Origin of the sequence: Natrinema sp. CGMCC1.2065, assembly GCF_051225675.1 — an archaeon.
GTDB classification, from domain to species: Archaea; Halobacteriota; Halobacteria; order Halobacteriales; family Natrialbaceae; genus Natrinema; species Natrinema thermotolerans.
Genome location: NZ_JBPJSJ010000014.1, coordinates 1 through 53,498, shown reverse-complemented (window position 1 = coordinate 53,498; position 53,498 = coordinate 1). Strand labels below are relative to the sequence as shown.

Annotated in this window: 57 protein-coding genes (1 of these 57 running past the window's edge); 30 read left to right on the top strand and 27 right to left on the bottom strand. The window is 66.6% G+C overall.

Annotation, left to right across the window (positions count from 1 at the left end; all coding sequences use genetic code 11):
* Nucleotides 1-861 carry the 3' portion of a TIGR00341 family protein gene (locus tag ACSBP4_RS14400; protein WP_435552596.1) on the top strand. 432 nt of this gene lie to the left of the window's left edge, so 861 of the gene's 1,293 nt are visible here — the last part of the coding sequence; the start codon falls outside the window, past its left edge; it ends in the stop codon at nucleotides 859-861.
* 5 nt (nucleotides 862-866) lie between these two features.
* On the opposite strand, the gene ACSBP4_RS14395 is transcribed toward ACSBP4_RS14400, so the two are convergent.
* Nucleotides 867-1,562: a ThuA domain-containing protein gene (locus ACSBP4_RS14395; protein ID WP_435552629.1), complete on the bottom strand. Its 696-nt coding sequence runs from the start codon at nucleotides 1,560-1,562 to the stop codon at nucleotides 867-869.
* 277 nt (nucleotides 1,563-1,839) lie between these two features.
* Between ACSBP4_RS14395 and ACSBP4_RS14390 the strand changes: the two genes are divergently transcribed.
* Nucleotides 1,840-2,964 (top strand): Gfo/Idh/MocA family protein, encoded by a 1,125-nt coding sequence (locus ACSBP4_RS14390; RefSeq protein ID WP_049964441.1) that lies wholly within the window; start codon nucleotides 1,840-1,842, stop codon nucleotides 2,962-2,964.
* A gap of 187 nt (nucleotides 2,965-3,151) precedes the next feature.
* On the opposite strand, the gene psmB is transcribed toward ACSBP4_RS14390, so the two are convergent.
* From psmB to ACSBP4_RS14375, 3 genes are all read right to left on the bottom strand, one after another.
* Entirely contained in the window at nucleotides 3,152-3,883 is a 732-nt protein-coding gene (psmB, locus tag ACSBP4_RS14385; protein ID WP_006648939.1) for an archaeal proteasome endopeptidase complex subunit beta, read from the bottom strand.
* 177 nt (nucleotides 3,884-4,060) lie between these two features.
* Complete coding sequence (locus ACSBP4_RS14380) at nucleotides 4,061-4,453, bottom strand: helix-turn-helix domain-containing protein (RefSeq protein WP_006648937.1); 393 nt, start codon at nucleotides 4,451-4,453, stop codon at nucleotides 4,061-4,063.
* Nucleotides 4,454-4,473: 20 nt separating this feature from the next.
* Nucleotides 4,474-4,770, bottom strand: a complete 297-nt coding sequence (locus ACSBP4_RS14375) for a toxin-antitoxin system TumE family protein (RefSeq protein ID WP_435552595.1) — start codon at nucleotides 4,768-4,770, stop codon at nucleotides 4,474-4,476.
* A gap of 417 nt (nucleotides 4,771-5,187) precedes the next feature.
* Here ACSBP4_RS14375 and ACSBP4_RS14370 point away from each other — a divergent pair, with 417 nt between their 5' ends.
* Nucleotides 5,188-5,493: a hypothetical protein gene (locus tag ACSBP4_RS14370; protein ID WP_172704531.1), complete on the top strand. Its 306-nt coding sequence runs from the start codon at nucleotides 5,188-5,190 to the stop codon at nucleotides 5,491-5,493.
* Nucleotides 5,494-5,617: 124 nt separating this feature from the next.
* Here the strand turns inward: ACSBP4_RS14370 and ACSBP4_RS14365 are convergent, their stop codons facing one another.
* Nucleotides 5,618-5,788, bottom strand: a complete 171-nt coding sequence (locus ACSBP4_RS14365; RefSeq protein ID WP_006181765.1) for a hypothetical protein — start codon at nucleotides 5,786-5,788, stop codon at nucleotides 5,618-5,620.
* Nucleotides 5,789-6,150: 362 nt separating this feature from the next.
* Here ACSBP4_RS14365 and ACSBP4_RS14360 point away from each other — a divergent pair, with 362 nt between their 5' ends.
* From ACSBP4_RS14360 to ACSBP4_RS14340, 5 genes are all read left to right on the top strand, one after another.
* Entirely contained in the window at nucleotides 6,151-6,507 is a 357-nt protein-coding gene (locus ACSBP4_RS14360) for a DUF555 domain-containing protein (protein WP_006181764.1), read from the top strand.
* 63 nt (nucleotides 6,508-6,570) lie between these two features.
* On the top strand, nucleotides 6,571-7,110 hold the full coding sequence (locus ACSBP4_RS14355) for a CBS domain-containing protein (RefSeq protein ID WP_006648935.1): 540 nt from the start codon (nucleotides 6,571-6,573) through the stop codon (nucleotides 7,108-7,110).
* Nucleotides 7,111-7,264: 154 nt separating this feature from the next.
* Nucleotides 7,265-7,507 carry a hypothetical protein gene (locus ACSBP4_RS14350; RefSeq protein WP_006181762.1) on the top strand — a complete coding sequence of 81 codons (243 nt, stop codon included), beginning with the start codon at nucleotides 7,265-7,267 and terminating at the stop codon, nucleotides 7,505-7,507.
* A 58-nt stretch (nucleotides 7,508-7,565) separates the two neighbouring features.
* Nucleotides 7,566-8,462, top strand: a complete 897-nt coding sequence (locus ACSBP4_RS14345; RefSeq protein ID WP_435552594.1) for a universal stress protein — start codon at nucleotides 7,566-7,568, stop codon at nucleotides 8,460-8,462.
* A gap of 224 nt (nucleotides 8,463-8,686) precedes the next feature.
* On the top strand, nucleotides 8,687-9,253 hold the full coding sequence (locus tag ACSBP4_RS14340; protein ID WP_049964435.1) for a twin-arginine translocation signal domain-containing protein: 567 nt from the start codon (nucleotides 8,687-8,689) through the stop codon (nucleotides 9,251-9,253).
* A 123-nt stretch (nucleotides 9,254-9,376) separates the two neighbouring features.
* Here the strand turns inward: ACSBP4_RS14340 and ACSBP4_RS14335 are convergent, their stop codons facing one another.
* Nucleotides 9,377-10,039, bottom strand: a complete 663-nt coding sequence (locus ACSBP4_RS14335) for a helix-turn-helix domain-containing protein (protein ID WP_049964434.1) — start codon at nucleotides 10,037-10,039, stop codon at nucleotides 9,377-9,379.
* A gap of 137 nt (nucleotides 10,040-10,176) precedes the next feature.
* On the opposite strand from ACSBP4_RS14335, the gene ACSBP4_RS14330 reads away from it, so the two are divergent.
* Nucleotides 10,177-10,401, top strand: a complete 225-nt coding sequence (locus ACSBP4_RS14330) for a YgaP family membrane protein (RefSeq protein ID WP_006181759.1) — start codon at nucleotides 10,177-10,179, stop codon at nucleotides 10,399-10,401.
* A 48-nt stretch (nucleotides 10,402-10,449) separates the two neighbouring features.
* Here ACSBP4_RS14330 and ACSBP4_RS14325 read toward each other — a convergent pair whose 3' ends face one another.
* The 6 genes from ACSBP4_RS14325 to ACSBP4_RS14300 all read right to left on the bottom strand — a co-directional run bounded on the left by ACSBP4_RS14325 (nucleotide 10,450) and on the right by ACSBP4_RS14300 (nucleotide 17,937).
* A complete protein-coding gene (locus tag ACSBP4_RS14325; protein ID WP_435552593.1) occupies nucleotides 10,450-11,424 on the bottom strand; it encodes an aldo/keto reductase in 975 nt (324 codons plus the stop codon).
* Nucleotides 11,425-11,564: 140 nt separating this feature from the next.
* On the bottom strand, nucleotides 11,565-13,436 hold the full coding sequence (locus ACSBP4_RS14320) for a formate/nitrite transporter family protein (RefSeq protein WP_049964433.1): 1,872 nt from the start codon (nucleotides 13,434-13,436) through the stop codon (nucleotides 11,565-11,567).
* 81 nt (nucleotides 13,437-13,517) lie between these two features.
* Nucleotides 13,518-14,672, bottom strand: coding sequence for an ABC transporter permease (locus tag ACSBP4_RS14315; RefSeq protein WP_435552592.1), 1,155 nt, complete (start codon nucleotides 14,670-14,672; stop codon nucleotides 13,518-13,520).
* A complete protein-coding gene (locus tag ACSBP4_RS14310) occupies nucleotides 14,662-16,551 on the bottom strand; it encodes a PrsW family intramembrane metalloprotease (protein WP_435552591.1) in 1,890 nt (629 codons plus the stop codon). The genes ACSBP4_RS14315 and ACSBP4_RS14310 overlap by 11 nt, the downstream gene beginning before the upstream one ends.
* Entirely contained in the window at nucleotides 16,548-17,465 is a 918-nt protein-coding gene (locus ACSBP4_RS14305; protein WP_435552590.1) for an ABC transporter ATP-binding protein, read from the bottom strand. Before ACSBP4_RS14305 ends, ACSBP4_RS14310 begins: the two co-directional genes overlap by 4 nt.
* A gap of 79 nt (nucleotides 17,466-17,544) precedes the next feature.
* Nucleotides 17,545-17,937: a winged helix-turn-helix domain-containing protein gene (locus ACSBP4_RS14300; RefSeq protein ID WP_049964426.1), complete on the bottom strand. Its 393-nt coding sequence runs from the start codon at nucleotides 17,935-17,937 to the stop codon at nucleotides 17,545-17,547.
* Nucleotides 17,938-18,043: 106 nt separating this feature from the next.
* On the opposite strand from ACSBP4_RS14300, the gene ACSBP4_RS14295 reads away from it, so the two are divergent.
* A complete protein-coding gene (locus ACSBP4_RS14295; RefSeq protein WP_049964425.1) occupies nucleotides 18,044-18,712 on the top strand; it encodes a DUF7509 family protein in 669 nt (222 codons plus the stop codon).
* A 55-nt stretch (nucleotides 18,713-18,767) separates the two neighbouring features.
* On the top strand, nucleotides 18,768-19,187 hold the full coding sequence (locus ACSBP4_RS14290) for an SRPBCC family protein (protein WP_049964424.1): 420 nt from the start codon (nucleotides 18,768-18,770) through the stop codon (nucleotides 19,185-19,187).
* Between the two features lie 41 nt (nucleotides 19,188-19,228).
* Here ACSBP4_RS14290 and ACSBP4_RS14285 read toward each other — a convergent pair whose 3' ends face one another.
* Nucleotides 19,229-19,858, bottom strand: a complete 630-nt coding sequence (locus ACSBP4_RS14285; RefSeq protein WP_435552628.1) for a flavin reductase family protein — start codon at nucleotides 19,856-19,858, stop codon at nucleotides 19,229-19,231.
* A gap of 123 nt (nucleotides 19,859-19,981) precedes the next feature.
* On the opposite strand from ACSBP4_RS14285, the gene ACSBP4_RS14280 reads away from it, so the two are divergent.
* Nucleotides 19,982-20,332, top strand: a complete 351-nt coding sequence (locus ACSBP4_RS14280) for a winged helix-turn-helix transcriptional regulator (RefSeq protein WP_006648922.1) — start codon at nucleotides 19,982-19,984, stop codon at nucleotides 20,330-20,332.
* 39 nt (nucleotides 20,333-20,371) lie between these two features.
* Here the strand turns inward: ACSBP4_RS14280 and ACSBP4_RS14275 are convergent, their stop codons facing one another.
* Nucleotides 20,372-20,818, bottom strand: coding sequence for a UPF0179 family protein (locus ACSBP4_RS14275; RefSeq protein WP_006181749.1), 447 nt, complete (start codon nucleotides 20,816-20,818; stop codon nucleotides 20,372-20,374).
* A 79-nt stretch (nucleotides 20,819-20,897) separates the two neighbouring features.
* Nucleotides 20,898-21,329 (bottom strand): DUF5820 family protein, encoded by a 432-nt coding sequence (locus tag ACSBP4_RS14270; protein ID WP_435552589.1) that lies wholly within the window; start codon nucleotides 21,327-21,329, stop codon nucleotides 20,898-20,900.
* A 585-nt stretch (nucleotides 21,330-21,914) separates the two neighbouring features.
* Between ACSBP4_RS14270 and ACSBP4_RS14265 the strand changes: the two genes are divergently transcribed.
* The 6 genes from ACSBP4_RS14265 to ACSBP4_RS14240 all read left to right on the top strand — a co-directional run bounded on the left by ACSBP4_RS14265 (nucleotide 21,915) and on the right by ACSBP4_RS14240 (nucleotide 31,228).
* Nucleotides 21,915-23,987, top strand: coding sequence for a PrkA family serine protein kinase (locus ACSBP4_RS14265; protein WP_435552588.1), 2,073 nt, complete (start codon nucleotides 21,915-21,917; stop codon nucleotides 23,985-23,987).
* A gap of 1 nt (nucleotide 23,988) precedes the next feature.
* On the top strand, nucleotides 23,989-26,280 hold the full coding sequence (locus ACSBP4_RS14260; protein ID WP_435552587.1) for a PrkA family serine protein kinase: 2,292 nt from the start codon (nucleotides 23,989-23,991) through the stop codon (nucleotides 26,278-26,280).
* A complete protein-coding gene (locus ACSBP4_RS14255; protein WP_435552586.1) occupies nucleotides 26,271-27,599 on the top strand; it encodes a YeaH/YhbH family protein in 1,329 nt (442 codons plus the stop codon). The genes ACSBP4_RS14260 and ACSBP4_RS14255 overlap by 10 nt, the downstream gene beginning before the upstream one ends.
* A complete protein-coding gene (locus tag ACSBP4_RS14250; RefSeq protein WP_049964414.1) occupies nucleotides 27,592-29,619 on the top strand; it encodes a SpoVR family protein in 2,028 nt (675 codons plus the stop codon). Before ACSBP4_RS14255 ends, ACSBP4_RS14250 begins: the two co-directional genes overlap by 8 nt.
* 146 nt (nucleotides 29,620-29,765) lie before the next feature.
* Entirely contained in the window at nucleotides 29,766-30,788 is a 1,023-nt protein-coding gene (locus ACSBP4_RS14245) for a HEAT repeat domain-containing protein (RefSeq protein ID WP_049964413.1), read from the top strand.
* A gap of 50 nt (nucleotides 30,789-30,838) precedes the next feature.
* Entirely contained in the window at nucleotides 30,839-31,228 is a 390-nt protein-coding gene (locus ACSBP4_RS14240) for a secondary thiamine-phosphate synthase enzyme YjbQ (RefSeq protein ID WP_049964412.1), read from the top strand.
* Between the two features lie 50 nt (nucleotides 31,229-31,278).
* Here the strand turns inward: ACSBP4_RS14240 and ACSBP4_RS14235 are convergent, their stop codons facing one another.
* A complete protein-coding gene (locus ACSBP4_RS14235) occupies nucleotides 31,279-31,944 on the bottom strand; it encodes a glycerophosphodiester phosphodiesterase (RefSeq protein ID WP_049964411.1) in 666 nt (221 codons plus the stop codon).
* Between the two features lie 182 nt (nucleotides 31,945-32,126).
* Between ACSBP4_RS14235 and ACSBP4_RS14230 the strand changes: the two genes are divergently transcribed.
* Both ACSBP4_RS14230 and ACSBP4_RS14225 read left to right on the top strand, forming a co-directional pair.
* A complete protein-coding gene (locus tag ACSBP4_RS14230; RefSeq protein WP_006648912.1) occupies nucleotides 32,127-32,573 on the top strand; it encodes a response regulator in 447 nt (148 codons plus the stop codon).
* Between the two features lie 255 nt (nucleotides 32,574-32,828).
* Nucleotides 32,829-33,563, top strand: a complete 735-nt coding sequence (locus ACSBP4_RS14225) for an SDR family oxidoreductase (protein ID WP_435552585.1) — start codon at nucleotides 32,829-32,831, stop codon at nucleotides 33,561-33,563.
* 20 nt (nucleotides 33,564-33,583) lie between these two features.
* Here ACSBP4_RS14225 and ACSBP4_RS14220 read toward each other — a convergent pair whose 3' ends face one another.
* Nucleotides 33,584-34,933: a sodium-dependent transporter gene (locus tag ACSBP4_RS14220; protein ID WP_084158221.1), complete on the bottom strand. Its 1,350-nt coding sequence runs from the start codon at nucleotides 34,931-34,933 to the stop codon at nucleotides 33,584-33,586.
* 353 nt (nucleotides 34,934-35,286) lie between these two features.
* Between ACSBP4_RS14220 and ACSBP4_RS14215 the strand changes: the two genes are divergently transcribed.
* From ACSBP4_RS14215 to ACSBP4_RS14205, 3 genes are all read left to right on the top strand, one after another.
* On the top strand, nucleotides 35,287-36,831 hold the full coding sequence (locus ACSBP4_RS14215; protein ID WP_006181734.1) for an acyl-CoA carboxylase subunit beta: 1,545 nt from the start codon (nucleotides 35,287-35,289) through the stop codon (nucleotides 36,829-36,831).
* 1 nt (nucleotide 36,832) lies between these two features.
* On the top strand, nucleotides 36,833-37,186 hold the full coding sequence (locus ACSBP4_RS14210) for a hypothetical protein (RefSeq protein ID WP_006648908.1): 354 nt from the start codon (nucleotides 36,833-36,835) through the stop codon (nucleotides 37,184-37,186).
* Between the two features lie 136 nt (nucleotides 37,187-37,322).
* Entirely contained in the window at nucleotides 37,323-38,246 is a 924-nt protein-coding gene (locus tag ACSBP4_RS14205; RefSeq protein WP_435552584.1) for a DUF3267 domain-containing protein, read from the top strand.
* An 86-nt stretch (nucleotides 38,247-38,332) separates the two neighbouring features.
* Here ACSBP4_RS14205 and ACSBP4_RS14200 read toward each other — a convergent pair whose 3' ends face one another.
* Nucleotides 38,333-39,478 (bottom strand): SPFH domain-containing protein, encoded by a 1,146-nt coding sequence (locus ACSBP4_RS14200; RefSeq protein WP_049964405.1) that lies wholly within the window; start codon nucleotides 39,476-39,478, stop codon nucleotides 38,333-38,335.
* A gap of 189 nt (nucleotides 39,479-39,667) precedes the next feature.
* Between ACSBP4_RS14200 and ACSBP4_RS14195 the strand changes: the two genes are divergently transcribed.
* On the top strand, nucleotides 39,668-41,509 hold the full coding sequence (locus tag ACSBP4_RS14195; protein ID WP_049964404.1) for an acetyl-CoA carboxylase biotin carboxylase subunit: 1,842 nt from the start codon (nucleotides 39,668-39,670) through the stop codon (nucleotides 41,507-41,509).
* A gap of 416 nt (nucleotides 41,510-41,925) precedes the next feature.
* Here the strand turns inward: ACSBP4_RS14195 and ACSBP4_RS14190 are convergent, their stop codons facing one another.
* Nucleotides 41,926-43,065 (bottom strand): TIGR04053 family radical SAM/SPASM domain-containing protein, encoded by a 1,140-nt coding sequence (locus ACSBP4_RS14190; RefSeq protein WP_006648906.1) that lies wholly within the window; start codon nucleotides 43,063-43,065, stop codon nucleotides 41,926-41,928.
* Between the two features lie 147 nt (nucleotides 43,066-43,212).
* Here ACSBP4_RS14190 and ACSBP4_RS14185 point away from each other — a divergent pair, with 147 nt between their 5' ends.
* Together ACSBP4_RS14185 and ACSBP4_RS14180 are read left to right on the top strand one after the other, a co-directional pair.
* Entirely contained in the window at nucleotides 43,213-43,563 is a 351-nt protein-coding gene (locus tag ACSBP4_RS14185) for an Htur_1727 family rSAM-partnered candidate RiPP (protein WP_435552583.1), read from the top strand.
* Nucleotides 43,560-44,780, top strand: a complete 1,221-nt coding sequence (locus ACSBP4_RS14180) for a TIGR04347 family pseudo-SAM/SPASM protein (protein ID WP_435552582.1) — start codon at nucleotides 43,560-43,562, stop codon at nucleotides 44,778-44,780. The genes ACSBP4_RS14185 and ACSBP4_RS14180 overlap by 4 nt, the downstream gene beginning before the upstream one ends.
* 29 nt (nucleotides 44,781-44,809) lie before the next feature.
* Here ACSBP4_RS14180 and ACSBP4_RS14175 read toward each other — a convergent pair whose 3' ends face one another.
* The 3 genes from ACSBP4_RS14175 to ACSBP4_RS14165 all read right to left on the bottom strand — a co-directional run bounded on the left by ACSBP4_RS14175 (nucleotide 44,810) and on the right by ACSBP4_RS14165 (nucleotide 45,850).
* Nucleotides 44,810-44,959: a DUF7577 domain-containing protein gene (locus ACSBP4_RS14175; RefSeq protein WP_435552581.1), complete on the bottom strand. Its 150-nt coding sequence runs from the start codon at nucleotides 44,957-44,959 to the stop codon at nucleotides 44,810-44,812.
* A gap of 72 nt (nucleotides 44,960-45,031) precedes the next feature.
* Nucleotides 45,032-45,337 (bottom strand): CGCGG family putative rSAM-modified RiPP protein, encoded by a 306-nt coding sequence (locus ACSBP4_RS14170; RefSeq protein WP_435552580.1) that lies wholly within the window; start codon nucleotides 45,335-45,337, stop codon nucleotides 45,032-45,034.
* Nucleotides 45,338-45,424: 87 nt separating this feature from the next.
* On the bottom strand, nucleotides 45,425-45,850 hold the full coding sequence (locus ACSBP4_RS14165; RefSeq protein WP_435552579.1) for a pterin cluster protein: 426 nt from the start codon (nucleotides 45,848-45,850) through the stop codon (nucleotides 45,425-45,427).
* An 88-nt stretch (nucleotides 45,851-45,938) separates the two neighbouring features.
* Between ACSBP4_RS14165 and ACSBP4_RS14160 the strand changes: the two genes are divergently transcribed.
* The gene (locus ACSBP4_RS14160) at nucleotides 45,939-47,318 is read left to right on the top strand and encodes a hypothetical protein (protein ID WP_435552627.1); all 1,380 of its coding nucleotides are present in this window, start codon (nucleotides 45,939-45,941) and stop codon (nucleotides 47,316-47,318) included.
* A gap of 8 nt (nucleotides 47,319-47,326) precedes the next feature.
* Here ACSBP4_RS14160 and ACSBP4_RS14155 read toward each other — a convergent pair whose 3' ends face one another.
* Nucleotides 47,327-47,929: a hypothetical protein gene (locus ACSBP4_RS14155; RefSeq protein WP_435552578.1), complete on the bottom strand. Its 603-nt coding sequence runs from the start codon at nucleotides 47,927-47,929 to the stop codon at nucleotides 47,327-47,329.
* Between the two features lie 94 nt (nucleotides 47,930-48,023).
* On the opposite strand from ACSBP4_RS14155, the gene ACSBP4_RS14150 reads away from it, so the two are divergent.
* Nucleotides 48,024-49,304, top strand: a complete 1,281-nt coding sequence (locus ACSBP4_RS14150; protein ID WP_435552577.1) for a cation:proton antiporter — start codon at nucleotides 48,024-48,026, stop codon at nucleotides 49,302-49,304.
* 74 nt (nucleotides 49,305-49,378) lie between these two features.
* Here the strand turns inward: ACSBP4_RS14150 and ACSBP4_RS14145 are convergent, their stop codons facing one another.
* Both ACSBP4_RS14145 and ACSBP4_RS14140 read right to left on the bottom strand, forming a co-directional pair.
* Complete coding sequence (locus ACSBP4_RS14145) at nucleotides 49,379-50,605, bottom strand: hypothetical protein (RefSeq protein WP_435552576.1); 1,227 nt, start codon at nucleotides 50,603-50,605, stop codon at nucleotides 49,379-49,381.
* A gap of 6 nt (nucleotides 50,606-50,611) precedes the next feature.
* Entirely contained in the window at nucleotides 50,612-51,238 is a 627-nt protein-coding gene (locus ACSBP4_RS14140; protein ID WP_435552575.1) for a hypothetical protein, read from the bottom strand.
* A 249-nt stretch (nucleotides 51,239-51,487) separates the two neighbouring features.
* Between ACSBP4_RS14140 and ACSBP4_RS14135 the strand changes: the two genes are divergently transcribed.
* Nucleotides 51,488-51,781: a HalOD1 output domain-containing protein gene (locus ACSBP4_RS14135; RefSeq protein ID WP_006181718.1), complete on the top strand. Its 294-nt coding sequence runs from the start codon at nucleotides 51,488-51,490 to the stop codon at nucleotides 51,779-51,781.
* A 4-nt stretch (nucleotides 51,782-51,785) separates the two neighbouring features.
* Here the strand turns inward: ACSBP4_RS14135 and ACSBP4_RS14130 are convergent, their stop codons facing one another.
* Nucleotides 51,786-52,184 carry an acyl-CoA thioesterase gene (locus ACSBP4_RS14130; protein ID WP_006648894.1) on the bottom strand — a complete coding sequence of 133 codons (399 nt, stop codon included), beginning with the start codon at nucleotides 52,182-52,184 and terminating at the stop codon, nucleotides 51,786-51,788.
* A gap of 81 nt (nucleotides 52,185-52,265) precedes the next feature.
* A complete protein-coding gene (locus ACSBP4_RS14125; protein WP_049964389.1) occupies nucleotides 52,266-53,018 on the bottom strand; it encodes a ribonuclease H-like domain-containing protein in 753 nt (250 codons plus the stop codon).
* Between the two features lie 289 nt (nucleotides 53,019-53,307).
* Here ACSBP4_RS14125 and ACSBP4_RS14120 point away from each other — a divergent pair.
* Nucleotides 53,308-53,498, top strand: a 191-nt coding sequence (locus ACSBP4_RS14120; RefSeq protein WP_435552574.1) for a DUF7547 family protein, incomplete at its 3' end; no start/stop codon positions are given.

The window sequence follows — 53,498 nt, the reverse complement described above, 5'->3', positions numbered from 1 at the left end:
CTGATGGGGCCCGCACTCGCGGCGAGCGTCGGCGTGATCGTCGACGACGAGTCGCTCGCGACGCGCGGCGTCGTCCTGCAGGGGGCCGGGCTGGTCGTCGCGATCGCGACGGCGGCGCTGATCGGGTGGGCACTCAGGGGGACGGTGTTGCTTCCGCCGGGACTCGACATTACGACGGTGCCCCAGATCCACGAGCGGATCACGCCGGATGTCCTCGCGTTGTTTCTCGCGCTGGGCTCGGGCGTGGCCGCCGTCGTCAGCCTCACTCGGAACGTCGGCTCGGTCCTCGTCGGCGTTGCGATCGCCGTCGCGCTCGTTCCCCCCGCCGCCACCGCGGGGCTCGGAATCGCCTGGGGGAACCCGGAAGTCGTCGTCACCGCCGGAACGCTCGTTCTCGTGAACATGCTCTCGATCAACCTCACGGCGCTGTTGCTGCTGTGGGCGTCCGGCTACCGACCGCACCGGGCCGCGGACATCGAGCGCGTCTACGGTCGCCTTCGCTCCCGAATCGTCGTCCTCCTCGTGGCGATCGTCGTTCTCTCCGTCGTCCTCGGCGGCGTCACGTACGGGACGTACCGCACTGCCGCCGTCGAACACGATGCGAAGACCGAACTCGAGGCGATGAGCGACGAGGGGCAGACGGACGGGACTGGCCTGTTCTTCCGTGAGAGCGACGTCGACTACGAACTCATCGACGTCTACACCGGCGATCGGCCCGTCATCACCGTTCTCGTCGAACGACCACCGGGTGAGCGGCTCCCGGGCGATTTCGCCGACGACGTCCGCGACCGGCTGGAGGCGGCGGTCGGCGTCGATCTCGAGGTCGTCGTTGAACTGGTCGATACGCAGCGAAGCGGCTGAGGGTCCTACTCGCGCTCCCCGAACGTCCGCGGCGAGCCTTCGGTCGGGGCCGCCCATGCGACGGCGTTGCGTAGGACGCGCTGAACCGTCTCGTTCTCGTAGATCGGATACGTCTCGTGGCCCGGCCGGAAGTAGAAGATCCGGCCGTTTCCTCGTCGGTAACAGCAGCCGCTGCGAAACACCTCCCCGCCTGCGAACCAGCTGACGAACACCAGCCGCTCGGGTTCGGGGACGTCGAACGGCTCGCCGTACATCTCCGTCTCGGGGAGGGCGATCGATTCCGCGAGGCCGTCGGCGATCGGGTGGCCGGGATCGACGACCCAGAGCCGCTCCGTTTCGCCGTCCTCGCGATACTGTAAGTGACAGGACGTTCCCATGAGCCGTGTGAACGGCTTCGAGTAGTGAGCCGAGTGCAACGGAACGAACCCCATCCCCTCGAGGACCTGGTCCCGAACCCGCTCGGCGACGCCGTCCGCGACCTCGTCGTGGGCCTCGTGGCCCCACCACAGGAGGACGTCCGTCGTCTCGAGGACGTCCGCGGTGAGCCCGTGGTCGGGTTCGTCGAGCGTCGCGGTCCGGACATCGTGGTCGGCGGCGAGGGCCTCGGCGATCGTCTCGTGGATGCCATCGGGGTAGACCGCCGCGGCGTCGCTGTCCTCCCGTTCGTGGCGGTACTCGTTCCAGACGGTGACTGCGACCATGACCGGGCGGTCGGGGCTCGAGTCCTTAGCACGCTCGGTCAGTGCGCTGACTGGCCATCCGAAAGATGCCATTTATTCACCGAATGGAGAAATTCACGCAAAAATAATATAGCAAAACCCGAAGTGCAAAACGCTCACACGCATTAATCGGTCATAACCCTTATTTTGGTCGCCGACCGCTTCTGCCTATGGAACGGGATCGAACACAAGCGACATCGAAACGGCACCTTTCTCACTGCGAGCCGTTCGCCGATGCGACGGGATCGGGGGTTGGACGATGATCGGCGGCGGAATCGGGGTTGGCGTCGTCGGTCTCGGCGGGATGGGGACCCTCCACGCGCGCAGCGTCCGCGACCTCGGTGCTGAGGTCGTCGCCGGCGCGGACCTCGTCCCCGAGCAGCGCGACCGCTTCGCCGAGGAGTTCGGCGCACGGACCTACGAGACCCACGACGACCTCCTCGAGGACGAAGCGGTCGACGCCGTCATCGTGACGACGCCCAACCGGTTCCACGAACCCATCGCCGTCGCGGCCCTCGAGGCCGACTGCGACGTCCTCGTCGAGAAACCGCTCGCACACACCCTCGAGAGCGCGGAACGGATCGCCGAAGCGGCCGCCCGCGCGGACGGGATCTGCATGGTCGGCTTTCACAACCGCCACGCCGCATCGATGGCCATGTTCGACGAACAACACGCCCGCGGTCGGTTCGGCGATCTTACCCACGTCGAGGCCGACTACGTCCGCCGGCGCGGCGTCCCCGGTCCCGGCTCGTGGTTTACCGATTCCGAACTCGCCGGCGGCGGTGCCCTTCTCGACATCGGCGTTCACGCGCTCGATCTCGCGCTCTACGCGCTCGATTTCCCCGACATCGCCGAGGTCAGCGGCGTCACCCGGACCACGTTCGGGACCAGCGAGGAGTACGCCGACCCCGAGGGCTTCGGCGACAACTGGGACGCCGAGGCCGAGACCTACGAGGTCGACGACTCCGTCAGCGCCTTCATCCGGACCGACGACGGGCGAACCATCTCGCTCGAGGCCGCGTGGGCGACCAACCGCGAGGAGAGCATGGACTTCAAAGTCCGCGGCACGGCGGCGGGCGCCCAGTTCGACATCGGCGACACGAACCTGCGGATCCTCGAGTCCGGTACCGCCGGTGCCGACCACTACACCGACGTGGACATGACCGGCGATTCGGCGATGACCGGCTACGCCGAACAGGACGCACAGTTCCTCGATGCCGTCTCGTCGGGGACGACGCCGGAGTCGAACACCGTCGAGGAGGCCCTGACCGTCCAGCGGGTCATCGACGCCATCTATCGCTCGAGCGAGTCCGGACGGTCGGTGACGCTTGCGGAGTCGACGCTGACGGACGCCGAGATCGAGCGGGCAACGCGGCTGGAGTGATCGGTTCGATCGTTCTGCGGTCCGATTTCGGCGGGTAGAATCGTCCGTCAGTCGGACGCTTGTTTCGAGAGGCGACGACAGCCGCGTCGCGAAACGACACCGGTCTTCGAACGGCCCCCGAGACGAGTCGCTCGAGAGCCGACGCTCCGCGCCGGTAAAAACAGGAAAACCGCCCGTTTCGCCCGGATTAGAGGACGTCGTCGAAGTCGTGGTGGCCGTGGATGTCGACGCCCTCGTCGGTGATCTCACAGAGGAAGACGCCGTTGCCGGAGCCGGTGTCGCGCTCGACGGCGGACTTGATGCCGCGTGCGGCGACGGTCTTGGCTTCCTCGGTGGACATGTCCGGTTCGTAGGCCTGCTCTAAGTGCCCGTAGGCGAGTTGCATCCCGCTCCCAGTGACGGTGTAGTCGTCTTCCATGACGCCGCCGGCGGGGTCGATGCTGTAGACGTGGCTGCCCTCGTCGTCGACGCCGCCCAGAATCGGGTGGATGGCGAAGAACGGGCCGCCGCGGGCGAAGTTGCCCGCAAGCGTCGCCAGCGCCTCGATGCTCATGTTCTCGCCGCGGCGGGCCTCGTAGAGGTTGACCTCGGCCCGAAGCGTCGAGATAAAGGACTGGGCACCGCCGACGGAGCCGACGAGCGTTAACGCGGCGGTCGGGTGGATCTGTTCGACCTTCTGGACGTTCTTGTTCGAGACGAACCGCCCGCCGAGGCTGGCGCGCATGTCCGTCGCGATGACGACGCCGTCGGCGGTCGAGATACCGATCGTCGTCGTTCCCGTCTTGTTGACGTTCTCGAGGTCGGCCTGCGTGAGATCGTTCTCGGGGAGGGAGCCGACCTCGGGCTCGTAGGGGTTCGGATCGTCGGCCAACTGCTCGACCGTCCGGGAGAAATCGGAGTCGTTCGTGGGCGTATGCATTGACCGACATCTACGGCCGGGACGATATAAAACACCGGCGGTCACAACCGTCGTTTCCGCTTCCGACGACGGGTCGAGCCGACGCGTGTCGGACACCGGCGACGGGCCCCGCTCGAAGACGGACGCCATGATCGTCGCGGTCGTCCACGACAGCTGGAACTGTCAGATCGACGTGCGTCACGCCGGCGCGGTGTCGGGCGAGTGCTGGCCGATCGGGATGTCGACATCGATCTCGTCGTACCAGACGACCGGCCGCTTTGCGCGCCCGTTCTCCTCGAGGTCGACGAGGCCGTAGTCGGCGAGTTCGGTGACGTTGTCGGTCACCTCCGGCGGGTGACGGTCGACGATCCGGGCGAGTTCACGGATGCTCTCGGGTTCGTGATCAGCGATCGCCTCGAGCAGTTCGAGGTTCGTTGGTCGGAAGATCCGGCCGAACGTCTCGAGATCCTCGACAGAGAGCGTCGACGGCTTCGGGTCGACACTCTCGCCGGCATCGAGTGCTGCAAGCGTGTCCTCGAGGTCGCTGCGATCGGACGACGAGTTGATTCGGACGTGGAGTGTTCGGGTCATGGGTTTAGGGGGTAGGTCAGTCACCAGTCGGTTCGCTTGTCGAACGGAAGTGCTGCACGCCAGGCGCGATACAGCGTCTGTAGTCCCGGGTAGTCGGTCTCGAATACCCGTGATCCGAGATGCAGTTCGTGGACGCCGTGGTGGTTGTCGAACCGGATGATCGGGTCGTCAGCGCCGGCGTCACCGTAGTGGAAGGCATATTTGATGCCGTCCGGGAACTTCTCCGACTCAGGGACCGCGAGTATGCGGACGCGGGCGACAGTACCGTCCGCGTAGGCTTCGACCTCGTCGCGAACGACAGTAACGTCCTCGCTCATCCCTGTATGTTAGTATGGATCCTTACATAATAAGTGTTAGGTTGGAAACTAACATAGCCTCGGCCCTCCGAGCCGACGACGTTCACCGCCCCGTGAACTTCGGAATTGTAAGTTAGTTCAAAAGGGTAGCGCCCGTCACCTCCAGTTGCCATGTCAACGACAACTGATCGCGACCGGCGAGAGATTGAGAGCGACCTCGGGCAGGAAGTCCCGCCCGAAGAGCCAACGCGGGCCACGTTAGAGATCGGTTACGGTCCCGATGGCGGCCGGACGATCTCGATCAACTCGGCCAGAAAGAGTGGACGCTCGAGTTCAACGACGAGGGAGAGTGCGTCGATTGCGACCCGCCGGCGCGGCTGCTGCCCAGTTGGCTGAACGACACGATGGAACTGGTCCGCGGAGAACTCTGAGAGAACGATGTCACTCGTCGACCATCGGAGCGTCGATCGGTTCGAACTCGGAGGCGTCGAGATCGTCTTCCAGATAGACCCCACCTTTGTCAGTAAGGCGGTAGAGGGCGCAATCGAGCCGTTCAGGAAGTCTGTACTCGACGAGTTTGCGACAGCGATCGCCGGCGTCGCCACAACTGATGTCGATCCGGGGATGTCCCCGTCACGGGAAGTGCGCGAGGCGTCACGTTCCCCTCGTCAGTCACCAGTTCCACGATCCGATCGTCGGCAGGCGACCACAGCCACTTCGCCGGCTGACGCAGATCTCGCGTAATCGGGTACGAATCTCGACACCTGGTCGAGGCTGCTCTCCTCGACACGCGAGCGGCCAGTCAGGGGCCGATACCGACTGCTCTTCGTCGGAGTGTTCGCGAAAACGAGCGACTCGAGTCGGGTCCTTAGCGTTGCGTCGATTCGTACGCCCCCTCGACGGTCTCGATGAGGCGGTGGATCGGGAGGGTGAGGCCGGCCTGTCGGGCGGCGATCGCGAGCGGCATCGCGACGATGCCGATCACGATACAGAGCTGGTACAGTGCGAACAGCGTCGCGTGGTACGCGCGGGATATCATCAGCGTTCGTCAGTCCCCAGACGGAGTCCCTATATAAGCCTTTGTGAAAATAGAGAATCCTAATGATAGTAAATGGGCTATCGGGTCGACGCCTGCTTGCGATTCAACTACAGTTTCTGCAGGCCCAACTCGAGGCGTACTCGGATCGATCTACGGGTATGTCGGGGGGAATCGATCGGGGGATTTCCCGTAACTTATGCGAATAATGCGATTCACGTGCGCACGGTCGGCCGAAGCCGAGCGGCAGCCGTCGACGCTCGACCTCGCCCCGAGCGAGTCGCCCGCCGACCCCCTCCGAACGGCCGCGGATAGCGACGCCGACGAACCGCAAGACAGGAAACCCCCCGGAACGACCACCACGTATGGGCAATTATCTCGTCGCGATGGAAGCGGCATGGCTCGTTCGTGACGTCGAGCAGATCGACGACGCGATCGGCGTCGCCGTCAGCGAAGCCGGGAAGCGACTCAACAGCGAAGACATGGACTACGTCGAGGTCGAGGTCGGCGCGACGGGCTGTCCCGCCTGTGGCGAACCCTTCGACTCGGCCTTTATCGCGGCCGACACCGCCTTGGTCGGACTCGCACTCGAGATGGAAGTGTTCAACGCCGACGGCGAGGAACACGCCTCCCGAATCGCGAAAAGCGAGGTCGGCGGCGCGTTGCGGGACGTGCCGCTGTCGGTCGTCGACATCGCCGAAGTCCCCGACGACGACGAGTAGCGACTCGCGACGCGGTGCCGAGGGACCCAAAGCTCTTTCTATAACCCGCAGTTATTGTTCCGTATGGAGCTTCCGACGCCCGCCGACCTGCGCCAACGTCGTACCGACCTCGGACTCACCCAGAGCGAACTCGCCGAGACGGCCGACGTCTCCCAGCCGCTGATCGCCCGCATCGAGGGCGGCGACGTCGACCCGCGGCTGTCGACGCTCCGACGGATCGTCAACGCGCTGGAGACGGCCGAGCACGACGTCATCCGCGCCGCGGACCTGATGAACGAGGCAGTCGTCAGCGTCTCGCCCGACGACCCGGTCAGCGAGGCCGCCCAGCGAATGGAGAAGGAGGCCTACTCCCAGCTGGCGGTCATTCAGGACGGGATTCCGGTCGGTTCGATCAGTCAGAGCGACCTCGTCCACCTCGACTCCGAGGACCGCGACGAACCGATCGAGGAACACATGAGCGAGAGCTTCCCGACCGTCTCGAAAGACGCCACGTTGGACGAGATCAGTAACCTGCTCGAGCATTACAAGGCCGTGATGATCACCGAGGCCGGCGAGACCGTCGGGATCATCACCGAGGCCGACGTCGCCGCTCGCCTCTCCTGACGGCCTCCTCGAGTCCGCTATCGTTCGATCTCCGGCCGCCGTCCGGCTGCAACGAACACCGACCTCCGGGAGCTTCAGTCCCCGTCACGGCTCCGGACGGCTCGGAATCGGCGTGTGATATTTCCAGTCGGATCCGCTACATTCAAGCGGGAAGATGGATCACTACGACCGGCTGCTCGTGGGCATGTTCGCGTCCCTGCTCCTCGGGGCCGTCCTCGGGCTGTATCTGGCCATCGACGTTCGGTACGGCCTCCTCGCGGGCGCGCTGCTATCGACCGGATTCCTCTGGGATGCGATCGTTCGTCGCCCGCCGGTGCCGACGGCAGAGCCCCGATACACGGCGGCGATCGTCCTCTGGCACGGCGCCGTACTCGCCGCGCTCGTCGCCGGCGTGTAGTCCCGGCCCGCAGGATCGACGGGACCGATTTAAGCGACGCGGCCGCGTTTGCTGATTCATGTACGATTCCATTCTCGTTCCGACCGACGGCAGCGATCACGCGGCTCGAGTCGCCGGTCACGCGCTGGGGCTCGCGCGGTGGTTCGACGCGACGGTCCACGTCGTCAGCGTCGTCGACGTGAGCGCTGCGGGCGGCGTCTTCGACGCCGGCGGCGTCAGCCCGGCGTTCGTCGAGCGCCTCGAGGACGAAGCGGCGGCCGCGGTCGAACGAATCGAGACGATGACCGACACCGATCGGGTTCGGTCGGCGGTCCTGAATGGCAGCCCGGCAGCGACGATCCTCGAGTACGTCGGGGAACACGACATCGATCTCATCGCGATGGGGACTCACGGCCGAACGGGCGTGAACCGCTATCTCACCGGCAGCGTCACCGAACGCGTCGTCCGTCAGTCGGACGTGCCGGTGATGACCGCCCGCGTGACCGAGCGAAGCGAGTGGGCCGGTGGCTACGACGAGATACTGTTGCCGACCGACGGCAGCGAGCCGGCCGCCGCCGCGGTCGACCACGCGCTCGCGATCGCGACGCGGGCGGACGCGACGGTCCACGTCGTCAGCGTCGTCGACGTCAGCACCGTCGCGGGCAGGCCGAGCATCATGGCCCCCAACGATATCCTCGCCCAGTTCGAGTCCGACGCGGAAACCGCGGTCGAAACGGTCGCCACGGCGGTGCGGGATGCGGGACTCGACGTCGAGACGCACGTCCAAAAGGACATCCCGTCGCAGGGTCTCCTCGAGTACGTCGATGACCACGACATCGACCTCGTCGCGATGGGGACCCACGGTCGGACCGGCTTCGATCGAGTCCTCCTGGGGAGTACGACGGAACGGTTCGTCAGACGCGCGCCCGTCCCGGTTCTCGCGGTCCGGCCCGCCGCCGGTTCGGAACCGAACTGATCGCCCTTCTGACACCCAGGTCAAACGGCCGACGTTCGGTCGCGGCGTACTCGCGATCGGATATACGTGACGCTCCTAAGAGCGGATTACCGGACTCAGTACGATACTTCGAACTCTCAATACGAGGCTGCACGAGCCGAAAGGGTGTCGTCGTCCTGGTGGTCGCCGAAACGATCCCCGCCCTTATTCCACGACCGAGGCGTTGATCGGAAACGGAGGTTACGATGGATCGAGAGTCACTTTCACTGACGGACGACGAGGAGTCGACGCGACGAAAGTTCATGAAACAGAGCGCTGCAGCGACGGCCGGGATGGCGCTCGTCGGCGCGGGGTCGGGCACGGCGACCGCACAGGACGACGGTATCCTCGACAGCCCCGACGAATCGTGGGGCGGGCTCATCTTCGCCAACAACTTCCACCCCGAGGCACGGTTCGCCATCGTCTCCGGCGTCGTCGAGTGGGCCCCTAACTACGGAGACGTACAGGACAGCTGGTTCACGGATTACAACACCTACCAGATCCGGTGGCTCAACACCGGCGAAGTCGTGTCGCTGTTCGTTTCAGAGGACACCAACCTCGGCCAGTACAACGAGGAGCTCGGGTACATCCCGGAACCGGAGGAAGGACAGAACTGGCCGCAGGTGTTCGAGATGAACCAGGAGTGGACGCCGTTCAGCGACAACCAGCAGCTCATCACGGTCAACGCGAACCCCATCAGCGACGAGGTCGCGGAGTCGATCCTCGCGAGCGACGACTGGTGGCGATCCGACGCCACGAACGGCGGCAATTAACGGATCGCGATCGGTGGTCGCTCGGCGCGTCGATCAACCGTCCCCGGCGATCGGCCGCTCTTTTTCGTCCGCACGCCACGACGATAGGGACCCTGACTCGAACCCAATCGCCGACGGGAGGATTCAGCCTCGCGGCTCGAGCAGGGACGCCATCACCGTCGACTCGGCCTTCTGGAGGTGTTCAGCCGCCGTCGCGGTCGCGCAGTCGAGTTCGTCGGCGACGGCTTCGGTCGTCACATCCCGCGGAACGTCGTAATAGCCCAGTTCGAGGGCCGTTTCGACCGCTTCACGCTGCCGGGGTGGTAGTCGGCCGACGACGCTGTCGGCGGCGACTCGCTTTCCACCGACCTGCACGAGGGTCACGCCGACGCCCTCGGGGACGCCGTCGACCGCGGTCTGGATGTCGGTCTCCGTCCCGACGATGGAGAACGTGTTCGTCCCGTCGTCGTTGCACTCGATCGGCGGTACCGTCATGAGGCTCCCGCGAGTGAAGTTCTCGAACAGCGCCCGCGCGGCGACCGAGACCTCTCCCTCGAGAAAGCAGTAACACGCCCGGTCCGTGATCGGGAGTACCTCGTAGTCCGAGACCATCGGGCTGTCGGCGAGTTCGCCTTCGAAACGCCGGTACTCGCCCTCGAGCCGGAACAGGAACCCCGTCGGCGGGGACGAGACGTTCCAGTTGACGATCAGGGCCCGCTCGAGGTAGCTCGCGCCGCCCGCGAGGCGTTCGTATATCGGCGGCGCGTACGCCCCTCGCGGACTGAGCGTGATGCGAACGCGTTTCATGAGTCAGCCTTCGAATAAGACGCTGAAAACGATTGCCCCCGGCGGGCCGCGAGCGAACGCAGCGCCGGCCCGCAGGGATAAACGAGGCCGATATTTTCGGCCGAACGGATACGTCCTCGCAGCCCCTCCGCTCGCGTATGCAGCGAAACGTCGGCGGACTGGATCGAATCGTCAGGGCCGTCCTGGGCAGTTGGGTGCTTGCGGTTGCCGTCGCCGCGCTGGTCGCCGGCCGCCGCGCGACCGCGGCAGTGCTGGCCGTCGGGGCGGCGGGCCTGCTGTTCAACGCGACGGCCCGCTTCTGTGGCGGCAACTACCTGTTAGGTATCGATACGACCGACGACGGCTCCTGTTCGCGGGAGTGACGGGGCACCCGAACCCGTAATCGGCGCGCCGTGTCGCTCGGCACTCGCTTACTGGTGGCCGGACACCGGCACCGGCTCGTAGGGCTCCTCGAGGTAGGCCATGTCGGAGTCCGAGAGGTCGATCTCGAGGGCTTCGACCGCCTGCTCTAGGTGTTCGACACTGGTGGTCCCGACGATCGGCGCGTCGACCCAGTCCTTGTGGAGCAGCCACGCGAGGGCGATTTGGGCCATCGTTGCACCCTTATCGGCAGCGACCTCGGCGACCCGCTCGTTGATCTCGCGGCCGCCGCCCTCGCGGTAGGGGTGTTCGTACAGGTACTCCTCGGTCTCGCCGCGGGCCGTCGCGTCGATCTCCTCGTGGGGCCGGGTGAGATAGCCCCGAGCCATCGGCGACCACGGGATGACGCCGACATCTTCCTTGTCACACAGCGGTAGCATCTCCCGCTCTTCCTCGCGGTAGACGAGGTTGTAGTGGTTCTGCATCGTTTGAAATCGCTCGAGGCCGAGCCGGTCGCTCGTCCCCAGGGACTCGGCGAACTGGTGGGCCCACATCGAGGAGGCACCGATGTAGCGCACGTGGCCCCGGCGGACGGCATCGTCGAGCGCCCGCAGGGTCGTCTCGACCGGCGTGTCGTAATCCCAGCGGTGGGGCTGATAGAGGTCGATCGTCTCCATCCCGAGCCGCTCGCGGCTGGCCGCCAGTTCCTGTTCGATCGCCTTCCGCGAGAGCCCGCCCGAGTTCGGGTCGTCCTCGCGCATCCGGAAGAACCCCTTCGTGGCGACGACCGCCTCGTCGCGACGGCCCTCGAGGGCCTCGCCGAGGATCCGTTCGGACTCGCCCCGAGAGTACATGTTTGCGGTATCGAAGAAGTTGATCCCCAGATCGATCGCCCGGTCGATGATCTCTTTGCTCGCTTCGTTCTCCAAGACCCACTCGCGCCAGTCGCTCGAGCCGAAGCTCATACAGCCCAGACAGATGCGGCTGACCTGCATGCCGGTCGACCCGAGGGTGGTGTATTCCATACCGGCGCTACGAGAACCGGCCGGAAAACGGTACGTGGTGCGGCAAACGATACCACATCGCTCGATTCCGGCATCGTCTCCTGAACCGGACGTGTGTTCGGCGCCGACGGTCCAGCGAGGGGTTCGTGATCCGTCGCCGGCTACCAGTGCCCGAACAGCCGCTGGATGACGGTGCGGTCGCTGGGTCGTTCGGCCAACAGGACCGAACTGTCGACCTCGTTGACGACGTCCATGTGCAGCGAGTCGCTCATCAGCCGCGAGATCACGCCCTCTTCGGTTGCGCCGATGAGGACGAGCGTGTTGTCCCGGGACCGGCGACAGATCTCTCGCTCGACGTCACCGGAGTCGTCGACGACGAGTTCGGCGTCCTCGAGGTCGCGTTCGGCGGCCCACTCGGCGAGGAACTCCTCGCCGCGTTCCCGGTCGTCGGGGCTGGCGACGACGTGTTGCAGCGTGATCTCGGCACCAGAATGGTCCCGGAGCGTACGCGCGACTTCGGCACTCAGATCCGAGTCCGGGCCGCCGGCGGTCGGGAGCAGAATCCGGGAGGTATCCAGCTCCCGGTCCTTGAGGATGAGGAAGTCACAGGGGAGGTTGCTGGTCAGTTCGTTCATCCGGCCCTCGGCACGGCCCTGGCCCCAGGGACGGTCATCGCCCCAGCCGAGAACCACGAGGTCGGCCCGTTCCCGTTCCGCGGTGTCGAAGACGTCCTCGAACGAGCGATGCGAGACGACCGTCGATGTCTCGAAGTCGACGTCGTAGGAGGCCGCGCGCTGGCGGACGGTCTCCATGCGGTCCTCGGACTCGGAGACGATCCGTTCGGTCTGTCCCGCGCCGTACCGCATCGACGACCGGCCGGGCATCTGGACGATGTGGACGGCGTGGACCGTCGCGTTCTCGTGCCCGCTGGCGAGCCGGCAGGCCAGATCGACGATCGTCGACTCCGTGCGGGGGTTGGCGATCGGGACGAGGACCCGGTAATCGCCGTTCTCGCTCGCGTGGGCCTCCGCGGTGTCGATCAGCGGCACGTACGAGCGGCCGGCATAGCTGCCGAACAGCCACTCCCGAATCGAGAGTTGGCGGTCGGCCCCCTCGAACCGGGCCGACTCGAGGCGGTGTTCGCTGGTCTGGAAGTAGTTGACGACGGTGACGAGGACGATCCCGCCGATGGTGTTGCCGAGCAGGACCGGCAGGACGAACCCGTAGAGTCCGGTCAGGACGGCGAGTTCGCCGGCCAGGACCAGATAGACCATCTCGGTAAAGGAGACGACGACGTGGAACAGATCGCCCAGCGGGATCGCGAGGAAGGCCATGTAGACGACGACCAGCCGCGAGATGGTATCTCGGGAGGCGTAGACGATCCAGACGACGCCGGCGACGATCAGGCCCGCGAAGGCCGCCTTGGAAAACAGCGTCCACCACGACGTCTCGACGCCGTGTCGGGCGAGATCCATCGCCGCGGCCGCCGAGTCGTCGTCAAAGACGCCGCCGTAGGAGAGCGCGAGCGCGCCGAGCGCGCCGCCGGCGAAGTTGCCCACGAGGACGATCGACCAGTGACGAAGCAGTGCGGGAATACTGGCCAACCGCTCCAAGGTGAGCGCGACCGGCGGCAGCGTGTTCTCGGTGTAGAGCTGGTAGCCGCCGATGATGATGTAGATAAAGCCCAGCGGATACAACAGCTTGCTCAGTATGGGATGACCGTCGGTCGAGGCGGTCAACGTCGCGTACAGCAGAAACGTGATCGTGATGGCGAAACCGGCCGCGAGGCCGCTGAAGAACAGTTCGCGACCCCCCGAGGTGACCTCCTCGTCGGCGGCCGCGACGATCCGCTGGAAGATCTCGTCGGAGGAAAACCGGTCGCGCACGACCGCGCCGACCGCCGGGGCCCCGCTTCTGGATCGTTCGACCGCTTCGCGGACCTGTTCTTGCTCCGTCGAGTCGTCGGTCCTGTAGCCCCCGCCGGGCGGCTCTCGGTTCGTCCGTTGCCGGTCGGGAGGATCCGAATCGCTCATTACCGCATACGCATTCGGGAAGCGACTAATCGTTTCGGATCTCCCCCGGTTCCGCCGGACGGCGCCGGCGCCCGATCCCCGTCAGAGCGACTCCGGCTCGAGGCGGTCGACGCCGCGTTGCAGCGCGAGGAACGCGGCGATCGCGAGCAGGCAGTAGCCGGCGAGCAGTCCCCATGTGGTCGTCGTCGGATTGCCGATCGCGAACTTCGCGACGGTGTTTGCAGGGTGTTCCGGCAGGACCGTCGCGACGACCAGCGCGCCGACGGTGGCCATGGAGTAGAGCAACTGTGCCTGTCGCCTGTCGGGGGCCCACAGCGCGACCGCGACGCCGCCGGTCACCACGAGCAAGGACAGCGCGGCGACCAGCGCGACGAGCGCGACCGGGCCGGCGATCGCCGTCCCGTTGACGGCGAGCAACGCCAGCCAGGCGATCGCCTGGACCGGTGCCAGCGCCGCGATCGCCAGCAGCTTCGCGTCGACCACCTCGGCGAGCGACAGCGGCGCGACCCGGAGCAACTCGAGGGTGCCCCGCTGGCGCTCCTCGATCAGCGAGTCGACGGCGATCGAGCCGCTGATGAACACCGGCAGGAAGCAAAGCAGCGGCACCAGGATCGTGTAGGTGAAGCCGACGTACGGGCTGGCCTCGATCTCGCTCGGCACGGGGACCGGCGAGCGCTCGAGCCGCCCGGCATCGGCGTTTCGCTGGCGCTCGACGCGTTCGACCTGCTGGAGGGTGTCCCGCAGCTGGACCACGAGCAGGGTCGTCCGGATCCCCTCCTCCGGAGCCGTCACCCTGACGCTGAGCCGCCCGTCGTCGTTCCGGTTGGCGTCGAGGACGGCCGAAACGGACCCGGAATCGAACGCCTCGTAGGCCGCCCCACGGTCGTCGAATTGCCGGGCAGTGACGCCGTCGCGTTCGTTCGCGACCGACAGCAGGGTCTCGGTGTCGTCGCCAGTGACCGCGACATCTAGCTCGTAGCTGTCGACGGCCCCAGGATCGTACAACGAGACGAGCCCGACGACCAGAAACGAGGAAAAGGCCGCGATGAACAGCTGGATCGCCAGCGCCAGGATGATCGTCTTCTCGGAGCGCAGCGATCCCAGTTCGCGACGGGCGACCGCCCACCTAGCTCGCCGGCTCGAGCCGGACTCTCCCCCGCCGTCGGCCCGCGTCGGCGGGTTCGGACCGCTCGGTTCCGCGTCCCGGTCCCGGCCGGGATCGCCGTCACGCGACAAAGGTCAACACCCCCAGGTTGTACGCGACGTGAACGATCGTCGCCGCGAGGAAGCCGACGGCGTAGCCGGTCCGCCCGCGGCTGGCACCGACGGCCGAGCAGATTGCGGTCACGACGTGCAGGGCAAGCGGTGCGAGGAACACGACCGCGAGTAGTAGCGGATCGCTCGAGACGGCCGGGCCGAACGCGGCGGTTCCGACCGGCAGGTCCGGGAGGCCGACGAACTGGACGACGTGGGTGACCTTCTCGCCGAGGAAGAAGCCGGCCCCCGAGAACGCGCCGAGGACGACGGCGGTCTTCGCGGTGGCGTCGAACCGCGAGCGGGCGAACCCGGCGTAGACGCCGACGCTTTTGGCTAGTTCCTCGATCGCGGCGGCGGCGACGACCATGGCCGGTACCGCGACGACCTCCGGGACGGCGAACAACAGCGCGACCGAGAGCAGTTGGCCGGCGAAGACGAACGGGATAAAGAGGATCGATAGCAGGGCGATGCTCCGCCGGCCCCGGAGCCGGTTCGCGACCGCGTCGAGGACCTTCGCCGGGATCGGCTTCTGGGCGAACATGTCCTCCTCGCGGTAGACGCCGACCCCGAGCAGGAACAGTACCGCCGCGCTCAGGTAAAACGGCCCCGTCGAGAACAGGTACTCGCCGAGCCGAACCGACTCGTCCTGTAAGTCCATCACGATCAGCGTCAGCGGCGAGATCAGCGCGATCGGGTTCACGTCGGTGAAGATCGCCGGAATGAACGTGTACGTCGTCAGAAAGACGCTGATCGTGACCGTCACGAACGTGAGTTCTTTGAACGAGCGGGCAAACATCGCGCCGGTAAACGACGCTGCCAGGAAGAGCAGGGCGATCGGCAGCGCCGCGGCGACTGCGAGCGGGCTCCCGCCGATACCGACCGCAATCGCGACGACGATCCCGACGAGTCCGAGCAGATACGGCAGCGTCTTCCCCGCGACGATCTCGCGGCTCGAGGCCGGCGACACCAGGAGGAGTTCGCCGCGGCGGTTGAGCCGTTCGTCCATGATCGTACTCCCGTAGGCCTGAATCACGAAGTTCATCGGCACGACGAACAGGAAGGCCAACACGAGCGAGTCGAAGGGGAACGGCGGCGCGATCGAGCCGGGCGTCCCCGGCGCGCTCGAGGCCCCCGAGTCACCGCCGACGTTGGGGACCTGGAGGCGGTCGTCGCCGCCGTCGTCCCCGCCCCCGCCGCCACCGGTCGCGGGTTCGTCACCGTCGCTGTCGGTCCCGCCGTCGGTGGTTCCGTCCCCGCCATCGCTCGATTCGTCCGCGGTTCCGCCCCCGTCGTCGCTCGTCCCGTCGGCGGTCGTCCCCCCGAGGTCGCGGTCCTGATACTCGAGGGAGACGAGGACAGGGTAGGCCGCTGCCTGGTCCGACTCCCGATCCATCAGGTTCGCGTTGTACGTCTCCACTGCGCTCCGGAACTCGTCGTAGGCCGCCGCGCCGTTCGGGCCGTCGTGGGCGATCCGCCCGTCGCGGGTCACCACCACGTCGACGTTTGCGTCCTCCCGAAGCGCGATGGTGTCGGCGTTCCCGCCACCGGATTCGGCCACTACGTCTTCCAGTGGTACCGGGCGAAACTGCTCTGCTTCGACCGCGACGTCGTGGTACTGACTCTCCTCGGCGACGCCGACGACGTATATCTCGCGCTCGAGGCCGAGCCCCTCGTCAGAGACGGAGACGCCGGCGGTTCCGGCCGCGAGGACCAACACAACGAGCGCGACCGCCGTCTTCCGGTCGACGGTGCCCGCGCTGGAGGTGACTTCCCAGCGGGCGATCCGGCCCGTGCGCGCGATGGAGTTGGAGAGCCGTCGGAGGCGGTCGGCGAACGCACTGCGGCGGCCGTCACTCACGCCTCCGTCTCCTCCGGTTCGCTGGCGACCTCGAGGAAGATCTCCTCGAGGCTCGGCGTCTTCGTCTGGATGTCGGTCACGCGGCCGCCGGCGGCCTCGACGGCCTCTCGAACGGCCTCGACGGTGGCCATATCGGCGACGACGTGGCGGATCTGGCCGTTCTCCTCGGTGACCTCGAGCGGCGAGTCGGCGTCGGCCGGCCCGTCGCTACCGTCGGCCGTCGCGTAGACGTGGTACTCGGTGCCGCCGTGGGCCTCGCGGATCGCCTCGAGCGTGCCGCGGGCGACGATCCGACCGTCGTTCATGATGATGAGTCGGTCGCAGATGCTCTCGACGTGAAAGAGGTTGTGCGCGCTGAAGACGATCGTCTTCCCCTCGTCGCTCAGCTCGCGGGTGAACTCGATGATGTAGTTGGTCGTCAGTGGGTCCAGTCCCGAGGCGGGCTCGTCGAAGATCAACACGTCGGGATCGTTGACCAGCGCCCGCGCGATCGCGACCTTCCGTTGCATCCCCTTGGACATGTTCCCGATCCGGCGCTCCCGGTGTTCGAGATCGAGGCGGTCCAGCGAGTCGTGGATCCGCTCGGTGGCCACGTCCGCGGGCACGTCGTAGAGATCCGCGAAGAACTCGAGGTAGCCGACCGCGGTCATCTCCTCGTAGAGTGGGGACTCCTCGGGGAGGAAGCCGAGTCGGCGCTGCATCTCGCGCTCACCCGGGGTGTGGCCGGCTACGACGGCGGTGCCGTCGGTGGGCTCGATCAGCCCGGCCAGCATCTTCAGCGTCGTCGTCTTGCCCGCACCGTTGGGGCCGACGACGCCGAAGACCTCGCCGCGTTCGATCTCGAAGGAGCTGCCCTCGACGGCGGTGAAGCCGCCGTATTCCTTCCGGAGGTCGTCCACTTCGAGTATCGCCATTCGATAGTCCGACGGAGGGAGCCACCCCAGTAAAGTCTAGTGGTGACGACAGTCAGGTCCGGGAACCGATCGGCCGCGGTCAGGCGTAGGCGTCGTTGAACTCGCGTTCCCGGCGCATCAGTTCGTGGACGCCGTGTTCGAGGATGCCCCGTCCCATCGCCGTCGGCCGATAGTAGGTGTAGAAGCCGCTGCTATCTGGCGTCCGCCGCTGTCGTTTATCGACCAGTCCGACGTCGACCAGTTCGTCCAGGTGATAGTGGAAGTTGTGCGACGCCACGTCGACGGCGTCGTTGAACGCCGACGCACTCAGTTCGTCGTTCGCGACCAGCGTTCGCAGCAACCGGTACCGGACCGGATGGCCGATCGCCCGCTGCATGTCGAGGTACTCCTCGAGCGTCAACCCGCTGTTCTCCGGGAGCGGCGGCTCCGGCCGCCGGACGTCCCCTGCGTCTCGGTTAGTTGCATCTGCCATACCGTCTCGTGTGAATCGCTTGTCGCCCGATCGACTTAGGCGTTGTCTACTAGAGAACTCTCTATAGCGGCCGGTTTTATATGTGATCCCTCGGTAGCCGACGCCAATGCGACAGCGTATCATCGAGAATCTCCCGCGGGACTGCGGCGATTCCGACGCGCTCTCGCCCGTCGAACGGGAGCGGTTTCTGGTGTACGTGATGGGTCCGTACCGAACGTTCGACGTCGAGGCCCTGCTCCCGGACGACGCCGATTCGACCGACGACGCTCTCCCGTCGTTCGCGACGTGGAACGAGCGCTCCGGGTCGTACGCGGAGGACGACGTTCTCCGGCTGCTACAGGAGACCCGAGACTGTCTGCGCGAGCGCGGCTTCAACGCCTTTCTGGCGATCGACGTCGGGATCGATCTCGAGGAGATGGACGCGGCGACCCAGAGCATCGAGTTCGCCAGGGCCAGCAACGCGACGGTGTTCGTCGCACCTGCCGTCGGTGACAACCTCGGTGTCGGGATCGAGATCGGGAGCGTCCTCGAGGACATGCTCGGATCGGACGCCGACGGGGATCCGGCCGACGCGAACCCGCCGCGGCGCGCCGAGCGGTTCATGGTGGCGACGGAACCGGACGTCCGAAGCGCGATGCTCGGTGCCGTGCATACGCGCTGGGACGGGAGTGTCAGGACCTTCGACGACGCAACCGCGCTCTGTCGGCTGTGCGCCCAGTTCTGTACGCACGTCCAGAACGAAGAGCTGTACGGCGACCTCCGACGGCTAGACTGAGCCGCCCCGCCCGTCGGCGTGAAACCCTCATATCCGAGGAGCGGCTAGGGAACCCATGACTCGAGTTCGGACCGCGACGACCCCGGACGGCCGCCGCCTCGAGGTGTCGCACGTCCTCTCGGTTCCCGCGGCCGAGGCCTGGGACCTCCTGGTCGACACGACCCGCTGGCCGGAGTGGTCGCCGCTGGTCAACGGCGTCGAGGCGACCGACCGGCGGCTTCGTCCCGACACGCGGGGACGGATCCGTGTGCCGGGTGCGTGGGTCCCGTTCCGGATCACGTCGTGTACGGAACGGCGCTGGACCTGGCGCGTGACTGGGATCCCCGCAGCCGGCCACCGCATCGACGACCTCGGCGAACGGCGGTGTCGGATCGCGTTCGAACTCCCCGTCCACGCTGCGGGTTCGGTCCCCGTCTATCTGCGGGCGCTGGAGAACCTCGAGACGTTGCTCGAGAGCGACCCGCCGGCGGAGTAGCGCCGGCCGTGACCCGCGTTCGCGACGGAGACGGTCGGGAGCTACGGCGGTCGCTCGAGCGAGAACCGATCCCCGGTTCGGGCGTACCGGCTCCCCGCGAGTCGACCGAGAGCGTCGATCTCGTCGACGTCGATCTTCCCGTCGGTCGTCACCGATTCCTTGATGTGGACGTGTTCGACTTCACCCAGCACGAGCGTCGAGCCGCCGACGTCGACGAGGTCGTGGAGGGAACACTCGAAGGTCACCGCGGCGTCGGCGACCCGCGGTACGTCGACCGCGCTCGAGGCGGCGCGCTCGAGGCCGGCGTGGTCGAACTCGCTTTCCGCGGCCGGCAGCGTGGCGCTGGTCTCGTTCATCGCTTCGGCGAGGTCCGCAGTGACGAGGTTGACGACGAACTCGCCGGTGTCGCGGGCGTTTCGCGGCGTGTCCTTGAGCCCGTCGGCTCCATCGACCGGCGCGAACAGCAGGACCGGTGGGTCGACCGACGCCACGGTGAAGAAGCTGTACGGCGCGAGGTTGTCGACGCCGTCCTCGCTCGTGGTACTCACCCACGCGATCGGCCGGGGGACGACCGCGCTCGAGAGGATCCGATAGAGCGAGCCGTCGTGGTCGGCGGCATCGATTTCGAGGGCGTCGGACCCGTCCGTTCCGGCCGTTCCGCCGTCGGTCATCGCCGTCTCACCCGTCGGGCCGGCGTCGGCGCTGCCGGTCGCCGCGCACAATCTACTAACACGATGATACCCGGTTCGTATGCGAACTACTAAAACGGTTCGCGACGTAGGCGGCGGTACTCAATGGCATCCCAACGGCCCGAACCCCGCGAACAGGACGACGGCGCCTGTCCCGTGATCGCCTCCCTCGAGCAGATCGGCTCCAAGTGGCGACTGGCGGTCCTCCACGAGCTACTGGACGGCGAACAGCGCTTCAACGAACTCAAGCGCTCGACGGGCGCGAACGCCCGCACCCTCTCGCGGGTCCTCGACGACTTAGGCGAGATGGGCTTCGTCGAACGACGCATCGAGGAGGACGCCCCCGTCGCCACCTTCTACAGCCTCACCGACAAGGGCGAGTCTCTCGAGCCGGTTTTCGGCGAGATCGAGTGCTGGGCGGGAAGCTGGCTCGAGGAGAGCGCGCTCGAGGCGTAGCTCCGGACGGCGAGAACAGTGCCGGGGTTCTCGATGTGATTACTCGTCGGTCTCGAGTTCGACCAGTTCGAGCGACCGATCGAGGTGACAGACCTCGTGTGGCGGCTCGCCGACGATCTCGGCGATGCGGTACTCCTCGTCGAAGGCGACGCCGTCGGGCTCGCAGTACTCGTGACTCGGACACTCGACGTAGGGGCAGGGGCCGGGGAGGCTGGTCTTGCTGCCGGCGAAGGCACCCTTCGACGTGATGTTCGCGCGCACGGAGACCGGCTCGACCTCGACGGCCCGGACCCCGCCGTCGTGCATGGCACACTCGAGGGTCTGGGCGTTCTCGCGGATCGACGTGACCTGATACTTCGTGCCCGGCGAGAGATTGAGACACTGGCTCCGGTACGGACAGCCGGCACAGGCATCGGCTTCGCCCTCGTAGATGAACTCGGTCCCCGGTTCGGCCAGCCGGGACCCGACGAGCGTAACGGTCGACATGGGAACGGATACTCGCCACTGGCGGTTAAGGGTCACGTCACGGCGGCCGCGACGGTCCAGTCGATCACCGCTTCGGGAGTCAGTCCTCGCAGCCGTCGCCGGTGAGGTCGTCGAGTCGCTCGAAGTACTCCTCGCGGGGAACCTGATACAGGTCGCGGTAGTCGATCTCGCCGTCGTCGAACCGCCGGGCGAGTGCGACCGTTTCCTCGAGGGCCGCGTCGCGCGTCGGGTACCGCAGCGTCTCGTCCAGCGAGACGTCGGGCTCGAGATAGAGCGTGACGAACCAGTCCGCGGTGTCGGCGGTGTCGCCGGGGTGAACGCCGGGACGTCGGGTTCGCTTGCCGTGGGTGAGATACAGCGTCGGCAGACAGGGAGCGGGGAAGTCCGCGGCGTCGAAGACATCCGGTCGGTACGCGAGGACGAGCCGGCCGTCCTCGCCCCGACTCCAGACCTGCCAGGCCTCGGGGAGCCGCGGGTCGATACCCCCGTCGTCAGCGGTCGAGTCCGACATAGCCTCCGATAGACGCCCCGCGCCTAAATCCCCCTCGTCACGGTGGCCAGAGGGACGAGGGTGGTCCAGTGACTCGCCGCGACCCCGAACTGGCGCGCGCGAGCCCACGCTGCCTATGCAGGCTGGCAACTTATACCATAGTCGCCCGAATGTGGGGTGTGATACCTAGGCCCAACATATGTTTCTAGCAGAATTCGTGTGGAATGAGGTTCTGACAAATACCTTTTGGGGCTAAGGTTAAGTACCTGGATTACTCACTCATTAAATACTATCGGTATCCGATCGCCGGACCGATCCACTCCGCGCCCGTCCCCGGCGCACCGTTGCTCGACCCCCTACACGGTGTTGGGCAACGGAGAGTGGTGAAAGGTGACAGATGACACGCTACTACGCCGCCCACGAACGGGTCACGCTCCCCGAGAGTCCCCTCGAGGAGCCCGACGAGTTCGACGCTCACGTCGGGTACAGCGAGGCGACGGATTCCGACGGTTCGGCCGCGAGACGCCTCGGCTGGTCGAAGACGTCCGCTTTCACTCCGTGCGATCACGGACGACCGCAAGCGGGGGGAACCCACTCAACGATACCATGACCGGTGACATCGAGACACTCGAGCAGCTCAGTACCGATTACAAAGAGTCGATGCCCGCGGACCTGCGGGAGACCAAGTCCTTCGACTGGTACCTGGAGGAGGTGTACGAGGATCCGAAAGTGGCCCGCAACGCCCATCAGCGCGTCGCGGACATGTTCGACTACTACGGCACCACCTACGACGAGACCGAAGGGATGGTGGAGTACCAACTCGCCAGCGAGGACCCGCTGGGCGACGGCGAGAACACCTTCTACGGGAAGGTGATCCATCAGTCGATCCACGAGTTCGTCAACAAGGTCAAATCCGGCGCTCGCCGGCTCGGGCCGGAACGACGGATCAAGCTCCTGCTGGGGCCGGTCGGCTCCGGCAAGTCCCACTTCGACAAGCAGGTCCGGAAGTACTTCGAGGACTACACGCTCCGCGAGGACGGCCGGATGTACACCTTCCGGTGGACGAACCTCTGTGACGTCATCCAGGACCAGGACCCGGCCGACGACACGGTCCGGTCCCCGATGAACCAGGACCCGCTCGTCCTCCTGCCGCTCGAGCAGCGCCAGCGGGTCATCGACGATCTCAACGAGAACCTCGATGCCCCCTACACCATCCAGAACGAGCAGGCGCTCGATCCGGAAAGCGAGTTCTACATGGACAAGCTGCTGGCCTATTACGAGGACGACCTCCAGCAGGTCCTCGAGAACCACGTCGAGATCGTCCGCTTCGTCGCCGACGAGAACAAGCGACAGGGCCTCGAGACCTTCGAGCCCAAGGACAAGAAGAACCAGGACGAGACCGAACTCACCGGCGACGTCAACTACTCGAAGATCGCCATCTACGGCGAGAGCGACCCCCGAGCGTTCGACTACTCCGGCGCGTTCTGTAACGCGAACCGGGGGATCTTCTCCGGCGAGGAACTGCTCAAACTCCAGCGGGAGTTCCTCTACGACTTCCTCCATGCGACCCAGGAACAGACGATCAAGCCCAAGAACAACCCCCGGATCGACATCGACCAGGTGATCGTCGGCCGGACGAACATGCCCGAGTACAAGGACAAGAAGGGCGACGAGAAGATGGAGGCCTTCAACGACCGTACCAAGCGGATCGATTTCCCCTACGTCCTCTCCTACGAGGACGAGGCCAACATCTACGAGAAGATGCTGCAAAACGCCGACGTGCCCGACATCAACGTCGAGCCACACACCCTCGAGATGGCGGGGCTGTTCGGCGTCTTGACTCGCATCGAGGAACCCGACACCGAGACCGTCGGGCTGCTCTCGAAGGCCAAAGCCTACAACGGCGAGATCGACGAGGGCGACGATATCGACACGAAAAAGCTCCGCGAGGAAGCCGAGGCGAAAGCCGAGATCGGCGAGGGCATGGTCGGGGTCTCACCGCGCTTTATCGGCGACGAGATCGCCGAGGCGATCATGGACTCCAAACACCGCCAGCGCGGGTTCCTCTCGCCGCTAACGGTCTTTAACTTCTTCGAGGAGAACCTCGAACACCACGGCTCCATCCCGGAGGACAACTTCGAGCAGTACTACCGCTACCTCGAGACGGTCCGCGAGGAGTACAAGGAACGCGCCATCGAGGACGTCCGCCACGCGCTGGCCTACGACATCGACGAGATCCAGCGCCAGGGCGAGAAGTACATGGACCACGTGATGGCCTACATCGACGACGACACCATCGAGGACGAGTTGACGGGCCGCGAGCAAGAGCCCGACGAGACGTTCCTGCGCTCGGTCGAGGAGAAACTCGACATCCCCGAAGATCGGAAGGAAGACTTCCGCCAAGAGGTCTCGAACTGGGTTTCCCGCCGCGCCCGCGAGGGCGAGGCGTTCAACCCGCAGGACAACGAGCGCCTGCGCCGTGCCCTGGAACGCAAGCTCTGGGAGGACAAGAAGCACAACATCAACTTCTCCGCGCTGGTGTCGGCCAACGACTTCGACGACGACGAACGCTCCGCGTGGATCGACGCGCTGATCGAACAGGGCTACTCCGAAGGCGGCGCGAAGGAAGTACTCGAGTTCGCCGGCGCGGAGGTCGCCAAAACCGAGATGGAAGACTAACATGACCGGACACGACTACGTCACCGAGGCCGACCGCGCCCTCGAGGAGACCTACGAGGAGCCGATGAGCCTCGCGGCGTACGTCGATCGGCTCTTCGAGAACCCACAGATCGCCTCCCACGCCTCGAAGTACCTCCTCGAGGCGATCGAGGCCGCCGGCACCCGCACGGTCGTCGAGGAGGGCGAGGAGAAGGAGCGCTACCGCTTCTTCGACGACCCGTACAACGACGGCGAACACGCCATCTTGGGCAACACCGAGGTCCTGAACGGGTTCGTCGACGACCTGCGGTCGATCGCCGCGGGCCGGGCGAAAGACGAGAAGATCATCTGGTTCGAGGGCCCGACGGCGACGGGCAAGTCCGAACTCAAGCGGTGTCTGGTCAACGGGCTGCGCGAGTACTCGAAGACGCCCGAGGGCCGCCGGTACACCGTCGAGTGGAACATCTCGACCGCCGAGGGCGGCGAGCGCGGACTGAGCTACGGCGACGACGGCGGCACGAGCGCCGCCGACGAACAGAACTGGTACGAGAGCCCGGTCCAGGCCCATCCCCTGTCGGTGTTCCCCGACGCCGTCCGCGAGGACCTGCTCGCCGAGTTGAACGACGAACTCGACGATCACGTCCCGATTCAGGTCGACGCGGCGCTGGACCCCTTCTCGCGGGAGGCCTACGACTTCCTCGAGGAACGCTATCGCCGACGGGGCGAGGACGACCTGTTCTCGGCGATCACCGACGAGGATCACCTGCGCGTGAAAAACTACGTCGTCGACGTCGGACAGGGCGTCGGCGTCCTCCACTCCGAGGACGACGGCCGGCCCAAGGAACGGCTCGTCGGCTCGTGGATGCACGGGATGCTTCAGGAACTGGACTCGCGGGGCCGGAAGAACCCGCAGGCCTTTAGCTACGACGGCGTCCTGTCGCAGGGCAACGGCGTCCTCACCATCGTCGAGGACGCGGCCCAGCACGCCGACCTCCTCCAGAAGCTGCTGAACGTCCCCGACGAACAGTCCGTGAAACTGGACAAGGGGATCGGGATGGACGTCGACAGCCAGATGCTGATCATCTCCAACCCCGATCTCGAGGCCCAGCTCAACCAGCACTCCGATCGAAACGGAATGGACCCGCTGAAGGCGCTGAAGCGGCGCCTGGACAAACACCGCTTTGGCTACCTGACGAACCTCAGCCTCGAGACGGAGCTGATCCGGCGCGAGCTAACCAACGAGACGGCGGTCTGGGAAGCTGGGAGCTACGACGAACTCGCCGACCGGATCCGCGCGCCGGTGCGGGTGACGATCAAGGACCGCGACGGCGAGACGCGGGTCCAGGAGTTCGCGCCCCACGCGATCGAGGCGGCCGCGCTGTATGCCGTCGTCACGCGACTGGACGAGGAAACCCTCCCGAACGGGCTCGATCTCGTCGACAAGGCACTGATCTACGATCAGGGCTACCTGCAGGAGGGCGACAGCCGCCGCGAGAAAGAGGAGTTCGACTTCGACGACGACGGCAACGACGGCGATCACGGCATCCCGGTGACGTACACGCGGGACACGCTCGCGGAACTGCTCCAGACCGACCGCGACCGCCACCACGCCGACCTCCCGGTCGAGGACGTCGTCATGCCCCGCGACGTCCTCAACGCGATGGTCGAGGGGTTGGTCGACGCGCCGGTGTTCTCGACGGGCGAGCGCTCCGAGTTCGAGAACCGCGTCGTCCCCGTGAAAAACTACGTCTACGACCAGCAGGAGAGCGACGTCATCGAGGCAATCATGTACGACAAGCGCGTCGACGAGGAGACCGTCGCCGAGTACGTCGAACACGTCTACGCGTGGGAGACCGACGAGCCGCTGTACAACGACCGCGGCGAGCGGGTCGAGCCCGATCCGCTGAAGATGAAGCTGTTCGAGATCGAACACCTCGGCCGGTTCTCCGAGAACGAGTACGACGGCAACCAGCCCCGCGAGAGCGTCCGGAACTTCCGCCGCGAGAAGGTCATCACCTCGCTGAACCGTCACGCGTGGGAACACCGCGACGAGGACTTCTCGGTCGAGGACGTCGACCTCACCGCGATCCCGGTGATCAAGACCGTCCTCGAGAGCCACGACTGGGACGACGTCGAACGGACCTTCGAGGACTTCGATCCGCGACAGTGGAGCGATCCGCCGAGCGACACCCAGACGGCGGCGGTCAAGGCAAACACGATCGAGACCATGGTCGACCTCTTCGGCTACTCGGAGGCGTCGGCCGAGCTAACCAGTAGACACGTCATGGGACAGGTGAGTTACAGATGGGACTGAGAGACGACCTCGAGCGGTTCCGCGAAGTCGGCGAGGAGCGCCGCGAGGACCTGGCCGACTTCATCCAGTACGGCGACCTCGCGGGGAGCGGCCCCGGCGAGATCAACATCCCGGTCAAGATCGTCTCGCTGCCGGAGTTCGAGTACGATCAGCGCGATCAGGGCGGGGTCGGGCAGGGCGAGGACGGGACCCCCGACGCCGGGCAGCCGGTCGGCCAGCCCCAGCCACAGCCGGGCGACGACGACGGCGAAGACGGCGAGCCCGGCGAGGAGGGCGGCGACCACGAGTACTACGAGATGGACCCCGAGGAGTTCGCCGAGGAACTCGACGAAGAACTCGGGCTGGACCTCGATCCCAAGGGGAAGAAGGTCATCGAGGAGAAGGAAGGCCCCTTCACCGACCTCACGCGGACGGGCCCGAACAGCACGCTCGACTTCGAGCGGATGTTCAAGGAGGGGCTCAAGCGCAAGCTCGCGATGGACTTCGACGAGGAGTTTCTGCGGGAACTCTGCAAGGTCGAGGGGATTTCGCCCCGCGAGGTCTTCGAGTGGGCCCGCGGCGAGAACCTCCCGGTGTCGATGGCCTGGATCGAAGAGGCCTACAAGGACATTCCGGACGAGGAGCGCGGTACATGGGACTCCATCGAGGCGGTCGAGGAAAACGTCGAGCGCGAGAGCGTCCAACAGAAGATCCGCCGCGAGGGGATCCAACACGTCCCCTTCCGCCGCGAGGACGAGCGCTACCGCCATCCCGAGATCATCGAGGAAAAGGAGAAGAACGTCGTGGTCGTCAACATCCGGGACGTCTCCGGCTCGATGCGCGAGAAGAAACGCGAACTCGTCGAGCGGACCTTCACCCCGCTGGACTGGTACCTGCAGGGCAAGTACGACAACGCCGAGTTCGTCTACATCGCCCACGACGCCGACGCCTGGGCGGTCGAGCGCGACGAATTCTTCGGCATCCGCAGCGGCGGCGGGACGAAAATCTCGAGCGCGTACGAACTGGCCCAGCAGCTCTTGGAGGAGTACCCCTGGAGCGACTGGAACCGCTACGTCTTCGCGGCGGGGGACTCCGAGAACTCCTCGAACGACACCGAGGAACGGGTCATCCCGCTGATGGAGGAGATCCCGGCGAACCTCCACGCTTACGTGGAGACCCAGCCGTCGGGCAACGCGATCAACGCCACCCACGCCGAGGAACTCGAGCGCCACTTCGGGACCGACGCCGACGACGTGGCGGTGGCCTACGTCAACGACCAGTCGGACGTGACCGACGCGATCTACGACATCCTCTCGACGGAGGGCGAATCAGATGAGTAAACGCAACTCCAACGCGGACCGCTTCCGCAAACAGGCGATCGCGGGCGAGCTCGAGGAGCCGGTCGAAGAGGCCCGCAATCTGGCCGAGAAACTCGGCCTCGAGCCCTACCCCGTGAAGTACTGGATCATCGACTACGACGAGATGAACGAACTCATCGCCTACGGCGGGTTCCAGTCTCGGTATCCCCACTGGCGGTGGGGCATGCAGTACGACAAGCAACAGAAACAGGGCCAGTACGGCGGCGGGAAGGCCTTCGAGATCGTCAACAACGATAACCCGGCCCACGCCTTCCTGCAGGAGTCGAACACGGTGGCCGACCAGAAGGCGGTGATCACCCACGTCGAGGCCCACTCGGACTTCTTCGCGAACAACGACTGGTTCGGCATGTTCACCGGCGGCCAGGCCGACGAGGATCAGGTCAACGCCGCCGCCATGCTCGAGCGCCACGCCAGAGCCATCGACGAGTACATGTCCGATCCCGACATCGACCGCGCCGAGGTCGAGAAGTGGATCGACCACTGTCTGAGCCTCGAGGACAACATCGACCAGCATCAGGTCTTCACCCGTCGGCTCGATGTCGACGGTCCCGCGGGCGAGATCGACGAGGATCTCGCCGAGAAGTTGGACGAACTCGACCTCTCCGACGAGATCAAAGGCGAGGTCTTCGACGCGGAGTGGGTCGAGAAACTCGAGGGCGAGGAGATCACCGGGAGCTTCCCGGAGGAGCCACAGAAGGACCTGCTGGCGTTCGTCCGCGAACACGGCAAGCAGTACGACGCGGAGGCCGGCCGCGGCGTCGAGATGGAAGAGTGGCAACGCGACATCCTCGATATGATGCGCGCGGAGGCCTACTACTTCGCCGCCCAGAAGATGACGAAGGTGATGAATGAGGGGTGGGCCGCCTACTGGGAATCGACGATGATGACCGACGAGGCCTTCGCCGGCGACGACGAGTTCCTCAACTACGCCGACCACATGGCGAAAGTCCTGGCCTCGGGCGGGCTCAACCCCTACAGCCTCGGGATGGAACTCTGGGAGTACGTCGAGAACACCACCAACCGGCAGGAAGTCCTCGAGGCTCTGCTGCGCGTCGAGGGCGTCTCCTGGCGCAACCTCACCGACGTCGTCGACTTCGACGACGTCCTCGAGACGCTCGAGCCGCCCGCGGCGCTCGAGACGATTTCGCCCGACACGCTCGATGACGTCGCGACACTGCCCGACGAGTGGGTCGATCACGAGGCGCTCGAGCGGGCCCGCGAGGGCGAGATAGACGTCGAGAAGTACCCCTGGAAGGTCCTGACCTACGAGGGGCTGGCCCGCCGGCACTACTCGCTGGTCAAGCGCCAGCATCGGGGCTTCCTCAAGCGAGTCAGCCAGAACGACCTCGAGCGGATCGGCCGCTACCTGTTCGACGACGCGCGGTACGACTCCGTCGCGGACGCGCTCGCGGAGATCGACTACGCGGCCGGCTGGGACCGGCTGTTCGACGTCCGGGAGAGTCACAATGACGTGACCTTCCTCGACGAGTTCCTGACTCAGGAGTTCATCACGGAGAACAACTACTTCACCTACGAACACTCGCAGGCGACCGGGCAGTTCCACGTCGCCAGCGACGCCGCCGCGGACGTCAAGAAGAAACTGCTCTTGCAGTTTACCAACTTCGGGAAGCCGACCATCGCCGTCTACGACGGCAACTACAACAACGCCAACGAACTGTTGCTCGGTCACCAGTACAACGGCGTCATGCTCGATCTCGGGCAGGCAAAGGAGACGCTGAAGCGGATCTTCGAGCTGTGGGGCCGGCCGGTGAACCTGCTGACGATCGTCAAGGAGGTCGACGAACACGACATCGAGGTCGCAAAGCGGCGCAACCGCGAGCCCGACGCCGAAGAGCAGGGCAAACTGATCCGATACGACGGCCAGACGATGACGACCGAGGACGTCCCCTGGGAGGAGGTCGAACACCTCGCGGCCGACGACGTGGACTACGACACGAAGCCCGACGAGTGGCTGGCCTGAGCCGGTCCGCCGTCGGACGGCGCCGAACGGCCGCGCTCGAGCCGGCACCGGCTCCGAAGCCCGCCCGCGACGGCCCGTCGTCAGGCGAACGGCCGATCGCGTTGGCCAGAAGGCTTTTGCTGGTTTTGTTCGATTGGCGAGACACGATGGATGGGGATGGGGGCGAGGCCGTCGAGCCCCGGGGCCGGGGAGCCACCGGGATCGACCTGCCAGCAGTCCTGACACGACTCGACGGGGAGCCGAGCGAACAACGAGCGGCGGTAAACCGGATCCGGACCGCGATCGACGAGCGGGACGGGGCGGCCGGCTGTGCCCCGACGGTCCCGAAACTCCGGTCGCTGCTCGAGCGGCCCGAGATCGACTTCCGGGAGACGGTCGCCGCCTGCCTCGCCGATCTGGCGGCCGAGGCACCGACCGACGTCGCACCGTCGACGGGGTCGATCGTCGCCGTCGCCCGCGACGACCCCGATCGGCCGATGACCGGCGAGTTGCTCCGGTGTCTCGCGGCCGTCGCTGCCGAGCGACCCGACGTCGTCGTCGATCATACCGTGGCGATCGCCGACGTCCTCGAGCAGCGGTCGGACTACGATACGGACGGCCTCGACGCGCTGGCGCACGTTTCTCGGGTCGATCCGACGGCACTCGAGCCGGCGGTATCCGTGTTGAAAGCGGCGCTGTCGGCTGCTCCGGCAGAGAACGGGCGGCCCGCACTGCGCGCGCTCGGGCGACTGGCGCGGTCGGAGGGGGATCTCGGCTCGCTCGCGTTCGTTTCCCACGCCGCGGCGCTCGTCGATCACGAAAACCCGGCCGTCCGACACGAGGCGATCGGCTGTCTCGGCGACGTGGCCCACCACGACCCAGCGGCGGTCGAATCGGTCACTGCGGAGTTGGGGACCGCGCTTTCCTGTGACGATCCCGACACCCGGGCCGCAGCCGCGGTGACGATCGCCCGCATCGCCGCCGGCACCGAAACCGCGGTGGACCCGGTCCGCCGCCAGTTGCTCTCGTTGCTCGCCGACGACCACGCACACGTTCGGGCGAACGCCTGCGTCGCACTCGGACACGGCGGCGTCGAAGCTGCCGAACCGCGACTCGCCGACCTCGCGAGTCGGGACCCGGCACCGAACGTCCGCGACCGCGCGTCGTGGGCCGCGGGTCGGTTGTCGTAGTCCGTGCCGGAACCGAAACCGAGCCCTTTCTCGCCGCCGTAGGCCAGCCCATGACGTTCACCGTCGAGACGGACGAGCGACTGACGACCGTCGACGTGACCGAGTCGATCGCCGCGGCGGTTCCGGACGACTGCGAGTCGGGTACCTGTACGGCCTTCGTCGAACACACGACGGCCGCGCTCGTCGTCCAGGAAAACGAGCCACGGCTCCGGGGCGACCTCGAGTCGTTCCTGCGGGACCTCGTTCCCGATTCGGGACACGCACACGACGAACTGGACGGCAATGCGGACTCGCATCTGCGGGCCGCGCTACTGGGCCCCGACGTGACGGTCCCGGTCGCGGACGGCGAGCCGGCGCTGGGGACCTGGCAGTCGGTGTTGCTCGTCGAATGTGACGGGCCGCGAACGCGGACCGTCTCGGTGACGACGACCGAGGCGTAGCCGATCAAATCGTCTCGGCGAGCGGCCGGTCGGCGGTCGTCACTCGCCCGCTACACGTCGAGCGGCCGATCGGCCGAGACGTAGTCGACGCCCCGCCGCTCGAGCAGCCGCGCCGTCGCTGCCCGCTCGACCGTCCAGGCGTGGACCTCGAGATCGACTGCCGTCGCCCGCGGGACGATCCCGGTCGCCAGACACCGAACGCGGTTCGCACCGAGGACGGCACAGTCGAGTTCCACCGCGGTCGTCACCGGCGTCTCGAGGCGGTGGCTGGCCAGCAGGCCGATCGGTTGGCTCGAATCACGCTCGCGGATCGTCCGCAGTTCGCCGGGCAGAAAGGAGGTGACGACGACTCGGTTGGGGAGGTCGGTTCGGTCGAGGATCGCGAGAACGTCGGCGGCGAGACCGCGCTCTTTCAGTTCGATATGGACTTCGACTGTCGGCGGGACGGCCGCGAGCATGGCAGCGAGCGTCGGGATCCCCTCGCCGGTCCCGCGGACGGACCGGTCGGCGAGGGCCGCAAGCGACAGCGCCGCGACGGTGCCGGTCCCGTCGGTGACTCGATCGATCGTCTCGTCGTGAACGACGACGAGTTCGCCGGTCCCACAGCGGCGCACGTCGAACTCGACGGCGTCGGCGCGGTCTGCCGCAGCGCGGACCGCGCCGATCGTGTTCTCGGGCGCGACCGCGGCGAACCCCCGGTGGGCGATACAGCGCATAGCGGTCGATCGTCGCCCAGCGGCTTCAGTCGGTCGGCGGGTCGCAGCCGTCGGATCCGCGGAGAGTCATCGGGACCGATCCAAAGCACTTAGCAAGTATTGTTAAAAGAACCGCCTGACTAGATGGAGACGACTGTTGCACCGGGCGGGACACCGACTGCCCGATCAGTTCTGATCCACGCATGAGAGGTCGATGTAACGACGCGGTCGATGTCCTCCTCGTCGCGGACGACGACGAGACGAGCAGCCGTATCGAAGCCGAGTTCGACGACATCGCCGTCAAAACGTCGGTTCAGGTCGTGTCCAACGGGACCGAGGCGCTTCGGATCCTCACCGACGCGGCGACCGACTCGTCGGCCGGCCCCGATCTCGTCTTGCTGGACCGGGACCTGTCGCGAACCGACGGCCTCGAGTTACTCGAGGCACTCGCCGACGAGGCGGTACTGGGACGGCGTCCCGTCCTCGTGCTGGCCCGACCGGGGGATTCGGAGGCAGTCCGCGAGAGCTACCGCCTTGGCGCGAACGCCTCCCTCGAGAAGCCGACGGACGCCGAAGGGTACACCGAACTGGTCGAAGCGGTCGCGGAGTTCTGGTTCAGACGCGCGGCCCTGCCGGTGGGCGACGGCTAATACTGTTGACGGAACGACGTGACGATCGGTCGCTTCACTGCGGCCGTCGCTGGTATGGACGGCCACGAATTCTCGATCGGCTTCGTATCGGCTGCTAGCGACAGTAGCACGCGCGGTGTGAAATGGACTGGTGTCCGTCGCTCGGTGCAACCGCGACCGTCCTGTGGTTGTCCTGATCCGTCGTTACACGGCCCGTATGAGTCGACGCCGCGTGCAGCCCCGCCTTTGATGCGACAGGGACACACACCCACCCGTATGTCACCCGATACCGACTTCGAGGTCGACTTCGAGGGGACTGTCGCAGTGATCACCGGCGCGAGCGGCGCGCTCGGCAGCGCCGCCGTCGATCGCTTCCGCGAGGCCGGCGCGACCGTCTGTGCGGTCGACGTGATCGCACCCGACGACGAGGACAGTCTGCTCGAGCGTGATCCCACCGACGAGTCCGCTCTCGCCTTCTACGAGGCGGACCTGACCGACGAGGACGAGGTCGCGGCGCTGATGGACACGATCGTCGACGACCACGGCCGGATCGACCACCTGCTGAACGTCGCCGGGACGTGGCGCGGCGGCGACCGCATCGAGGAGACCGACCTCGAGGAGTTCGACCTCCTCCTGAACGTCAACCTGAAGACGGCCTTCCTCGCCGCGAAACACGCCCTGCCCCACCTGCAGGAAACCGAAGGAGCGATCGTGGGGATCAGCGCCCGCTCCTCGCTCGAGGGCGGCGAGGGCGACGGCCCCTACCGGATCACGAAGGCCGGCATCCGGCTACTGACGGAGACGTTGGCCGAGGAGAACCGCGGGACGGTGCGAGCCAACTGCGTCATGCCGAGCGTCATCGACACCCCGATGAACCGCGAGATGATGCCCGACGCCGATCACGACGCATGGGTCGATCCGCTCGAGATCGCCGACGTGATGGCGTTTCTCTGTAGCGACGCCGCGGCGGTGACGAGCGGCGCTGCGGTGCCAGTGTACGGCGAGGCCTGATCGGCGAAAACGGCCGCCGATTAGCCGAGAATACCGCTGATCGCCTCGTACGCACCGATCGCGTTCAGTCCGAGGATCACGACCAGCGTGACAACGACGGGCACTCGAAGGGCCCAGATCCAGGCCGTTCCCCACCCGCCGAGGTTTCGGATCCCTTTGCCGAGTTCCTCGAGGCCGAGGTCGGTCTGGACCCAGCCGATGTAGACGGATAACAACAGCGCGCCGAGGATGAGCAGGATGTTGTTCGCGAGTTCGTCGTAGACCGTGAGCCACGAGAGGCTCCCGTCGTACGCGACGGGAGCGCCGAAGAGGAATATGGCGGTCCCGATGAGAAGCGTTGCCGGGATGCGATCGACGCCGCGTTCGTCGATCAGGTAGGAAACGACGACTTCCATGATACTGATCGCGCTCGAGAGCGCCGCGATGGTGACGGTACCGAAGAAGACAGCCCCGAGAACGCTACCGAACGGAATGTTGCTAAACGCCTGCGAAAGCGCGATGAAGATGAATCCCGGACCGTCGCCGATTGCGACGATGTCGGCGACGGCGAGTTCGCCGGAGAAGAGGACCGGGAACGCGACGAGGCCGACGGTGAACGCGATCGCCGTGTCCAATCCGACGATGATGACGGCGTCTTTGGCGAGGTTACGATCCTCGCCGAGGTAGGACGCATAGGTGATCATCACGCCCATCCCGAGCGAGAGCGTGAAGAACGCCTGTGCGGCCGCTGCGGGTAAGATGCTCGTCCAGTTCGCGGCGATCGTACCCAGGTCGGGCGACAGGTAGTACGCGTAGGCTTCCCCGGCACTCGAGAGTGTGCCGGCGTAGACTGCCAGTCCGACCAGGAGGATGATGATCGCGGGAACCATCAGCTTCACGGAGAATTCGATACCGCGCCGGATACCGAGCCCGACGACGGCGATGACGGCCGCCATGAAAATCGCGTGTGTGAGGACCGACATCATTCCCCCGGTCGTCGCTCCGAACTGCGCCGCACCGTCTGCGGCGTAGTTCCCTTGCAGTCCGTAGACGGTGTACTGCAAAACCCAGCCAGCGATGACGCTGTAGTACGAGAGGATAACGAAGCCCGCGAGGACGAACACCCACCCGATCCGCTGCCACGAACCCGTGCCGATCTGCTTGAGCGCGCCGACGGGATTCCGATCCGTGTACCGGCCGACAGTGAACTCGACCAGAATCACCGGGAACCCGATGACCGCGATCAACGCGAGGTACACGACGAGAAACGCCGCGCCGCCGAACTCGCCGACCTGATACGGGAACCGCCAGACGTTACCTAATCCCACTGCACTGCCGACCGCAGCGAGGATGAACCCCGCTCTCGTTGCCCATGTTTCGCGTTGTGCCATGGTGTAACCCTTTCTCACCATGCCTTAAAACCTTACATTCGGGGACTATATTCAGTATTTTCCGCTTTCAGTGTTATCTGTCATGATTCGTTCCGCATTTGTCCACGAATCGAAAAGTACGTCACGGAATATCTCTTCACAATGGGAATGTGTTTCACACCGGGTAGGACTCGACGCCGCCGACCCGTCCCCCCGGCCGCAGCCGAACGAAATCGCGGCCGGTCGGCTGCCGCCCCGTGTGATACGACAACACCCGAACCCTCATGGGAAATAATACGAGTTACAGAACGTTTTTTATTCCGGTGGCCGTTGCCACGGCCAATGAGTCGCCACGGGAGGGTTTCCCTATGACGATGGAAGACCGCATCGACGAACTCGAGGAACTTCGCGAAGAGGCGCGCAAAGGCGGCGGCGAAGCGCGGATCGAGAAGCAACACGACAAGGGGAAGATGACCGCCCGCGAGCGGATCGACTACTTCCTCGACGACGGCACGTTCACGGAGTTCGACCAACTCCGGACCCACCAGACGAGCCAGTTCGGGATGGAGGAGAAGAAGGTCCCGGGCGACGGCGTCGTCACCGGCTACGGCGAGGTCAACGGGCGGACCACCTTCGTCTTCGCCCACGACTTCACCGTCTTCGGGGGATCGCTCGGCGAGGTCTTCGCCGAGAAGGTCTGTAAGGTCATGGACATGGCGATGGAGGTCGGCGCGCCCGTCATCGGACTCAACGACTCCGCCGGGGCCCGCATTCAGGAAGGCGTCAAGAGCCTCGCCGGCTATACCGAAATCTTCCGCCGGAATCAGGAAGCCAGTGGCGTCGTCCCGCAGATCTCCGCGACGATGGGGCCGTGTGCCGGCGGGGCCGTCTACTCCCCGGCGATCACCGACTTCATCTTCATGGTCAAGGACACCAGCCACATGTACATCACCGGCCCCGGTGTCACCAAGACCGTCACCGGTGAGGAAGTCTCCCACGAGGAACTCGGCGGCGCGATGACCCACGCCAACAAGACCGGCGTCGCCCAGTTCGCCTGCGAGAGCGAAGAGCAGGCCCTGGACGACATCAAGCGACTCCTCTCCTATCTCCCGCAGAACAACGTCGAGGACCCGCCCCGCGTCGAGCCGTGGGACGACCCCGACCGCCGCGACGAGGAGCTCAAGAGCATCGTCCCCCCGAGTCCCCAGAAGCCCTACGACATGACCAACGTCATCGACTCGGTGGTCGACGAGGGTTCCTTCTTCGAAGTCGCGGATAACTTCGCCCAGAACATCGTCGTCGGCTTCGGCCGTCTCGACGGCCGTTCCGTCGGCCTCGTCGCCAACCAGCCACGGGTCAACGCCGGCACGCTGACCGTCGACGCCTCGATGAAGGCCTCGCGGTTCGTCCGCTTCTGTGACTCCTTCAACATTCCCATCGTCACCTTCGTCGACGTCCCCGGCTACATGCCCGGGACCGATCAGGAACACCGCGGGATCATCCGCCACGGCGCGAAACTGCTCTATGCCTACGCCGAGGCGACCGTCCCCCTGCTGACCGTCATCACCCGGAAGGCCTACGGCGGTGCCTACTGCGTCATGGCCTCGAAGAACCTCGGCGCGGACGTCAACTACGCCTGGCCGACCGCCGAGATCGCCGTCATGGGTCCCCAGGGCGCGGTCAACATCCTCTACCGCGAGGAACTCGAGGAAGCGGACAACCCCGACGAACTCCGCGACGAACTCATCGAGGAGTACCGCGAGGAGTTCGCCAACCCCTACACCGCGACGGACAAGGGCTTCCTCGACGACGTCATCGTCCCGACCGAAACCCGACCGCGGCTGATTCGGGACCTCGAGATGCTCGAGACGAAACGCGAGTCGAACCCGGACAAGAAACACGGCAACATCCCGCTGTAACATGACCTCCCAGCAACAGCCGTCGGCCGACGACCGGGCCGCCGACGCGGGCGGCGCGGGGGACGACGATGCGTCGATGGGCCTCGAGGCGGCCCTGCCCGGCGACGTTTCGATCGAGTTGCCCGACGACGCCGACGACGAGGAGGCCGCGGCCATCGCGGCTGCGATCGGTGCCCACCTTCACGACCACGCGCTCGCGGCCGCCGCGGCCGCCGCCGACGGTGAGGAGACGTGGGACGACAAGCGGTGGGCCTTCGCCGGCCGGGTCCGCGCACAGCAACACCGGACCGTCCGCGTGCCCCGCGGCGCGCCGACCGACGCGTGGTCGGCGGCGGGACGGACCGAGCAGTTCTAACGCGGCCTCGGCCGTTCTTTTCGACGGCGCGCATGTCGGTGTCGTGAGGGAACTGCGTCCGGCCCTCGAGCGACTGGTGGGGCAACCTCGCCGACGTCGTACGAACCGTTAATAGTCACCCGATTGAGACAATTCCATGGCGATCGAAGACGCCCGCGAGTCGGAGACCATTATCGGCGAGTTGGAACTGACTCGCAGCCTTACTATCCAGATGTCGGCACTGGGAACGCTCGGGCTGATAGTCGCCGCAGCGGCCCTGAGCGCACTCTATCAGGCGGTCACCGGCCACCCGGCGACGTTCCAGTTCGCGCCCGACGGCGTCGGCTGGTGGACGAACGGGCTGAACGTCCTGGTCGTCCTGTTTCTGGGGACTGCGTTTCTCGTTCCCCACGAGTGGCTGCACGGCCTCGCCATCCGCTACTACGGCGGCGAGCCGAAGTACGGCGTCGGCGTCGCACACTTTATCCTGCCGTACGCCTACGCGACGACCGACCACGAGTTTACGCGCGACCAGTTCGTCGTCGTCCTCCTGACCCCGCTCGTCGTGATGACGGCCGTCGGTCTCCCGGCGATGCTCGCCTTCGGCTGGGGATGGCTGCTCCTCCCGCTGGCGGCGAACGCCGCCGGCGCGATCGCGGATCTCTGGATGGCGATGACGCTGCTGACCTATCCGGCACACGTCCGCCTCGAGGACCACGAGAGCGGCGTCAGGATCCTCGGTCGGGAAGACGATCGCCCGCGGTCACTTTCCGTGACTGCGCTCGTCTGGGACGCGCTCGCGGGGGCCGCCGTGGCGGCGATCGGCGTGGTCGCCCTGCTGGCGTTGGTTGGCCCGGTGCTGCTGTCCGCACTCGGGATCGAGTCGCTCACTGTCGGAACGCCGGACACGTTCACGTACCTGTTTTCGTTCGTCAACACGCCGACGGAGATTTCGTTCGGCGTCGGTCCCGGCGTGTTGGGCGTCGGGTCGGTAGTCGGTGTGGTCTACGCGTTCGTCCGGAGCTACCGCCGAAGTAACGCGACCGCTCCGGAGACGGCGACTGCGGTAACTCGCCGCTGACTCGAGGGCCGTGAAGGAAAGTACCCCGTTCCGGGACGGGCCGACCGTTCGAAACGGGTCCTGCGAGGATCGGGAACGCGCGGCCGCTACTCCGAACCGGAACTCGAGTCGGCGTCCTCGGTCTCGGACATGGTGATCGGCTCTTCGGCCTCCATGCCCACGTCCTGGCCTTCCTTGATCGCCCGGGCCTGCTCTTCCATCGCCTCGACGTCCATCTCGGCTTGTTCGTCGATCTCGCCGATGATGTCGGCGATGTCGTCCAGGCCGATCAGTTCGCGCGTCTCGTCGTCGAACTCGAGGCTCTCGAGGTCCGTGCCGTTGCCCTCCACGTCGCTGCCCGAGAGGTGCTTGCCGTAGCGGCCGACCAGCGAGGTGAGTTCCTGGGGCATGACGAACGTCGTCGACTCGCCCTGGCCGATCTCGGCCAGGGTCTCCATCCCCTTGTCGATGACCGCGCGTTCGCCCATCGACTCGGCCGAACGCGCTCGGAGGACGGTCGAGATCGCGTCGCCCTGTGACTCGAGGATCTGGCTCTGCTTTTCACCCTGGGCGCGGATGATGTTCGACTGCTTGTCCCCTTCGGCTTTCTCGACGGCGCTGCGGCGTTCACCTTGGGCCTCGAGGATCATGGCACGGCGGCGGCGCTCGGCGGAGGTCTGTTCCTCCATCGCCCCCTTGACGCCCGCGGAGGGCGTGACCTCGCGGACCTCGACCGACTCCACTCGAATACCCCACTCGTCGGTGGGCTCGTCGAGTTCGGTCCGGATGCGCTCGTTGATCATCTCCCGGCGGGAAAGCGTGTCGTCGAGTTCCATGTCGCCGATCACGGCCCGCAGGGTCGTCTGGGCCAGGTTCGAGACGGCGCGCTGGTAGTCGTCGACCTCGAGGAAGGCGCGCTTGGCGTTCATCACCCGGATGTAGACGACGGCGTCGGCCGTGACGGGGGAGTTGTCCCGCGTGATGGCCTCCTGCTGGGGCACGTCCAACGTCTGGGTCCGCATGTCGAACGTGTAGATCCGGGAGACGAACGGTGGCACGATGTTCAGCCCCGGCTCGAGCAGTTTGCGATACTCGCCGAAGACGGTCAGTGCGGCCCGGTCGTAGGCGTCGACGATCTCGACCATCTGCCAGACCGTGATCACCACGAGCAACAGCCCCACGGCACCGATGAGCAAGAGGGGGTCCTCGAGTACCGACTGGGTCTGTAGCGGACCGGGTACGAACTCGGACATGCCTGATTCAGGGTCCGTGATCGGATAACGATTGCCCATAACTAGCATGGGTCCGGTCGGTGAGGGATCGCGGTCGCCGAGTCCGACTCGAATCGGCGGCGATCGGGGTCGTCAACTGGCAAAAACTGACGCGTTGTCGAACCCGTTGCGAAAAAGTAAGGTAGGGTCCTGCCGACGGTTCTCACAGGAATGTTCAGGAAGGTTCTCGTGGCGAACCGCGGGGAGATCGCCGTCCGCGTCATGCGGGCGTGTGAGGAGTTGAATATCGGGACCGTCGCCGTCTACTCCGAGGCGGACAAGGACTCGGGACACGTCCGCTACGCGGACGAAGCGTACAACGTGGGGCCGGCGCGGGCCGCCGACTCCTATCTCGATCACGAGGGGGTCATCGAGGCCGCACGGAAGGCCGACGCCGACGCCATCCACCCCGGCTACGGTTTCCTCGCGGAGAACGCCGAGTTCGCGGGCAAGGTCGAGGACGCCGAGGGGATCACCTGGATCGGCCCGTCCAGCGATGCGATGGAGTCGCTTGGCGAGAAGACCAAGGCCCGGACGATCATGAACGAGGCCGACGTGCCGATCGTCCCCGGGACGACCGACCCCGTCACCGAGCCCGCGGAGGTCAAGGAGTTCGGCGAGAAACACGGCTACCCGATCGCCATCAAGGCCGAAGGTGGCGGCGGCGGCCGCGGAATGAAGGTCGTCTGGGACGAAAGCGAGGTCGAAGACCAACTCGAGAGCGCCCAGCGCGAGGGCGAGGCCTACTTCGACAACGACTCGGTCTACCTCGAGCGGTACCTCGAACAGCCCCGTCACATCGAGGTCCAGATCCTCGCGGACGAACACGGCAACGTCCGCCACCTGGGCGAGCGCGACTGTTCGCTCCAGCGACGGCATCAGAAGGTCATCGAGGAGGGACCGTCGGCCGCGCTCTCGGACGAACTCCGCGAGAAGATCGGCGAGGCCGCCCGTCGCGGCGTCGCCGCCGCGGACTACACCAACGCCGGCACCGTCGAGTTCCTCGTCGAAGAGGAGGACCGCGAGGCGGGCGAACTGCTCGGCCCCGACGCGAACTTCTTCTTCCTCGAGGTCAACACCCGCATTCAGGTCGAACACACGGTCACCGAGCAGATCACCGGCCTCGACATCGTCAAGCGTCAGATCGAGGTCGCCGCCGGCGAGGAAATCGACTTCGAGCAGGACGAGGTCGACATCGACGGTCACGCGATGGAGTTCCGTATCAACGCCGAGAACGCGGCCAACGACTTCGCGCCCGCGACCGGTGGGACCCTCGAGACCTACGACCCGCCGGGCGGGATCGGCGTCCGACTCGACGACGCCCTGCGACAGGGCGACGAACTCGTCACCGACTACGACTCGATGATCGCCAAGCTCGTGGTCTGGGGCGAGGACCGCGACGAATGTATCGAGCGCTCGCTGCGCGCCCTGCGCGAGTACGAGATCGAGGGGATCCCGACGATCATCCCGTTCCACCGGCTGATGCTCACCGACGAGGAGTTCGTCGCGAGTACGCACACGACGAAGTATCTGGACGAGGAACTCGACGAGAGCCGTATCGAGGAGGCCCAGGAGCAGTGGGGCGGCGACACCGGCTCCGGCGGCAGTGAAGACGACGAGGAGTCCACCGAGCGGGAGTTCACCGTCGAGGTCAACGGCAAGCGCTTCGAGGTCGAACTCGAGGAACACGGCGCGCCAGCCATCCCGACGGGCGATGTCGAAGCCGGCGGCGGTGCCAGCCGACCGGAGCCGGCGGGCGGTTCCGGCGGCGACGACGGCGGTGCCGAACTCGAGGGCGACGGCGAGACCGTCGACGCCGAGATGCAGGGGACGATCCTCGACGTCGAGGTCGAGGAGGGCGACGAGGTCGCGGCCGGCGACGTGCTGGTCGTCCTCGAGGCCATGAAGATGGAAAACGACATCGTCGCCTCTCGCGGCGGCACCGTCACCCAGATCGCCGTCGAGGAAGGCGAGAGCGTCGACATGGGCGACACGTTAGTCGTCCTCGAGTAGCGCTCGCCCGCGGACGAACGTCTTCGCCCGAACGGCGAAGGGGGTCCCTACCCAACGGTCGATCGCACGCGACGTCGGCGAGACCCTGCGGGCGGTCGACCGGGAGCGGAGAGCGACCCCGGTGACCGCCACCCACCATCCATACTCGACGCCGCGTGCCCGCGAATACGATCGGTAACGCGACCGGTATGTCGATGTGCGGCAGCACCGAGCCATCGTCACGGACGACGGTCGCGCCGCGTCGAACGATCGACGCGTCACAGTGGTCGTTCGGTCAGCCATTGTCGCCAGTTTCGTGGCGGCGATACCGCGGCCGCGACCGTCCCCGACTCGCTTCTCTCGACCCCTGTTCTCTGTAGTCGCCGGTAGCGGTCCTCGAGTAGGGGACAGCACGCGTCGCGGAGAACGAGTGTCGATCAGTCGCCGGTTGAGACGCCTCGAGCGTCGCCCTCGGTGTCGTCCCAGGGGAGCGGGCCGTCGTAGCCCTCGGGAACGAACGGACAGAGCGGGTCGCTGGCGAGCGGGTCGCCGGTGTGGGCGAACGCGCGCGAGCGGCTGCCGCCACAGACGTGGCGGTAGGGACAGGCCCCGCACTTGCCCGAGAGGTTGTCCCGGTCCCGGAGCGAGCGGAACAGCTCGGAGTCGCGGTACAGCTCCGTGACCGGTCGGTCGCGGACGTTGCCGGCCGACTCCGGCAGGAATCCCGAGGGGAACACCTCGCCGGTGTGGCTGACGAAGGCGAAGCCGTCGCCTGCGACGATCCCCGTCCGTCGTTCGATCCCGTCGCCCGGACCGGGTCGGCCGCCGCTCTGGACGCCCTCGTCTTCGTCGGCTCGTCGCTGCATCGCGACCCGCCGGTACTGCGGCGCTTCGGTCGTCTTGACGCCGAACGGTTCGGTGTCGCTGACCTCGTGGAGCCACTCCATGACCGCGTCGGCCCGATCGGGTGCGATCGGCTCGAGGACCCGACCACGACCGACGGGGACGAGGAAGAAGACGCTCCACATGACGGCCCCGATCTCGGTCAGCAGGTCCCGGATCGCGGGGAGTTCCGCGACCGTCTGCTGGCAGACGGTGGTGTTGACCTGGACGGGCAGCCCGGCCTCGCGGGCGTCCTCGACGGCCCTGATCGTCTCCTCGAAGCTGCCGTCCTCGCCGCGGAAGGCGTCGTGGGTCTCCGGCGAGGCCCCGTCGAGGCTGACGGCCATCCGTTTGAGCCCCGCGTCGGCCATCTCCTCGATCCGGTCGGCGGTCAGCGAGCCGGTCCCGCTGGGGGTGATCGTCATCCGCAAGCCGAGATCGTCACCGTGGGCGATCAGTTCCGGGACGTCGTCACGAACGAGCGGGTCGCCACCCGAGAGGACGACCAACTGGCCGTCGCCGAACTCGGCCGCATCCTCGAGCAGCGCTTTCCCCTCGGCGGTCGAGAGTTCGTCGGGGTGGCGCTGGGGCTTGGCGTCGGCCCGACAGTGGTCACAGGCGAGGCCACAGGCCTGGGTGAGTTCCCAGATGAGGACGAACGGCCGTTCGGACGTGTCGAGATTGCCGGGGCGCATGGCGGAGTCTCGGGACCGTCGAACCGAAAACGCCGCTCCTGTTCCCGCGGGTCGGGAAGACCGGAAGATGTTCGGGCCGGCCGAGGGGAATTCCCGCGTGTTGGGAGGTCGCGCAACGGCCTTCGTTTTCGTCCCGAAGACATCGACATGGTCGAGAAAGCACGCCGCGCCCCGGTCGACAGCGACGAACGCGGGAACCCGACGCCACAGTGGGAGGTCTTCGTCCGCAACGAGGCGGGCGATCCGATGCGCCACGTCGGCAGCGTCGCCGCGGCCAGCGCGACGGAAGCCCACGAACACGCCGGTCGGTTGTTCGGCTGGTACGCCGTCGATATGTGGGTCTGTCCGGCGGAGTCGGTCGAACGGTTCTCGACGCGCGGGCTGGCCGACGACGCCGAGGAGCGGCCGGACGAGGAGGCCGACGACGATGACGACGGGAGCGACGAACCCCGCGTCTACAAGGAGACGGCCGGCGCGTCGGAGGTGAACAGCCTGTGATCTCGATCAGCAAACTGCTCTGTGATCTCGACGCCGAGGGCGACGGGCTGCGCTACGACGCGGCCGACGAGTCGAAAAAGCCCCAGATCACCGACGAGAAACAGCACCGACCGGTCGTCGTCTGGAACACCACCCGCCGGTGTAACCTCTACTGTTCGCACTGCTATGCCGGCGCGGAGAACCAGGCCGCGACCGGCGAGTTCTCCACGGCCGAGGCGAAGACGTTCATCGACCAGCTCGCCGACTTCGGCGCGCCCGTCCTGTTGTTCTCCGGCGGCGAGCCGCTGGTCCGCGAGGACCTGATCGAACTCGTCGGCTACGCCGCCGACCGGGGCGTTCGCCCGGTACTATCCTCGAACGGAACGTTGCTGACCCGCGAGAAGGCCATGGCCCTGAAAGACGCCGGGCTCCAGTACGCCGGGATCTCCGTCGACGGACTCCCCGAGCGCAACGACCGGTTCCGCGGCGAAGAAGGGGCGTTCGACGCCGCCGTCCGCGGCATCGAGAACTGCCTCGAGGTCGGACTCAAGACCGGCCTGCGCTATACGATCACCGAGGCCAACGCGCCCGATCTCGAGGGCGTCGTCGACCTGCTGGCCGAGAAAGGTCTCGACCGGTTCTGTTTCTACCATCTGGACTACGGCGGTCGCGGGGCCGAAATCGTCGACGCCGACCTCTCCCCCGCGGAGAAACGCGAGGCGGTCAAGCAGGTCGCCGACCTCACGCTCGAGTACCACGACCGCGGCGAGGAGATCGAGACCCTGCTCGTGGGCAACTACGCCGACGCGGCCTACCTCGTCGAGTACGCCCGTGAGGAGTTCGGCGAGGCGAAGGCGCAGGCGGTCTACGACTACCTCGAGCGAAACGGCGGCGATCCGACCGGCGAGCGGATCGCCGACGTTGACTATCAGGGCAACGTCCATCTCACCCAGTTCTGGCAGGGCTACAGCCTCGGGAACGTCCGGGACCGACCCTTCGGCGAGATCTGGGAGGACGAGTCCAATCCGTTGCTCAAGGCCCTACGGAACCGCGAGGAGCGGCTGAACGGCAAGTGCGCGGACTGTCAGTACAAGTCGATCTGTCGCGGTGCGTCGCGGCTGCGGGCGCTGGCGACGACGGGCGATCTGTTCGCGCCGGACCCGCAGTGTTATCTCACCGACGAGGAAGTCGCGGGTACGGGATCGGCCGTCGGCGGCGCCGGGGCCGGAGCCGACTGACGTGGGCGGACGGCGGACGGTCGGGCCGTTCAGTACGCGTCGTCGGGTCGACGTCGGGAGTCGGGCCGCGCCGGCAGGTGGCCGGTGCAGCGTCGACAGTACGTATAGAGGTGTTCGTTTTCCGTCCCGCAGTGCCGACAGGTGACCGGTTCCTCGATCGACGTCGTGCGAGAACTCATCGGCGGGGCTACGAAACGCGAGCGAATAGCCGCCGGGCTGACGTTTGCAAGGTGCCGTCGCCGTCGGTCGATCTACTCCGCGAGGACGTGCGCGCGGGTGACGTGGCCGCCACAGCCACACCGGTCGACGTACTCGAGCCGGAGGCCGTCGAAGGCGGCCTCGAGTTCGTCCCAGAGGTAGGTCTCGGGGTGGCCGTGGTCGCCGTGGGTGACGAGGTTGACGTGGTAGCCGGCGGTCGTCGCCTCGATCGCGTCTTTCGCCTGTTCGACGAGCAGGTCCCGATCCATCGCGTGTTCGGGGCCCTCGAGGTTCGCCGACCAGGACGCGTCGTGGTCGCCGCGGGTCACGGGTTCGACGCCGGAGACGTCTTCGGTCATGGTCGTCACTCGGCCGTCGACGGGCGTAAGGCCTGAGCCGAACCTATTCGGCTCTCGTCCATCGGGACGGGCGACCTCACGCCCGCATCAACAGCAGAACATGAACGGATAGATCAGAGCGACGCGATCGCCCTCCTCGAGTTCCGCCTCGAACCCGCCGAGGTGTTCGTTGAACCGACCGTTGATACAGACGCGAGCGTAGGGTCGGGTCTGGTCGCCCTCGGGGTTCTTGCGCCACGTCCCGGGCAGGTCGTCGGGGACCGGTGCCCAGCCGCTGTGGGTCGCCACCGCCTCCGTTTCGGCGATGAGCATGTCCTCGAGGTCGTACGCCGCGAAGAAGTCCTCGAGGAAGTCCCGCAGGCGGTCGCCCTCGAAGGTGAACTCGAGTTCGTGGGTCCCGACGGCGGTGCGGACGTGACCGGTACAGCGGACGGTCACGGTCGTCGTGTCGGCGTCTCGGTCGGCGGTCGCGGCCGATCGCGGCTCACCGGTGGTCGGTTGGTCCGTTCGCATGGGTACGGATACGGGCCGAGCGGCCAAACAGTACCCTCCGAACGTGTTCGGGAAGAAGGGGACGGCGATCCGGGCCGAACCCCGAGACATGAACGGGATACCGGGCGGGTTACGGACCGATCAGCAGCCCCCGATGGCGATCCCGCTGCGACACTTCGTCCTCGCGCTGGGCTTTCTGGTCGTCGGGGTCGGCGGCGGGCTCGTCATGGCCGTCGCGTCGCTTCCCGGACTGTCTGGGCTCGCCCACCTGCATACGCTGCTGGTGGGCTGGGTCGCGGTGACGATCATGGGCGCGATGACCCAGTTCGTCCCCGTCTGGTCCGGCGTGACGATCCACTCGCGGCGGCTCGCGGTCGCACAGCTGTGGCTGCTCGTCGTCGGCGTCGCGGGGTTCGCAGCGGCGCTGCTGGCGGGCTCGTACGCCGCGTTGCCGATCCCCGCCGCCCTGATGCTGGCGGGGATCTGGACGTTCGTCTACAACGTCGGCCGGACGCTCGCCCGCGCGCGTCCGTTCGACTTCACCGAGCGACACTTCGCGCTCGCGCTCGCCGCGTTCGCCCTCGTCGCGCCCTTCGGGCTCCTGCTGGCGGTCGGGTTCGCGCGACCCGTGTTCGACTCGATCGGCGTCGCTCGGTTCGAAGTCCACCTCACGCACGCGACGCTCGCGCTGTTCGGGGCCCTGCTCGCGACCGTCGTCGGCGCGCTCTACCAGCTCGGAAAGATGTTCACGCAGGCCGAGCCGGACGAAATCGACGAGTGGCTGCTCCGGCTCGAGCAGGTCGCGTTCCCGGCGGGTCTGGTCGCGCTCGCGCTCGGCCGCGGGCTCACCGTCGAACCGCTGGCCCGCGTCGGCGCGGTCGCGGTACTCGTCGGGTTGGCCGCGTTCGCGGTCGTCGTCGGCCGATTACTGGTCGGCGCGACCGTCGAGCGCTCGCCGATGCTCGCTCGCTACTGGGTCGTCGTCGCGGCGCTGTTCGCCTGGATCGCGCTGGCCGCGCCGACGTGGTGGGCCGACCCGCTCGCCTACGACGCGCTCTTCGGCCATCCGGACGGCCGTAACCTCCTGCTGTTCGGCGTCTTCGGCTTCGTCGTCATCGGGTCGCTGTATCACATCGTCCCCTTCATCATCTGGATCGAGCGCTACAGCGACCGGCTGGGCTTCGAACAGGTCCCGATGATCGACGATCTCTACGACGACCGCCTCGAGCGGGCCGACTTCTGGGCCACGCTCGTCGGGTTCGCCGGCCTCGCGGCCGCGCCGCTGGTCGGTCTCCCGTCGGTCGCCGTCGCGGCCAGCAGCGCCCTCGCGACCGTCGGCGTCGGCCTGTTCGTCGCGAACATGCTGTGGACGATCCACCGCCACGGGCCCGACGGACTCGCGGGCGTCCTCTCGAGCGCGCTCGAGTCGGGCGAGGAGTCGCCCGCGGCGGGTAGCGAGCCCGACGTCGACGTCCCGCCGGACCAGTAGACGGGACTCTACTCGTCGGGGGAGACGTCAACCCCCGGCTCGTACCGCTGTGATTCGATCGTCGAGACGACCAGTTCGCCGTACTCGGCCGCGGTCAGTTCGTCCGCGACGTACGCCTCGGCGTGGGGCGTCTCGACCGTCGCCGATCCGTACGACGCCGGCGCGTCGTCGAGGATCGTCGCCCCCAGTGCGACGGCGTCGTACCCCGTCTCGATCAGCGCGGCGTAGCCGCCGGCGAGCAGCGCCACGTCGTGGACGTTCCCCTCGTCGTGGCGGTCCGTATTGACGTACTCGAGGGTCAGTACGTCGCGCTCGCGCTCGATCGACTCGACGGCCACGTCGTACTCCTCGAGGGCCGATCCGAGCCCCTCGGGGTCGGTGATGTCGGCACCTGCGAGTTCCGGAATCCGCTCCTCGAGGATCGCGCTCCGTTCCGCGACGGGCAGCGAGGGAACGTACTCCGATATCGGCCATTTCTCGTTCGTCGGAAACTCCGTTCCCATCTCCTCGATGCAGCCGGCGAGGGCGGCGGTCGCGGCGACGGTTCCCGCTCGCAGGAACCGCCGCCGCGTCCGCGTTCGACCGCCCGTCTCCGTCGCGTCCCGATCCATACCCCGTTCTCGCTGCCGCGGGGCAAATGGGTTCGTTCTGCAAACGCCGGCAGCGGGGTAAAGGGACGATTTCCCGTAGGGTCGCTCACCCCGGATGGCCCTCGAGCTGTACACCGTCGGCCTCGTCGTGATCGGGATCGCGCTGTTCGGCGTCGCGGTCCTCCCGCGGTTCGTCTCCGATCGAGCGATCTCCCTGCCGATCTTCTTCGTGGCGTTCGGAATGCTCGCCTTCGGGCTGCCGATCGGACTGCCCGCACCGGATCCCTTAGAGCAGGGGACGACGACCGAACACCTCGCGGAGATCGGCGTCATCGTCGCCCTGATGGGCGTCGGACTGAAGATCGACCGCGTCCCCGGGCTGCGCGACTGGGCCTCGACCTGGCGGTTGCTGGCGGTCACGATGCCGCTGTCGATCGCCGGCGCGGCGCTGCTGGGCCGGTGGCTCGGCTTCGCCGTTCCGGCCGCGGTCCTGCTCGGGGCCTGTATCGCCCCGACGGATCCCGTGTTGGCCTCGGAGGTGCAGGTCCGCGGGCCGGGGATGGGCACCGAGGCGAAGTCGGCCGACGAAAAGGCGGGGATGGAAGACGAGGTCCGGTTCGCGCTCACCTCCGAGGCCGGGCTGAACGACGGGCTCGCCTTCCCCTTCACGAACCTCGCGATCGCCGCCGCGCTCGTCGGGCTCGCGCCCGGCAACTGGATCGGCGAGTGGCTGCTGGTCGACGTGGGTTACCGGATCGTCGTCGGCGTGATCGCCGGGATCGTCCTCGGCGCTCTGACTGCTCGCCTCGTCTTCGCCACCGAGCCCGACACGCCGGTCGCCAAATCGGTACAGGGGCTCGAGGCGATCGCGGGCACGCTGGCGGTCTACGGCGCGACCGAACTCGTCGGCGGCTACGGCTTCATCGCCGTTTTCGTAGCTGCCCTGATGGTCCGCCACTACGAGCGCTCCCACGACTACAACCGGTCGCTCCACGAGGTCAGCGAGTTCGCCGAACAGGTGATGATGGCGCTGATCATGCTCTTTTTCGGCGGCGCGATCGTCGGCGGATTGCTGGAACCGCTCACCCTCGAGGCGGTCGTTGCGGTCGTCGCGATCGTCGTTCTCGTCCGGCCGTTGGCGGGGCTGATCGGCTTCCTCGGGTTCGATCGCGACCCGGCCGAGCGGGCGACGATCGCCTTCTTCGGCGTCCGCGGGATCGGCTCCTTTTACTACCTCGCCTACGCGCTGAACCACGCCGCGTTCCCCGACGCCGACCGCCTGTGGGCGCTCGTGGGGGCCGTCGTCCTCGTCTCGGTCGTCGTCCACGGGATCACCGCGACGCCGGCGGTCCGCTGGCTCGAGGCGCGGGTGGAGAGTCAGGAACAGTCGTCGTGAACCCGACCACCGTCGCTCTCGAAAGTCACTGCGAACCCGATCGAAGCAGCGGTGCGATCAGTGTCTGAATCGTTTCACGCGCTATCGAGGAGGGCGGACCGCTCGAGGAAGATCGTCCAGCAGACCGCGGCGTAGAGGGCCGAGCCGAGGACCGAGAGCCACCGGCCGGGGCCGACGAGCGCGGGCACGGATCCGAGCAGGCCCGCGACCTCGAGCGCGAGGCCGCCGAGCAGGGCCGCGATCGAGACCCGCGCGGTGCGGTCGCCGATCCCGGACGCCGAGGCGACCGCGGGCGGATAGAAGCGGTAGCTGACGCCGACGATCGTCAGCGCGAGGAAGCCGCCGACGGCGAGCCGGTAGTGAGCTGTGTATGCGGTCGCCGGAAGGAGCCCAGCGGACGCGAACGCGAACCCGAGCCCCAGTAGGGCAACGGCCCCGGCACAGCCGGCGGCCCCCAGCAGCGCACGGCTTCCGACACGGTCGCGGTCGCTCTGTCGGGAGAGATCGGTGACGGCGGCCGCGAAGCCCACCAGCGCGACCGCCTCGAGGCCGGCCCCGAGCGAGAAGACCGGTCCGCCGCGGAAGTCGACGGCGAGCAGCACGGGGCCGACGCCGCCGCCAGTCAAGACGACGGCCGCGAGCGCCGGGCGGACGTCGGCGACCAGCAGCCGCGGCAGCAAGCGAAACCCGATCGCAAACACGAGGAGGGCAGCCGTTCCCGCCGCGAACAGGTGGGTCGTTGCCGGGCCGGCAGCGGGGGCGATCGTCGGCTCGAGGCCGAGCGCCCGCGCCACCTCCAGCGCCGATCCGGCGAGCAGATAGGCGACGACGACGGGGACGGCGGCGTTCGCGAGCCGGTCGACCCGCCGGCGGTGGGCGTCGGTGTCGCCGGTACCGGTCTCCCGTCCCGTCGGGTTGTCGCGGACGGTCCAGCCGATCGCGGCGACGAAGACGATCACGCCGGCGAACCAGCAAATCGCGGCCACGGGACCGACCGTAGCCGGCCCGCGTCCGGCACCGGCGGCAACCGACCCGAGCGTGCCAAGCAGCGCGAACGGCAGGTGGATCGCGGGTGCCAGCGGGACTGCCAACTCCCGTGCGAAATAGGACGGGACGAGGGTGTAGGCCTTCCCGAAGACGACGTGGAAGACGAATCCATACACGCCGAGCGGGACCGTCGCCGCCCTCGGGAGACCGGCTGCGACGGCGACTTGCCACGCGAGAAAGAAGCCGACGCCGACCGCGACGAACGTCCGCGACCACCGCGTGACCGTCGCCGCCGCGGTCCCGGACGCGGCCATCGATCCTCAGAAGGGCGACTGGACGCTCGAGTCGTCCTCGTCCCCGTCGGCGGTGGTCGGGCTCGGTACGGCCGGCCCATCGGGTTCGCTGGGCATCTCGCCGGACTCGAGGTAGGTGTCCTCGAGGGTAGCCAGCGCGTCGTTCAGGGTATCGGATTGGTGGTGGCTCTCGCGGACGCGTACCCGGACGAGATCGTACTCGTGGCGTTCGCTGAGGCCGTTCCACGCGCGGAACGACCCCTTGACAAGGGCGTCGGCCTGGGGACAGAACTCCGTGGTCGGGCTGAACTCCGCCCGCAGGACCGTCGGATCGTTGGCGTCAACCGCGTACCGGTAGCCGGCGTCGGGATGGCGCTGGTCGAGGTTGAGCCGCGCGAGGTTGTAGCCGAACGTCGCGTCGTAGACGCCCCGTTCCTCGAACAGTTCCCGCGAGATATCGTGGAACGCGACGTGGTCCTCGCCCTCGAGGAGGTCGTGACCCTCGAGGAACCGTCCCGGCTCCGGGAGGTGTTCCGGAACGAACGCGTCGGGATCGTCGAACCCGTCGCCGTCGTCCGTCGACCGCCCGCTCGAGAAGGGGTTCATTGTACTCGTCCGTACTGCCCGAACTCCCCAATACAGTTTCCCGAACACGTTCTACTCTCGCCGCATCCGGCCGTCTATTTTCCGTGAGAAACCGGTATCCACGGTATAACCGGTGATTTCCCCGTGACTGTCGGTCCCTGAACAGTTTTAGATTATCTGAATATAATAAAAATATATATTAATAGGATTCCAAAAAATACGCCAATATACTGTTCTGATTATCATTGGTGATATATGTGTATTCAATTCGAGTTTGGGCCAGAGGATTTATATCTGATCGAAGTAAGAGTCCGGCCAATGCTACTCTCAGTCGATCGATCGGATGCGACAGCCGGCCAGTCAGTCTGTTTCGACATCATCGCCGCTGTCGCCGAGCGGGAAGGCATCGATCCGGTAGACCTCGAGCCGCCCGAGTACGAAGCGCTCTACGACGTCGTCAACCCCGAGGCGCTCGATGCCCTGTTTGCGACTCGATCGAACGGCACACAGCGGCCGACCGGCCGCGTCGAATTCCCCTTCTGTGGCTATCACGTGGTCGTCGGCAGCGACGGCGAAATAGAAGTCTCCGACCCCGAGACGGACCTCGAGTAACGGCTTACTCCCGCTGACTCTCGATTCGGCGCCGCCACTCGGCGGGAATCGGCCGCGATCCGTCTCCGTCCGGATCGGCCAGCACCTGGACGGTCCGGGCCGTCGCCGCCCGCTCCCCGTCGGCGCGGACCTCGTAGGTCATCGGCAGGCTCGCCTCGCCCAGTTCCGACACGGAAAGCGCGACGGTGACCGTCTCGTCGGCCTCGATCGGTCGCTCGTACTCGATCTCGAGGCTCACGAGGACGGTCGTCGTTTCCTCGAGCGAGATATCGAGGACGTCCCGGAAGTAGGCCTCGCGGGCCTGCTCGAGGTAGGTCGCGTAGACCGCGTTGTTGACGTGCCCCATGAAGTCGATGTCGCGGAGCCGTACGTCGATCTCGGTCTCGTAGCTGTAGTCGGCCATCGACGGACGCGTAGGAGAGCGGGTGCCGTATAGCTGGTCACTCGCGGCCGGCGGCTCGAGAAGTGAAGGTCGCGATCGCAGTCAGTCGCCGGCCTGCGCCGCCTCGAAGACGTCCTCGTGCAGCCGGTCGGCGACGTGTTCCATCAGCGGCTCCATGTTGCGGGTGTCGGCCCGGTTGTACTCGACGAGCGTCTCGAGGGACCCCTCGTCGCCACTTTCGTACTCGTGCCAGAGACGGACGGCGTCGCGGCCGCTCAGCTCCGGCATGTCGCGGTCGATGCCGATCTCGCGTTCGATCGCCTTCAGCCCGCCGTCCAGCCCCAGCTTCTTGCAGGGGTACATGAGATCGACGTGGGGGACATCGACCGAGACGTCGAAACACGTCTCGAGGAAGGGGACGTCGAACCGCTGGCCGTTGAACGTGACCAGCAGGGCCGATTCGTCGAGTTCCCGCTCGAGGCGGGCGGCCGTGAGATCGCGGTCCTTGACGAAGGTCTTCGTCTCGCCGCCCCGGTGGAGGCTGACGGTCGTCACGTCCTCACAGGCGGCGTCGAGGCCGGTCGTCTCGATGTCCAGAAAGCAGGTCTCGTCGCTGACGTTCTCGTAACAGCGCCAGCGGCTCGCGGCCGGCAGCGCTTCGGCGAACGGCGAGACGTCGCCCCGCTCGAGGTGGGCCCGGCCCTCCTCGATGAACGTCTCGATCCGTGCCGCGAGCGTCGAGCCGACGACGCTGCCGTCGAACTCGTCCCAGTGGGTCACACCGTTCTCCCAGAGCCGGCGCTCGGTGGTCTCTCCGACGCCGTGAACGGGAATGAAACTGTTCTCGATTCGCACACCGGGTAGAGGGGGCAGGGTAGCTAAAAACGCTTGGATCGTCGATAGCGTCGTCGCGCCGTCACACCGTCGGTCGTTCTCGTCCCGTCGCGGTTCGCGTTAGCTGCTGTTGGCCAAAGAGACAGTCCGTTCGACGACGCTACCCATCGAGCGCTCCCGCGCCCTCGTCGATGCTTCCGAGCCGAAACCGACGCGAGCAGCACGCGGTGGCGTTCCGGTGCTAACAAACGGGTTCACTCGAGCGGTGGGCGACCGCCCGACTTTTCGTGTTGGCGGCCGTAGGTATCGTATGGCCGACCACGAGGACGAACTCGTCGACGCCGTTCGCGAACTGACGCGGACGATCGACGCGCTCCGAGCGGAACTGGGGGAATCGGGCCCGCGCCGGCCGCGGCTTCGACCGCCGACGCCGCGGGAACTGCTGCGCGCGACCGACGAGGTCGCGATCCCCGCGGCGCTGGCCGTCCTCGAGACCAGCGT

Excerpts from the sequence above, each read along its gene's own strand:
- ACSBP4_RS14245 (WP_049964413.1), top strand. The coding sequence starts at position 29,766 with ATGGATGGGGATGGGGGCGAGGCCGTCGAGCCCCGGGGCCGGGGAGCC.
- ACSBP4_RS14175 (WP_435552581.1), bottom strand. The coding sequence starts at position 44,959 with ATGAGTTCTCGCACGACGTCGATCGAGGAACCGGTCACCTGTCGGCAC.
- ACSBP4_RS14165 (WP_435552579.1), bottom strand. The coding sequence starts at position 45,850 with ATGCGAACGGACCAACCGACCACCGGTGAGCCGCGATCGGCCGCGACC.
- ACSBP4_RS14210 (WP_006648908.1), top strand. The coding sequence starts at position 36,833 with ATGACCTCCCAGCAACAGCCGTCGGCCGACGACCGGGCCGCCGACGCG.
- ACSBP4_RS14250 (WP_049964414.1), top strand. The coding sequence starts at position 27,592 with ATGAGTAAACGCAACTCCAACGCGGACCGCTTCCGCAAACAGGCGATC.
- ACSBP4_RS14145 (WP_435552576.1), bottom strand. The coding sequence starts at position 50,605 with ATGGCCGCGTCCGGGACCGCGGCGGCGACGGTCACGCGGTGGTCGCGG.
- ACSBP4_RS14335 (WP_049964434.1), bottom strand. The coding sequence starts at position 10,039 with ATGAAACGCGTTCGCATCACGCTCAGTCCGCGAGGGGCGTACGCGCCG.
- ACSBP4_RS14345 (WP_435552594.1), top strand. The coding sequence starts at position 7,566 with ATGTACGATTCCATTCTCGTTCCGACCGACGGCAGCGATCACGCGGCT.
- ACSBP4_RS14305 (WP_435552590.1), bottom strand. The coding sequence starts at position 17,465 with ATGGCGATACTCGAAGTGGACGACCTCCGGAAGGAATACGGCGGCTTC.
- ACSBP4_RS14225 (WP_435552585.1), top strand. The coding sequence starts at position 32,829 with ATGTCACCCGATACCGACTTCGAGGTCGACTTCGAGGGGACTGTCGCA.
- ACSBP4_RS14155 (WP_435552578.1), bottom strand. The coding sequence starts at position 47,929 with ATGGATCGGGACGCGACGGAGACGGGCGGTCGAACGCGGACGCGGCGG.
- ACSBP4_RS14135 (WP_006181718.1), top strand. The coding sequence starts at position 51,488 with ATGCTACTCTCAGTCGATCGATCGGATGCGACAGCCGGCCAGTCAGTC.
- ACSBP4_RS14170 (WP_435552580.1), bottom strand. The coding sequence starts at position 45,337 with ATGACCGAAGACGTCTCCGGCGTCGAACCCGTGACCCGCGGCGACCAC.
- ACSBP4_RS14195 (WP_049964404.1), top strand. The coding sequence starts at position 39,668 with ATGTTCAGGAAGGTTCTCGTGGCGAACCGCGGGGAGATCGCCGTCCGC.
- ACSBP4_RS14290 (WP_049964424.1), top strand. The coding sequence starts at position 18,768 with ATGACTCGAGTTCGGACCGCGACGACCCCGGACGGCCGCCGCCTCGAG.
- ACSBP4_RS14365 (WP_006181765.1), bottom strand. The coding sequence starts at position 5,788 with ATGATATCCCGCGCGTACCACGCGACGCTGTTCGCACTGTACCAGCTC.
- ACSBP4_RS14390 (WP_049964441.1), top strand. The coding sequence starts at position 1,840 with ATGATCGGCGGCGGAATCGGGGTTGGCGTCGTCGGTCTCGGCGGGATG.
- ACSBP4_RS14395 (WP_435552629.1), bottom strand. The coding sequence starts at position 1,562 with ATGGTCGCAGTCACCGTCTGGAACGAGTACCGCCACGAACGGGAGGAC.
- ACSBP4_RS14325 (WP_435552593.1), bottom strand. The coding sequence starts at position 11,424 with ATGGAATACACCACCCTCGGGTCGACCGGCATGCAGGTCAGCCGCATC.
- ACSBP4_RS14240 (WP_049964412.1), top strand. The coding sequence starts at position 30,839 with ATGACGTTCACCGTCGAGACGGACGAGCGACTGACGACCGTCGACGTG.
- ACSBP4_RS14380 (WP_006648937.1), bottom strand. The coding sequence starts at position 4,453 with ATGACCCGAACACTCCACGTCCGAATCAACTCGTCGTCCGATCGCAGC.
- ACSBP4_RS14270 (WP_435552589.1), bottom strand. The coding sequence starts at position 21,329 with ATGTCGGACTCGACCGCTGACGACGGGGGTATCGACCCGCGGCTCCCC.
- ACSBP4_RS14260 (WP_435552587.1), top strand. The coding sequence starts at position 23,989 with ATGACCGGACACGACTACGTCACCGAGGCCGACCGCGCCCTCGAGGAG.
- ACSBP4_RS14235 (WP_049964411.1), bottom strand. The coding sequence starts at position 31,944 with ATGCGCTGTATCGCCCACCGGGGGTTCGCCGCGGTCGCGCCCGAGAAC.
- ACSBP4_RS14160 (WP_435552627.1), top strand. The coding sequence starts at position 45,939 with ATGAACGGGATACCGGGCGGGTTACGGACCGATCAGCAGCCCCCGATG.
- ACSBP4_RS14275 (WP_006181749.1), bottom strand. The coding sequence starts at position 20,818 with ATGTCGACCGTTACGCTCGTCGGGTCCCGGCTGGCCGAACCGGGGACC.
- ACSBP4_RS14355 (WP_006648935.1), top strand. The coding sequence starts at position 6,571 with ATGGAGCTTCCGACGCCCGCCGACCTGCGCCAACGTCGTACCGACCTC.
- ACSBP4_RS14200 (WP_049964405.1), bottom strand. The coding sequence starts at position 39,478 with ATGTCCGAGTTCGTACCCGGTCCGCTACAGACCCAGTCGGTACTCGAG.
- ACSBP4_RS14185 (WP_435552583.1), top strand. The coding sequence starts at position 43,213 with ATGGTCGAGAAAGCACGCCGCGCCCCGGTCGACAGCGACGAACGCGGG.
- ACSBP4_RS14190 (WP_006648906.1), bottom strand. The coding sequence starts at position 43,065 with ATGCGCCCCGGCAATCTCGACACGTCCGAACGGCCGTTCGTCCTCATC.
- ACSBP4_RS14280 (WP_006648922.1), top strand. The coding sequence starts at position 19,982 with ATGGCATCCCAACGGCCCGAACCCCGCGAACAGGACGACGGCGCCTGT.
- ACSBP4_RS14320 (WP_049964433.1), bottom strand. The coding sequence starts at position 13,436 with ATGAGCGATTCGGATCCTCCCGACCGGCAACGGACGAACCGAGAGCCG.
- ACSBP4_RS14220 (WP_084158221.1), bottom strand. The coding sequence starts at position 34,933 with ATGGCACAACGCGAAACATGGGCAACGAGAGCGGGGTTCATCCTCGCT.
- ACSBP4_RS14360 (WP_006181764.1), top strand. The coding sequence starts at position 6,151 with ATGGGCAATTATCTCGTCGCGATGGAAGCGGCATGGCTCGTTCGTGAC.
- ACSBP4_RS14330 (WP_006181759.1), top strand. The coding sequence starts at position 10,177 with ATGCAGCGAAACGTCGGCGGACTGGATCGAATCGTCAGGGCCGTCCTG.
- ACSBP4_RS14300 (WP_049964426.1), bottom strand. The coding sequence starts at position 17,937 with ATGGCAGATGCAACTAACCGAGACGCAGGGGACGTCCGGCGGCCGGAG.
- ACSBP4_RS14285 (WP_435552628.1), bottom strand. The coding sequence starts at position 19,858 with ATGACCGACGGCGGAACGGCCGGAACGGACGGGTCCGACGCCCTCGAA.
- psmB (WP_006648939.1), bottom strand. The coding sequence starts at position 3,883 with ATGCATACGCCCACGAACGACTCCGATTTCTCCCGGACGGTCGAGCAG.
- ACSBP4_RS14375 (WP_435552595.1), bottom strand. The coding sequence starts at position 4,770 with ATGAGCGAGGACGTTACTGTCGTTCGCGACGAGGTCGAAGCCTACGCG.
- ACSBP4_RS14215 (WP_006181734.1), top strand. The coding sequence starts at position 35,287 with ATGGAAGACCGCATCGACGAACTCGAGGAACTTCGCGAAGAGGCGCGC.
- ACSBP4_RS14205 (WP_435552584.1), top strand. The coding sequence starts at position 37,323 with ATGGCGATCGAAGACGCCCGCGAGTCGGAGACCATTATCGGCGAGTTG.
- ACSBP4_RS14265 (WP_435552588.1), top strand. The coding sequence starts at position 21,915 with ATGACCGGTGACATCGAGACACTCGAGCAGCTCAGTACCGATTACAAA.
- ACSBP4_RS14340 (WP_049964435.1), top strand. The coding sequence starts at position 8,687 with ATGGATCGAGAGTCACTTTCACTGACGGACGACGAGGAGTCGACGCGA.
- ACSBP4_RS14130 (WP_006648894.1), bottom strand. The coding sequence starts at position 52,184 with ATGGCCGACTACAGCTACGAGACCGAGATCGACGTACGGCTCCGCGAC.
- ACSBP4_RS14230 (WP_006648912.1), top strand. The coding sequence starts at position 32,127 with ATGAGAGGTCGATGTAACGACGCGGTCGATGTCCTCCTCGTCGCGGAC.
- ACSBP4_RS14295 (WP_049964425.1), top strand. The coding sequence starts at position 18,044 with ATGCGACAGCGTATCATCGAGAATCTCCCGCGGGACTGCGGCGATTCC.
- ACSBP4_RS14150 (WP_435552577.1), top strand. The coding sequence starts at position 48,024 with ATGGCCCTCGAGCTGTACACCGTCGGCCTCGTCGTGATCGGGATCGCG.
- ACSBP4_RS14255 (WP_435552586.1), top strand. The coding sequence starts at position 26,271 with ATGGGACTGAGAGACGACCTCGAGCGGTTCCGCGAAGTCGGCGAGGAG.
- ACSBP4_RS14350 (WP_006181762.1), top strand. The coding sequence starts at position 7,265 with ATGGATCACTACGACCGGCTGCTCGTGGGCATGTTCGCGTCCCTGCTC.
- ACSBP4_RS14370 (WP_172704531.1), top strand. The coding sequence starts at position 5,188 with ATGTCACTCGTCGACCATCGGAGCGTCGATCGGTTCGAACTCGGAGGC.